This is a genomic window from Hyphomicrobium sulfonivorans (assembly GCF_013306565.1).
GTDB classification, from domain to species: domain Bacteria; phylum Pseudomonadota; class Alphaproteobacteria; order Rhizobiales; family Hyphomicrobiaceae; genus Hyphomicrobium_A; species Hyphomicrobium_A sulfonivorans.
Window position 1 is genome coordinate 1 of record NZ_PZPO01000004.1, and the last position, 56,158, is coordinate 56,158.

General features: G+C 62.7%; 54 protein-coding genes, 1 tRNA gene and 2 pseudogenes. 46 read left to right on the forward strand and 11 right to left on the reverse strand.

The features are described 5' to 3' along the window. From C6Y62_RS08325 to C6Y62_RS08450, 26 genes are all read left to right on the forward strand, one after another. The coding region (locus C6Y62_RS08325) for a DNA-packaging protein (protein ID WP_173953569.1) at positions 1–1,163 on the forward strand (1,163 nt) is incomplete at its 5' end. Between the two features lie 74 nt (positions 1,164–1,237). Next, positions 1,238–2,485, forward strand: a complete 1,248-nt coding sequence (locus C6Y62_RS08330) for a phage portal protein (protein ID WP_173953570.1) — start codon at positions 1,238–1,240, stop codon at positions 2,483–2,485. A gap of 50 nt (positions 2,486–2,535) precedes the next feature. Beyond that, positions 2,536–3,270, forward strand: a complete 735-nt coding sequence (locus C6Y62_RS08335; protein ID WP_173953571.1) for an HK97 family phage prohead protease — start codon at positions 2,536–2,538, stop codon at positions 3,268–3,270. A gap of 26 nt (positions 3,271–3,296) precedes the next feature. Then, positions 3,297–4,535, forward strand: a complete 1,239-nt coding sequence (locus tag C6Y62_RS08340; RefSeq protein ID WP_173953572.1) for a phage major capsid protein — start codon at positions 3,297–3,299, stop codon at positions 4,533–4,535. Between the two features lie 251 nt (positions 4,536–4,786). Continuing rightward, a complete protein-coding gene (locus C6Y62_RS08345; RefSeq protein WP_173953573.1) occupies positions 4,787–5,359 on the forward strand; it encodes a head-tail connector protein in 573 nt (190 codons plus the stop codon). Then, the gene (locus tag C6Y62_RS08350; protein ID WP_173953574.1) at positions 5,359–5,688 is read left to right on the forward strand and encodes a phage head closure protein; all 330 of its coding nucleotides are present in this window, start codon (positions 5,359–5,361) and stop codon (positions 5,686–5,688) included. The genes C6Y62_RS08345 and C6Y62_RS08350 overlap by 1 nt, the downstream gene beginning before the upstream one ends. A gap of 135 nt (positions 5,689–5,823) precedes the next feature. After that, on the forward strand, positions 5,824–6,231 hold the full coding sequence (locus C6Y62_RS08355; protein ID WP_173953575.1) for a DUF3168 domain-containing protein: 408 nt from the start codon (positions 5,824–5,826) through the stop codon (positions 6,229–6,231). Between the two features lie 56 nt (positions 6,232–6,287). After that, on the forward strand, positions 6,288–6,704 hold the full coding sequence (locus C6Y62_RS08360) for a phage major tail protein, TP901-1 family (RefSeq protein WP_068461640.1): 417 nt from the start codon (positions 6,288–6,290) through the stop codon (positions 6,702–6,704). An 80-nt stretch (positions 6,705–6,784) separates the two neighbouring features. Further along, positions 6,785–7,114, forward strand: a complete 330-nt coding sequence (locus C6Y62_RS08365; RefSeq protein ID WP_173953576.1) for a YnfA family protein — start codon at positions 6,785–6,787, stop codon at positions 7,112–7,114. A 105-nt stretch (positions 7,115–7,219) separates the two neighbouring features. Next, on the forward strand, positions 7,220–7,594 hold the full coding sequence (locus C6Y62_RS08370; protein WP_173953577.1) for a gene transfer agent family protein: 375 nt from the start codon (positions 7,220–7,222) through the stop codon (positions 7,592–7,594). Next, positions 7,594–7,767: a phage tail assembly chaperone gene (locus tag C6Y62_RS08375; protein WP_173953578.1), complete on the forward strand. Its 174-nt coding sequence runs from the start codon at positions 7,594–7,596 to the stop codon at positions 7,765–7,767. The genes C6Y62_RS08370 and C6Y62_RS08375 overlap by 1 nt, the downstream gene beginning before the upstream one ends. 27 nt (positions 7,768–7,794) lie before the next feature. Further along, positions 7,795–8,391, forward strand: coding sequence for a phage tail tape measure protein (locus C6Y62_RS08380; RefSeq protein WP_173953579.1), 597 nt, complete (start codon positions 7,795–7,797; stop codon positions 8,389–8,391). A 58-nt stretch (positions 8,392–8,449) separates the two neighbouring features. Continuing rightward, positions 8,450–9,085, forward strand: a complete 636-nt coding sequence (locus tag C6Y62_RS08385) for a DUF2460 domain-containing protein (RefSeq protein ID WP_173953580.1) — start codon at positions 8,450–8,452, stop codon at positions 9,083–9,085. A 30-nt stretch (positions 9,086–9,115) separates the two neighbouring features. Beyond that, the gene (locus C6Y62_RS08390; protein WP_173953581.1) at positions 9,116–9,979 is read left to right on the forward strand and encodes a DUF2163 domain-containing protein; all 864 of its coding nucleotides are present in this window, start codon (positions 9,116–9,118) and stop codon (positions 9,977–9,979) included. 57 nt (positions 9,980–10,036) lie between these two features. Then, the gene (locus C6Y62_RS08395; protein ID WP_068461647.1) at positions 10,037–10,489 is read left to right on the forward strand and encodes an NlpC/P60 family protein; all 453 of its coding nucleotides are present in this window, start codon (positions 10,037–10,039) and stop codon (positions 10,487–10,489) included. Further along, positions 10,489–14,442, forward strand: a complete 3,954-nt coding sequence (locus C6Y62_RS08400) for a baseplate multidomain protein megatron (protein ID WP_173953582.1) — start codon at positions 10,489–10,491, stop codon at positions 14,440–14,442. Before C6Y62_RS08395 ends, C6Y62_RS08400 begins: the two co-directional genes overlap by 1 nt. Before the next feature lie 73 nt (positions 14,443–14,515). Continuing rightward, on the forward strand, positions 14,516–15,883 hold the full coding sequence (locus tag C6Y62_RS08405) for a TIGR02594 family protein (RefSeq protein ID WP_173953583.1): 1,368 nt from the start codon (positions 14,516–14,518) through the stop codon (positions 15,881–15,883). Between the two features lie 131 nt (positions 15,884–16,014). Further along, positions 16,015–16,284, forward strand: a complete 270-nt coding sequence (locus C6Y62_RS08410; protein WP_173953584.1) for a PepSY domain-containing protein — start codon at positions 16,015–16,017, stop codon at positions 16,282–16,284. 74 nt (positions 16,285–16,358) lie between these two features. Next, positions 16,359–16,721 carry a DUF1428 domain-containing protein gene (locus C6Y62_RS08415; protein WP_173953585.1) on the forward strand — a complete coding sequence of 121 codons (363 nt, stop codon included), beginning with the start codon at positions 16,359–16,361 and terminating at the stop codon, positions 16,719–16,721. A gap of 155 nt (positions 16,722–16,876) precedes the next feature. Then, on the forward strand, positions 16,877–17,551 hold the full coding sequence (locus C6Y62_RS08420) for a response regulator transcription factor (RefSeq protein ID WP_068461655.1): 675 nt from the start codon (positions 16,877–16,879) through the stop codon (positions 17,549–17,551). Positions 17,552–17,587: 36 nt separating this feature from the next. Then, positions 17,588–18,976, forward strand: a complete 1,389-nt coding sequence (locus C6Y62_RS08425) for an ATP-binding protein (protein ID WP_173953586.1) — start codon at positions 17,588–17,590, stop codon at positions 18,974–18,976. A 191-nt stretch (positions 18,977–19,167) separates the two neighbouring features. Then, positions 19,168–19,677 carry an RT0821/Lpp0805 family surface protein gene (locus C6Y62_RS08430; protein WP_083509624.1) on the forward strand — a complete coding sequence of 170 codons (510 nt, stop codon included), beginning with the start codon at positions 19,168–19,170 and terminating at the stop codon, positions 19,675–19,677. A 280-nt stretch (positions 19,678–19,957) separates the two neighbouring features. Next, positions 19,958–21,148, forward strand: coding sequence for a c-type cytochrome biogenesis protein CcmI (gene ccmI / locus C6Y62_RS08435; RefSeq protein ID WP_173953587.1), 1,191 nt, complete (start codon positions 19,958–19,960; stop codon positions 21,146–21,148). A gap of 22 nt (positions 21,149–21,170) precedes the next feature. Continuing rightward, positions 21,171–21,635, forward strand: a complete 465-nt coding sequence (ccmE, locus tag C6Y62_RS08440) for a cytochrome c maturation protein CcmE (protein WP_068461661.1) — start codon at positions 21,171–21,173, stop codon at positions 21,633–21,635. 45 nt (positions 21,636–21,680) lie between these two features. Then, the gene (locus C6Y62_RS08445) at positions 21,681–23,666 is read left to right on the forward strand and encodes a heme lyase CcmF/NrfE family subunit (protein WP_173953588.1); all 1,986 of its coding nucleotides are present in this window, start codon (positions 21,681–21,683) and stop codon (positions 23,664–23,666) included. A gap of 26 nt (positions 23,667–23,692) precedes the next feature. Next, positions 23,693–24,253, forward strand: coding sequence for a cytochrome c-type biogenesis protein (locus tag C6Y62_RS08450; protein ID WP_173953990.1), 561 nt, complete (start codon positions 23,693–23,695; stop codon positions 24,251–24,253). Positions 24,254–24,380: 127 nt separating this feature from the next. Here C6Y62_RS08450 and C6Y62_RS08455 read toward each other — a convergent pair whose 3' ends face one another. Beyond that, entirely contained in the window at positions 24,381–25,535 is a 1,155-nt protein-coding gene (locus C6Y62_RS08455; RefSeq protein ID WP_173953589.1) for a peptidoglycan-binding protein, read from the reverse strand. Between the two features lie 144 nt (positions 25,536–25,679). On the opposite strand from C6Y62_RS08455, the gene C6Y62_RS08460 reads away from it, so the two are divergent. The 7 genes from C6Y62_RS08460 to C6Y62_RS08490 all read left to right on the forward strand — a co-directional run bounded on the left by C6Y62_RS08460 (position 25,680) and on the right by C6Y62_RS08490 (position 34,427). Beyond that, positions 25,680–27,221 (forward strand): Do family serine endopeptidase, encoded by a 1,542-nt coding sequence (locus C6Y62_RS08460; protein ID WP_173953590.1) that lies wholly within the window; start codon positions 25,680–25,682, stop codon positions 27,219–27,221. A 144-nt stretch (positions 27,222–27,365) separates the two neighbouring features. After that, a complete protein-coding gene (locus tag C6Y62_RS08465) occupies positions 27,366–28,046 on the forward strand; it encodes a response regulator transcription factor (protein WP_068461670.1) in 681 nt (226 codons plus the stop codon). Beyond that, a complete protein-coding gene (locus C6Y62_RS08470) occupies positions 28,033–29,424 on the forward strand; it encodes a HAMP domain-containing sensor histidine kinase (RefSeq protein ID WP_210258032.1) in 1,392 nt (463 codons plus the stop codon). Before C6Y62_RS08465 ends, C6Y62_RS08470 begins: the two co-directional genes overlap by 14 nt. Positions 29,425–29,472: 48 nt before the next feature. Then, a complete protein-coding gene (locus C6Y62_RS08475; protein WP_173953592.1) occupies positions 29,473–32,433 on the forward strand; it encodes a bifunctional [glutamine synthetase] adenylyltransferase/[glutamine synthetase]-adenylyl-L-tyrosine phosphorylase in 2,961 nt (986 codons plus the stop codon). Positions 32,434–32,738: 305 nt separating this feature from the next. Beyond that, complete coding sequence (locus tag C6Y62_RS08480; protein WP_173953593.1) at positions 32,739–33,314, forward strand: sigma-70 family RNA polymerase sigma factor; 576 nt, start codon at positions 32,739–32,741, stop codon at positions 33,312–33,314. 64 nt (positions 33,315–33,378) lie between these two features. Continuing rightward, the gene (locus C6Y62_RS08485) at positions 33,379–33,963 is read left to right on the forward strand and encodes a hypothetical protein (protein ID WP_157066692.1); all 585 of its coding nucleotides are present in this window, start codon (positions 33,379–33,381) and stop codon (positions 33,961–33,963) included. Continuing rightward, complete coding sequence (locus C6Y62_RS08490; protein WP_068461680.1) at positions 33,960–34,427, forward strand: periplasmic heavy metal sensor; 468 nt, start codon at positions 33,960–33,962, stop codon at positions 34,425–34,427. The genes C6Y62_RS08485 and C6Y62_RS08490 overlap by 4 nt, the downstream gene beginning before the upstream one ends. Before the next feature lie 163 nt (positions 34,428–34,590). Here C6Y62_RS08490 and C6Y62_RS08495 read toward each other — a convergent pair whose 3' ends face one another. Further along, positions 34,591–35,619: a histidine kinase dimerization/phospho-acceptor domain-containing protein gene (locus C6Y62_RS08495; protein WP_173953594.1), complete on the reverse strand. Its 1,029-nt coding sequence runs from the start codon at positions 35,617–35,619 to the stop codon at positions 34,591–34,593. A 276-nt stretch (positions 35,620–35,895) separates the two neighbouring features. Then, positions 35,896–38,553: an aminopeptidase N gene (gene pepN / locus C6Y62_RS08500; protein ID WP_173953991.1), complete on the reverse strand. Its 2,658-nt coding sequence runs from the start codon at positions 38,551–38,553 to the stop codon at positions 35,896–35,898. A gap of 325 nt (positions 38,554–38,878) precedes the next feature. On the opposite strand from pepN, the gene C6Y62_RS08505 reads away from it, so the two are divergent. Then, a complete protein-coding gene (locus tag C6Y62_RS08505; protein ID WP_210258033.1) occupies positions 38,879–40,483 on the forward strand; it encodes a GTPase family protein in 1,605 nt (534 codons plus the stop codon). Positions 40,484–40,543: 60 nt separating this feature from the next. Here the strand turns inward: C6Y62_RS08505 and C6Y62_RS08510 are convergent, their stop codons facing one another. The 3 genes from C6Y62_RS08510 to C6Y62_RS08520 all read right to left on the reverse strand — a co-directional run bounded on the left by C6Y62_RS08510 (position 40,544) and on the right by C6Y62_RS08520 (position 41,618). Next, positions 40,544–40,951, reverse strand: coding sequence for a hypothetical protein (locus tag C6Y62_RS08510; RefSeq protein ID WP_173953596.1), 408 nt, complete (start codon positions 40,949–40,951; stop codon positions 40,544–40,546). A 119-nt stretch (positions 40,952–41,070) separates the two neighbouring features. Then, a complete protein-coding gene (locus C6Y62_RS08515) occupies positions 41,071–41,295 on the reverse strand; it encodes an ElaB/YgaM/YqjD family protein (RefSeq protein WP_068458893.1) in 225 nt (74 codons plus the stop codon). A 41-nt stretch (positions 41,296–41,336) separates the two neighbouring features. Further along, positions 41,337–41,618: an ElaB/YgaM/YqjD family protein gene (locus C6Y62_RS08520; protein WP_173953597.1), complete on the reverse strand. Its 282-nt coding sequence runs from the start codon at positions 41,616–41,618 to the stop codon at positions 41,337–41,339. A gap of 233 nt (positions 41,619–41,851) precedes the next feature. On the opposite strand from C6Y62_RS08520, the gene C6Y62_RS08525 reads away from it, so the two are divergent. The 3 genes from C6Y62_RS08525 to nagA all read left to right on the forward strand — a co-directional run bounded on the left by C6Y62_RS08525 (position 41,852) and on the right by nagA (position 44,752). Beyond that, positions 41,852–42,427: a hypothetical protein gene (locus tag C6Y62_RS08525; RefSeq protein ID WP_173953598.1), complete on the forward strand. Its 576-nt coding sequence runs from the start codon at positions 41,852–41,854 to the stop codon at positions 42,425–42,427. Between the two features lie 121 nt (positions 42,428–42,548). After that, positions 42,549–43,580: an SIS domain-containing protein gene (locus C6Y62_RS08530; RefSeq protein ID WP_173953599.1), complete on the forward strand. Its 1,032-nt coding sequence runs from the start codon at positions 42,549–42,551 to the stop codon at positions 43,578–43,580. After that, entirely contained in the window at positions 43,577–44,752 is a 1,176-nt protein-coding gene (gene nagA / locus C6Y62_RS08535; RefSeq protein ID WP_173953600.1) for an N-acetylglucosamine-6-phosphate deacetylase, read from the forward strand. The genes C6Y62_RS08530 and nagA overlap by 4 nt, the downstream gene beginning before the upstream one ends. Positions 44,753–44,836: 84 nt before the next feature. On the opposite strand, the pseudogene C6Y62_RS08540 reads toward nagA, so the two are convergent. Next, a pseudogene (locus tag C6Y62_RS08540) lies at positions 44,837–45,118 on the reverse strand (DUF763 domain-containing protein); the annotation flags it as partial. On the opposite strand from C6Y62_RS08540, the pseudogene C6Y62_RS16415 reads away from it, so the two are divergent. Beyond that, positions 45,119–45,343: pseudogene (locus C6Y62_RS16415) on the forward strand (plasmid stabilization protein); the annotation flags it as partial. A 128-nt stretch (positions 45,344–45,471) separates the two neighbouring features. Continuing rightward, positions 45,472–45,777, forward strand: a complete 306-nt coding sequence (locus tag C6Y62_RS08545; RefSeq protein ID WP_068458940.1) for a polyhydroxyalkanoic acid system family protein — start codon at positions 45,472–45,474, stop codon at positions 45,775–45,777. A gap of 17 nt (positions 45,778–45,794) precedes the next feature. Here C6Y62_RS08545 and C6Y62_RS08550 read toward each other — a convergent pair whose 3' ends face one another. Next, positions 45,795–46,319 carry a YceI family protein gene (locus tag C6Y62_RS08550; protein WP_246274527.1) on the reverse strand — a complete coding sequence of 175 codons (525 nt, stop codon included), beginning with the start codon at positions 46,317–46,319 and terminating at the stop codon, positions 45,795–45,797. A 305-nt stretch (positions 46,320–46,624) separates the two neighbouring features. On the opposite strand from C6Y62_RS08550, the gene C6Y62_RS08555 reads away from it, so the two are divergent. Next, positions 46,625–46,963: a hypothetical protein gene (locus C6Y62_RS08555; protein ID WP_157066516.1), complete on the forward strand. Its 339-nt coding sequence runs from the start codon at positions 46,625–46,627 to the stop codon at positions 46,961–46,963. 123 nt (positions 46,964–47,086) lie between these two features. Here C6Y62_RS08555 and C6Y62_RS08560 read toward each other — a convergent pair whose 3' ends face one another. After that, on the reverse strand, positions 47,087–48,361 hold the full coding sequence (locus C6Y62_RS08560) for an APC family permease (RefSeq protein ID WP_173953603.1): 1,275 nt from the start codon (positions 48,359–48,361) through the stop codon (positions 47,087–47,089). A 240-nt stretch (positions 48,362–48,601) separates the two neighbouring features. On the opposite strand from C6Y62_RS08560, the gene C6Y62_RS08565 reads away from it, so the two are divergent. Both C6Y62_RS08565 and C6Y62_RS08570 read left to right on the forward strand, forming a co-directional pair. Beyond that, the gene (locus C6Y62_RS08565; protein ID WP_173953604.1) at positions 48,602–49,144 is read left to right on the forward strand and encodes a peroxiredoxin; all 543 of its coding nucleotides are present in this window, start codon (positions 48,602–48,604) and stop codon (positions 49,142–49,144) included. A 233-nt stretch (positions 49,145–49,377) separates the two neighbouring features. Beyond that, a complete protein-coding gene (locus tag C6Y62_RS08570) occupies positions 49,378–49,560 on the forward strand; it encodes a Rieske (2Fe-2S) protein (protein ID WP_068458944.1) in 183 nt (60 codons plus the stop codon). 130 nt (positions 49,561–49,690) lie between these two features. Here the strand turns inward: C6Y62_RS08570 and sseA are convergent, their stop codons facing one another. Both sseA and C6Y62_RS08580 read right to left on the reverse strand, forming a co-directional pair. Beyond that, a complete protein-coding gene (gene sseA, locus C6Y62_RS08575) occupies positions 49,691–50,563 on the reverse strand; it encodes a 3-mercaptopyruvate sulfurtransferase (RefSeq protein ID WP_173953605.1) in 873 nt (290 codons plus the stop codon). Between the two features lie 124 nt (positions 50,564–50,687). After that, positions 50,688–51,728: a cysteine synthase A gene (locus C6Y62_RS08580; protein ID WP_173953606.1), complete on the reverse strand. Its 1,041-nt coding sequence runs from the start codon at positions 51,726–51,728 to the stop codon at positions 50,688–50,690. A gap of 292 nt (positions 51,729–52,020) precedes the next feature. Between C6Y62_RS08580 and C6Y62_RS08585 the strand changes: the two genes are divergently transcribed. The 4 genes from C6Y62_RS08585 to clpX all read left to right on the forward strand — a co-directional run bounded on the left by C6Y62_RS08585 (position 52,021) and on the right by clpX (position 56,087). Further along, positions 52,021–52,105: transfer RNA gene (locus tag C6Y62_RS08585), tRNA-Leu, on the forward strand. A gap of 61 nt (positions 52,106–52,166) precedes the next feature. Next, entirely contained in the window at positions 52,167–53,519 is a 1,353-nt protein-coding gene (gene tig, locus C6Y62_RS08590) for a trigger factor (RefSeq protein ID WP_068458947.1), read from the forward strand. Positions 53,520–53,817: 298 nt separating this feature from the next. After that, positions 53,818–54,468 carry an ATP-dependent Clp protease proteolytic subunit gene (locus C6Y62_RS08595; protein WP_173953607.1) on the forward strand — a complete coding sequence of 217 codons (651 nt, stop codon included), beginning with the start codon at positions 53,818–53,820 and terminating at the stop codon, positions 54,466–54,468. 365 nt (positions 54,469–54,833) lie between these two features. Continuing rightward, on the forward strand, positions 54,834–56,087 hold the full coding sequence (gene clpX, locus C6Y62_RS08600; protein ID WP_068458949.1) for an ATP-dependent Clp protease ATP-binding subunit ClpX: 1,254 nt from the start codon (positions 54,834–54,836) through the stop codon (positions 56,085–56,087). Positions 56,088–56,158 lie beyond the last annotated feature (71 nt).

Below are 56,158 nucleotides of genomic sequence, written 5' to 3' on the forward strand. Positions count from 1 at the left end.
GGCTTATTCTCGGGGGGCGCGGTGGGGGCAAGACGCGCGCGGGCGCCGAGTGGGTGCGCGCAAAGGCACTGGGCCGAACGCCCGATGGTTCGCCCGCTGCACGGCGCATCGCGCTGGTGGGTGAAACCTACGGCGAGGTGCGCCGCGTGATGGTGGAGGGCGTGTCCGGCATTCTGGATGTGCATACGGCAGCGGAGCGGCCGCGGTTTGAGCCATCGAAAGGGCAGATCGTGTGGCCGAACGGCGCGATTGCACAGGTGTTTTCAGCCGAAGACGCCGATGGCATGCGCGGTCCGCAGTTCGATGCCGCGTGGTGCGATGAAGTTGCCAAGTGGCGCAACGCGGCGGCGGCGTGGGACATGCTGCAGTTTGCGCTGCGTCTTGGGGAACACCCGCAGATGGTGGCGACGACGACACCGCGCGCAACGCCGTTTCTGAAGGCGCTGATGGCAGACGCATCTACGGTGGTGACGCGCGCTGCAACGCTGGCGAACGCCGACAATCTGGCGCCGTCGTTCGTTGAGGAGATGACGCGTCGATACGCGGGTACGGCGCTGGGGCGACAGGAACTTGATGGCGAGATTGTCGATGACACATCGGGCGCGTTGTGGCGGCGTGACTGGATCAACATGCACCGGATGGAGCGCGCGCCGGAGCTGACGGAAATCGTCGTGGCGGTAGATCCGCCGGTGACGGCGACGGCGGCATCGGATGCGTGCGGCATCATCGTTGCGGGGCTGGGCGAGGATGGGCGTGCCTACGTGCTGGCGGATCGCACGTTGCAGGGTCGCGAGCCGCAGGTGTGGGCGCGGGCGGTGGCGGCAGCCTATGCGGAATACCTGGCCGATCGCGTTGTTGCGGAGGTGAATCAGGGCGGCGATCTGGTGACGACGGTGCTGCGCCAGATCGATGACAGCCTTGCGGTGCGCACGGTGCGGGCAACGCGCGGCAAGTGGCTGCGGGCCGAGCCGGTGGCGGCGCTGTACGCGGAAGGCCGGGTTGTGCATGTCGGCATGTTCAGCGCGCTGGAGGATCAGATGTGTGCGTTCGGTGCTGACGGGTTGGTGCGCGGGCGTTCGCCGGACAGGCTCGATGCGCTGGTGTGGGCGCTGACCGACCTGATGATTGCAGGACGGCAGCGGCCGCTGGTGCGGAAGCTGTAAAACGATTGGTTTATGGGCGTGGCAGCGCGATGCGGCCGCGCCATTCATTCTAACTTTGTGTGAAAAGGAAACGCATGTCGCGCATCCTCGATGCGCTCGGCAGGCTTGTGCTTGTCCGCGCGCCAGTCAACGAGCTGAAGGCCAGCGCGAGCGGACCGCTGGTCGCGTGGGAACCATTGGGACGGCCGGCGTGGAGCCCGCGCGATTATGCGGCCTTCGCGCGGGAAGGCTTCATGCAGAACGCGATCGTTTATCGGTCGGTGCGCATGGTTGCGGAGGCCGCGGCGTCGGTGCCGTTGTTATTGTATCGCGGCGATGAGGAAATTGAGCGCCATCCGCTGCTGGATCTGATTGCGCAGCCATCGCCCGACCACACAGTGATCGATTTCACCGAAGCCTGGTATGGCTTTCTGCTTGTGTCGGGCAACGCTTATGTCGAAGCGGTCGGCGTCGGCGGGCGGCTGCGTGAACTTTATGTGCTGCGGCCGGACCGCATGAAAGTGGTGCCGGGGCCGAACGGCTGGCCGGAGGCGTTTGAATATTCTGCCAACGGCGCATCGGTGCGATTTGCCGATGAGGCGGTGCCAGGCGTGCGGCCCATTCTGCATACGCGGCTGTTTCACCCCGACAACGACCATTATGGCATGAGCCCGATCGAAGCGGCGGCGTCGGCGATCGACATACACAATCAGGCGTCGGCCTGGAACAAGGCGCTGCTTGATAATTCGGCGCGGCCATCGGGAGCGCTGGTGTACGCGGCGAACGGCGGCAACTTGACCGAAGCGCAGTTCGGCCGGTTGCGGCGTGAGCTGGAGGAAGCGTTTCAGGGGGCGCGCAACGCCGGGCGGCCGATGCTGCTGGAGGGCGGACTTGACTGGAAGCCGCTGTCGCTGTCGCCGAAGGAGATGGATTTCATCGCCACCAAGCACGCGGCGGCGCGCGAGATTGCGCTGGCGCTGGGCGTGCCGCCGATGCTGCTGGGCATTCCGGGTGACAATACCTACGCGAACTATCAGGAAGCGCAGCGCGCGTTCTGGCGCGGCACGGTGTTGCCGCTGGTGCAGCGTCTGGCGCGTGGACTTTCGGCGTGGCTGGCACCGGCCTACGGCGGCGGGCTGGAACTGCGGCCGGATCTCGATCAGGTGGAAGCGTTGCAGTCGGAGCGGGAAGCGTTGTGGGCGCGTATCGAGCGGGCAAGCTTCCTGACGCAGGATGAAAAACGCGCTGCGGTTGGATATGGCCCGCTTGATGGGAGCGATGCTGCGCCCGCAGATGCTTCGACATTCGGCGGTGATGGGGAATCGTTTGACGGCAGCGCATGACGCGCATCGTACCACGATAGACTTTGACGGATAGCAACCGGAGAAACTGAATGCTGGCAATCGCGACTGCCCGGCCGGGTGGCGTGCGCGCGTCCTCATGTTCGCATGAGGTGAAGTTTACGCAGCTTAACTTGAAAAGCGTGGACCCGAACGGGATGTTCGCGGGCTATGCAAGTCTGTTTCATCGCAAGGACATGGCTGGCGACGTGGTGATGCCGGGGGCGTTTACGGACAGCCTGAAGGCGCGCGGCACGGCTGGCGTGAAGCTGCTGTTTCAGCACGATCCAAATCAGCCGATCGGGGTGTGGACGCAACTGCGCGAGGACGCACGCGGACTCTACGCCGAAGGGCGCTTGATGCCGGAAGTGGCGAAGGCGCGTGAAGTGCATGCGCTGATGCGCGCTGGCGCCATCGATGGATTGTCGATCGGGTTCCGCACGGTGCGCGCGCGGCGCGACCACGTGAGCGGCGTGCGCCGACTGGAAAAGATCGACCTTTGGGAAATTTCGGTGGTGACGTTTCCGCTGCTGCCCGATGCGCGGGTGGCGACGATGAAAGCGCGCGCGCTTGATGGCGCCAGCGCGACCGAACGGGAATTTGAGCGCTGGCTTACGCGGGATGCTGGGCTGACGCGAAGGCAGGCACGCGCGCTGATGGGCAGCGGTCTGCCGGGGCTCAAGGCTTTGCGGGATGCGGGCGGTGAGCGCGAAGCCGGGAGCGATGGACTGGCCGGGCGAATTCGCGCGGCGGCACAGGCACTGCTGGCGACACCACAGCAACAGTAACCGAAACAACAGCAGGACGATATTTGATGCCGGAATTGGAAAACAAGTCGAACGATGCCGCCGTGGGCGCGGCGTTTGACGATTTCATGCGTGCCTTCGAGGCATTCAAGGAGACCAACGACGATCGCCTGGATCAGCTTGAGCGGCGCTCGGCGGTTGATCCGCTGATCGAGGAAAAGCTGAACCGCATTGACCGCGCGCTGGATGACAACCGCCGCGTGGTGGATGATATGGCGTTGAAGGCGGCGCGTCCGGCGATCGGTGGCGAGGCGCCACGCAGCGCAGCATCGCTGGCGCATCGGTCGGCGTTCGACAATTACGTGCGCAAGGGCGAAAGCGGGGCGCTGGCGGATCTGGAGCGCAAAGCGCTTTCGATCGGCAGCAACGCGGACGGCGGTTATCTTGTGCCGGTGGAAACCGAACATGCGGTGAACCGCGCGCTGCGTGACATCTCGCCCATTCGCGCCATCGCCAGCGTGCAGCAGGTGTCGGGGGCGGTCTACAAGCGGCCGTTTTCGATCTCGGGTCCCGTGACGGGCTGGGCGGCGGAAACGGGCGAGCGGACACAGACAACGGCGCCGAAGCTCGATGCGCTGTCGTTCCCGACGGCGGAGCTTTACGCGATGCCGGCAGCAACCTCGGCGTTGCTCGACGACGCAGCGGTGAACATCGATGAGTGGCTGGCCGAGGAAGTGCGCATCGCATTCGCCGAGCAGGAAGGCACGGCGTTTGTGTCCGGCAACGGCACCAACAAGCCGAAGGGTTTCCTGGATTATACGACGGTCGCGAATTCCGCCTGGGAGTGGGGCAAGATTGGCGTTGTCGAGACCGGGGTCAGCGGGGCGTTCCCGTCGTCCGATCCGGTCGACAAGCTGATCGACCTCGTATACGCGCTGAAAGCGGGCTACCGCGCCAACGCGCACTTCGTGCTCAACCGCTCGACGCAATCTCTCATTCGCAAGATGAAGGACGCCGACGACAATTATCTGTGGCAGCCGTCTGCTAACGCGGGCGAAGCTCCGACGCTGATGGGCTTCCCGGTGGCGGAATCGGAGGACATGCCGAGCATCGCGGCGAACAGCCTGTCGATTGCGTTCGGCGACTTCCGGCGCGGTTATCTGATCGTCGATCGGATTGGCATCCGCGTGCTGCGCGATCCCTATTCCGTCAAGCCTTACGTGCTGTTCTATACGACCAAGCGCGTGGGCGGCGGAGTGCAGGACTTCGACGCGATCAAGCTGATGAAGTTCTCAGCTGCAGGCTGAGGTTTTTAGTGGCGGCGGGCGAGCTTTTCGTCTGCGGCGGGCGACTCCCCTTTGGGGAGCCGGCCGCCCGCCGCGAGAAGAGGCGCTTGGTTCTTGTGGCGGCGCACGACAGCCTTACTGGCAGCCGGCCGTGCGCCGCGATGTGCGTATCAATCGGCCGCTGCGGCCGGCTTCGCAATTTTGATTTGCAGTTGCGACTCCGCTGCGCGGAGCCGGCCGCAACTGCATGACTTCTAAAAATAGGACAGCGAATGGCTCTGGTGTTGACCAGTGCGCCCGCTCTGGAGCCGGTGACGGTTTCGGAGGCGAAGGCGCACCTGCGTGTTGATGGAACGGCTGAGGATACTCTGATCGGCAGCCTGATCTTAACGTCGCGCCTGCATATCGAGGCGGCCTTGGGACTGGCGCTGATAACGCAGGGCTGGCGGTTGAAGCTGGATCGCTGGCCGAAAGACGGCGCGGTGGAGTTGCCGTTGGGTCCGGTGCAGGCGGTGACGGGCGTGCGCGTTGTGGACGGCGCCGGTGTTGCGCAAACGGTGCTACCCGAAAGCTATGTGGCGGATGTTGCCAACAGCCCGGCGCGGATTGTGCCGCGCGGAGCGTGGCCGGTGCCGGGCCAGAGAACTAACGGGGTCGAGATCGATTTCAGCGCAGGCTTTGGCCCTGCAGGTGCTGACGTGCCTGCTCCGGTGCGCCAGGCGCTGCTGCTGCTGGTTGCCCATTGGTATGAGCATCGTGATCCGATCGAAGTTGGCTCGACGGCAACGGCAATTCCTGGGGCGGTTTCAAATCTGCTGATGCCCTATCGTGTGGTGCGGCTGTAATGGCGGAGTATGACATCGGCGACCTGCGCACACGCGCCGCGATAGAAACATCGACGTCAACGGATGACGGCGGCGGCGGACGGGCAGTGGTGTGGACGAAGCTCGCCGACATATGGGCATACGTTCGCGCGACGACTGGTTCTGAGGGCTTCGCGCACGACAGGCTTTCGGGCTCAGTGAGCCATGAAATCGTGATGCGGCATCGCGCGGATGTGACGCCGGGCATGCGCATCACGGCTGGGACGCGCGTGTTTGAAATCCGGGCGGTGTTCGATCCCGATGGCAGGCGCCGATGGACGCGCTGTCTGGCGCAGGAGCGTGACCTGTGAAGCTGGGCGTGAGCGTGCGCCCGTTCGACCGCGCGCGCCTGATGCGTCGCGCAGAGGCGATGGTTCAAGCGGCGGCCGCGCGCGTGAGCGGCGGACGCCAGATTGCAAACACCGGCAACACAGGTGGGGCGGTAAATGGTGAACGCGAGTTGGGCACTGCAACAGGCGATGCTGACAGCGCTGACAAGCGATAGCGCACTGGTGGCGCTGCTGGGCGGCACGCATGTGTGGGACAGCGTGCCGGCGCGGGCGCCGTTTCCCTATGTTGCGTTTGCAGGTGCTACCGAGCGGGACTGGAGCACCGGCACCGACCAGGGCAGCGAGCATGCGGTAACGCTGCATGTCTGGTCACGCTACGCCGGGCGCAAGGAGGCGCAGGCGATCATCACCGCGGTGCGTGACGTGCTGCATGAGGCCGAGCTGTCGGTCAGCGGCCATGCGCTGATCAATCTGCGGCATGAGAGTTCGGAAATCGTGCGGCACAGCGACGGCGAAACCTATCAGGGAATTATGCGCCTGCGCGCAGTGACAGAGCCGCGGTGAAGTCTGCGGCGGCAGGGAAGCTATGCTTATAAATTGGGCAACGAAGGGCTGATGTGATGGCGGCACAGAAGGGCAAGGATCTGCTGTTGAAGGTGGATTCAGATGGCTTGGGAACATTTACGACGGTGGCGGGGCTGCGTTCGCGCACGATCGCGTTCAATGCGGAATCGGTGGACGTAACGCACGCGGAGAGCGCGGGGCAGTGGCGCGAGCTGCTGGCGGGCGCGGGTGTGAAATCGGCGCGGGTGACGGGCGCCGGCATTTTCAAGGATGCGTCATCTGATGAAATTGTGCGCAGCTATGTGTTCAATGGCACGATCCGGAACTGGCAGGTGATCGTGCCGGATTTCGGCAGCATTGAAGGGCCGTTCCATATCGGATCGTTCGAGTTGACGGGACGTCATGACGGTGAGGTTGGTTTCGAGATGGCGCTGGAATCTGCCGGGCAGCTGACATTCACCGCTGCGACATAGGCAGGAGCCGTGACGCATTGATCGGCGGCCGCACTCCGGTGCAGAGTTGTGCCCAGGACTATGGGCGCGAGGGGGCACCGGTGAGCACAACGATTGCAATATTCGTGATGGCGGCCATTGCCGAAATAGCCGGATGCTTTGCGTTCTGGGCCGTGGTGCGATTGCAGGCGCCGACCGTGTGGCTGGTGCCCGGCGTGGTCAGCCTGCTGGTGTTCGGCTGGCTGCTGACGCAGGTGGATGTCGACTATGCAGGGCGCGCGTATGCCATTTATGGCGGAATCTATATCGCGGCCTCGGTGGTGTGGCTGATGGCGGCCGAGGGCAAGACGCCGGACCGCTTCGATGTGTTGGGTGCTCTGGTTTCTGTCGCCGGGGCTTTGATCATTCTGTTTGCGCCGCGCAGCGCATAACAACCGACAACTGAGATTGCACGGCCGCAACCGGCGCGGCGCTTCGTGATGGAGCGTTGCGGCGGACGGCCGTGCTGTGGGTTTTTCTGACATCGGGAGATGGTGATGGCGAACGCGCATCGCGGAGAAATAGCGGCTGAGCTGGATGGCAAGGCGTTCAAGCTGGTGCTGACATTGGGCGCGCTGGCGGAACTGGAAGGCGCGTTTGGCGATGACGACATGCTGGCGCTGGCGCAGCGCTTCAGCGGCGGGCGATTGTCGGCGCGTGATTGCGTGCGGATCATTGGCGCTGGGTTGCGTGGCGCAGGCTACGAAATCACCGACGATGCGGTGCGCGGGATGCGCGCGGACGGTGGCGCTGGCGGATACGTCGATATCGTTGCGCGGCTGCTGCGCGCGACGTTCGGCGAAGAGAGCGAAGGCCAGCGGGCATCGGCGGCGGAGGACGCAGAACCCGGCCCTTTCCCTGGGACGATGTGATGGCGGCGGGCTTCGGCCTGTTGGGACTGTCACCGCAGACATTGTGGGCGATGACGCCGCGTGAACTGGCGGCGGCACTGCGTGGCAAACTGGGGCCGCGCATGTCCGGGCCGCTGTCGCGCAGCGATCTGTCAGATCTCCTCGAACGCTATCCCGATCGCGCGCGGCGCTGAAACCTTCAAGGCAATATTGGAGTGCAAATGGCTGAGTGGAGTGACACCGCTGACACGATGACGGTTACGGTGCTGGCCGATACAAGCCAGTTTCAGCAGCAGCTGGCCGACGCATCGCGCATGGGCCGGCAGTTCGGCAACGCGCTGGGTTCGGCATTCGAAGGCATCGCGGTGAAGGGCAAAGGTGCGAGCGATGTGCTGCGCTCGCTGGCGCTGAACCTTTCGCAGATCGTGCTGAAGGCGGCGCTGAAACCGCTGACCCAATCGATGGGCGGTGTGCTGGCGGGATTGTTCAGCGGCGGCGGGCTGGCGTTTGCCAACGGCGGCGTGATTGCGCGCGGGTTACCGGTGCCATTTGCATCGGGCGGTGTGATAGCCAGCCCGACGACGTTTCCGCTGGCTGGCGGGCGCACCGGACTGATGGGTGAGCGCGGTGCGGAGGCGATCATGCCGCTGGCGCGCGGTCCCGATGGGCGTCTGGGCGTTGCGGCACAGGGCATGGGTGGCGGCATGAATGTGACGTTCAACGTGACGGCGCAGGACGCCGACAGCTTTCGCCGTTCGGAAGCGCAGATTGCGGCGATGGTGACGCGCGCGGTGGCGCTGGGCCAGCGCAATCTGTGACGGCGCATGCCGCGCATGAGGCGGCGTGAACCGGGTTTTCATTGGGTGGAGTTGAGCGATGGCATTCCATGAAGTGCTTTTCCCGACCGATATTTCGCGCGGCAGCCAGGGTGGACCGGAGCGGCGCACCGACGTGGTGGTGCTTGGGTCCGGCCATGAGGAACGCAACGCGCGCTGGGCGGATTCGCGCCGTAGCTACAACGCCGGATATGGCGTGAAGTCGCTGAATGATCTCAACGCAGTGATTGCGTTTTTTGAGGAGCGGCGCGGGCGGTTGCATGGTTTCCGTTGGCGCGATCATACCGACGACAGGTCGTGTGCGCCGGGCGCGGATATATCGCCAGACGATCAAGTGCTCGGGCATGGCGATGGCGGGCGGGTAGGGTTTCAACTCATCAAGACGTATGGATCGGCGTTTGCGCCGTGGTCGCGGCTGATCCGCAAGCCGGTTGCTGGATCTGTGCGGGTGGCGGTGGATGGCGTGGAGATCGATGCGGAGCATTTCAGCGTTGATACGGCGTCCGGCGTGGTGACGTTCGATGGCGATCATGTGCCGGGTGACGGAGCTGTGGTGACGGCCGGATTCAGGTTCGATGTGCCGGTGCGTTTTGACACCGACCGACTGGAAATCAATCTGCAGGGCTTCCGTCACGGCGGCATTCCGCAGATCCCGATTGTCGAGCTGCGGCTTTGACGGCGGCGCGCGTAACAGGAGTATGCGGATATGAAGAGACTGCCGGAGGATTTGCAGGCGCATCTGCAAACTGGAGCTACAACGCTGTGCTGGTGCTGGCGGCTGACACGCGGCGACGGCGTGAAAATGGGCTTCACCGATCACGATCGCGATGTGGCGTTTGAGGGCGTGACATACGAGGCGGCCGCGGGTTTTTCGGCCAGTGAGATGCGCGACAGCATTGGTTTGAGCGTCGACAATCTGGAGGTCACGAGCGCGCTGTCATCCGATCGGTTGAGCGAGGCCGATCTGGCGGCGGGCCGCTATGACGATGCGCGCGTCGATATATTCCGCGTCAACTGGGCGGCGCCGGAACAGCGGGTGTTGATGCGTTCGGGCAGTTTGGGCGAAGTGCGGCGCGCGGGATTGAGCTTTACCGCCGAGGTGCGCGGGTTGGCGCACTATCTGCAGCAGCCGAAGGGGCGGCTATACCAGTTCACCTGCGATGCGGATGTGGGCGACGGTCGTTGCGGTGTTTCGCTGAGCGACAGCGCTTATCGCGGCGAGGGCGAGATTGTAGATGTGAGCAGCGCTCGGCTTTTCACCGTCAGCGGGCTTGAAGAATTTGCCGATGGCTGGTTTGCACGCGGCGCGTTGACGTTCACGTCCGGGGCAGCGGAAGGGCAAACCGTTGAAGTCCGCGCGCATACGCAGGCGGGTGAGGCGGTGCGCATTGAGCTATGGGCGCCGGCGCGCGGGCCGCTTGTTGCGGAGCAGACGTTTGTTGTGACGGCAGGTTGCGACAAGCATTGCACGACGTGTGCGGCGAAGTTCGGCAACGCGCCCAATTTCCGTGGCTTTCCGCATATGCCGGGCAATGACTTTCTTACCACCTTCGGGCGGCGCGGCGTCTAGGTCGGCTCGCTGACTAGACGACCTAAAACGCAAACAGCAATCAATCGGATCGATGCCATGACGGACGCGTCACCTGTGGTGGATGCAGCGGCGATCGTGCGCGCGGCGCGCGGCTGGATCGGCACGCCATATCACCATCAGGCCAGCGTGCGCGGTGTCGGGACGGACTGCCTTGGTCTGGTGCGCGGCGTGTGGCGCGAACTTTATGGCGCGGATGCGGAACGGCCGCCGCCATACAGCCGCGACTGGGCCGAGGGTGGTGGCGTGGAGACGATGTTGGAGGCGGCGGCCAGGCATATGCGTCCGGTGACGGATGGTGAGCGGGCGGCGGGGGACGTGGTTGTCTTTCGTATCCGGCCGGGCGCAGTGGCAAAGCACGCCGCGATACTTTCAAGTCCGATGGCGATGATCCACGCGATGGAAGGTGCAACGGTATGTGAGGTGCCGTTGTCGCGCTGGTGGCTGCGCCGGATGGCGGGCGTTTTTAGTTTTCCGCGAGGGGATGTCTGATGGCGACACTTGCACTTGCGGCCGCCGGTGCGGCTGTTGGCGGCGCTGTGCTGCCAGGCGGATTGACGCTGCTCGGCGCGACGATCACCGGCGCAACGCTTGGGTCGCAACTGGGTGCGGTTGCTGGCTCGGTGATAGATCAGGCGCTGTTGGGCGGCTCGGGCAGTACGCGGCACATTGAAGGGCCGCGTCTATCGGAGCTGCACATTACCGCTTCGACGGAGGGCGCTCCGGTGCCGCGCGTTTACGGGCGCGTGCGTCTGGGTGGGCAGGTGATATGGGCGAGCCCGTTCGAGGAGGAGATTGTTTCATCCTCAAGCGGTGGCGGTTCTGGCAAAGGCCTCGGCGGTGCATCGGCGCCTACAACGGTGACGACGCAATACCGCTATTATGCGAACTTCGCCGTGGCGCTGTGTGAAGGCGAAATTGCGGGCGTTGGGCGCGTGTGGGCGGATGGCGTTGAGCTGGATCGCGCGCAGGTGATGCACCGGGTTTATACCGGCAGCGAAACGCAGGATGCCGACAGCCTGATTGCGGCCTATGAGGGGGCTGCGACCGCTCCGGCATATCGCGGCGTTGCGTATGTGGTGTTTGAGCGTCTGGCGCTGGCGCCGTTCGGCAACCGCATGCCGCAGCTTTCGTTTGAAGTCTATCGTACGGTCGATGGCTTCAGCGACAGCATTCGCGCGGTGGTGATGATCCCCGGCTCGGGTGAGTTCGCCTATTCGCCGACGCCGGTGACGCAACTGGTGGGGCTTTCAACACAGCAGCCGGAGAACGTGCACTCACGCCAGGGCGGCACCGATTGGACCGTGTCCCTGGATCAGCTTGAAGAGACGCTGCCGAACGCAAAGCATGTGTCGCTGGTGGTGAGCTGGTTCGGCACTGATCTGCGCGCGGGCGAATGTCAGCTTGTGCCGGGCGTGGAGAACCGCGAGAAAATCACTAGCCCTTATGAATGGACAGTGGCGGGCCGCGCGCGCGCGAACGCATACATGGTGAGCCAGCGCGATGGGCGCGCGGCCTATGGCGGCACGCCGAGCGACCGCAGTGTGATCGATGCCATTCGCGATTTGAATAGTCGCGGCATCGGGGTGACGCTGAACCCGTTCATTCTGATGGATGTGCCTGCGGGGAATGCGCTGGCCAATCCCTATGGGGGCGGCAGTCAGCCGGCTTATCCGTGGCGCGGACGCATTACGGCGCATCCGGCAGCGGGCAGCATCGGCAGCGTCGATCAAACCGGTGCGGCGGGCGCGCAGATCGCAAGCTTCGTCGGCACGGCGCAGGTTGGCCATTTCGCCATTGTTGGCGATGCCGTCGTGTACAGCGGGCCGAATGAGTGGTCATTCCGGCGCATGATTTTGCACCATGCGTTTCTGGCCAAGGCGGCCGGTGGCGTTGACGCGTTTCTGCTGTGCAGCGAACTGCGCGGCTTGAGCTGGGTGCGTGACGGCGCGCAAAGCTATCCTTTTGTCGATGAGCTGATTGCGCTGGCCGCGGATGTGAAGACGGTGCTGCCGGATGTCAAGATCGTCTACGCGGCGGATTGGTCGGAATACTTCGGCCATCAACCGGCGGACGGCACGGGCGATGTGTTTTTTCACCTCGATCCGCTGTGGGCGTCGGATGCGATCGATGCGATTGGCATCGATGTTTACTGGCCGTTGGCGGACTGGCGCGACGGCCGCGAGCATCTCGATCTCATGGCGGGCGTGCGGTCGATTTATGACCACGCGTATTTGAGCGGCAACCTGCGCGCGGGCGAAGGCTTCGACTGGTATTACGCCTCGGCCGAAGATCGCGCGGCGCAGGTGCGCACGCCGATCAGTGATGGCTTGGGCAAGCCGTGGGTCTATCGCTACAAGGATATAAGGTCGTGGTGGCTCAATCGTCATTACAATCGGCCGGGTGGCGTTGAAGCGGCGCTGGCGACCGATTGGGTGCCGCAGTCGAAGCCGTTCTGGCTGATGGAGATTGGCTGCCCTGCTATCGACAAGGGTGCCAACCAGCCGAATGTGTTTGTCGATCCGAAAAGCTCCGAAACGGCGCTGCCGCATTTCTCGCTCGGCGCACGCGATGATTACATGCAGCGCTGTTTTCTGCGCGCCATGATCGAGGGCCTTGATCCGGATGCGGGCGGCTATCTTGATGGCGCGAACCCGGTTTCGGAAATCTACTGCGGGCGCATGGTCGATCTGGCGCGTGTCTATGTTTACACGTGGGATGCGCGGCCGCATCCGGCGTTTCCGAACGATATAGATGCGTGGGGCGACGGCGAGAACTGGGGCGTCGGTCACTGGTTGACGGGCCGCTTCGCCAGTGCGCCGCTGGCCGATACGGTTGCACGGCTGCTGGAGGATTATGGCTTCGATGCGCACGATGCGCGCGGCCTGACGGGGACCGTGCCGGGATATCTGATCGATCGCGTGATGGCGGCCCGCGATGCGTTGCAGCCGCTGGAGCTGGCATACTTTTTCGATACGCTGGAAACCGGCGGTGAGATCGTATTCCGGCATCGCGGTGCGACCGCTCCGGCAATCGATCTGGAACTGGATGATCTGGTCGAGGCAAAGCCAGACTCGGCATTGCTGGCGTTGACGCGCGGCCAGGAGACCGAACTGCCAGCGTCGGCAAAGCTGCGCTACATCGCGGCCGCGTCGGATTACAGCCAGGCGGTGGCGGAGGCGCGCAGGCTGACCGGCGCCAGCGGACGCGTGAGCCAGGCTGATCTGCCAATCGTGTTGGAGTCGCAGCAGGCGGATGCGATTGCGGAGACGTGGCTGTTTGAGGCCTGGGCGGCGCGCGAGCGGGCGAGTTTCAGTTTGCCGCCGAGCATGCTGGCGCTGGAGCCATCGGATGTGGTGCGCATTGGCGATGGCGTTGATGCGCGCGCGTTTCGTGTGACGGAGATTGGCGAGCGCGGTGTGCGCGAAGTGGAAGCACGCAGTGTCGATCCGGAGCTTTATGGCGCGCTTTCGGGACAGGAGCGGCCGACGCGGCCGGGTGTGCCGGTGGTGGCTGGTTCACCGCTGGTGGCGTTCATCGATCTGCCGCTGCTGCGTGGCGATGAGCCGCCCGCAGCGGGATATGTTGCGGCCAGGCAGACGCCGTGGCCGGGTGGCGTTGCGATCTACGCCTCGCCGGAAACAACAGGCTATACGCTGAAGACGCTGGCGAGTGCGCCGGCGACGATGGGCGTGACGCTCGACCCGTTGCCGGTGGGGCCGGAGGGGCGTCTCGATCATGCGGCAAGCGTGCGCGTGCAGGTGGAAGGCGAGCCGCTGACATCGGTGACGGCGCTACAACTGCTGGCGGGGCGTAATTTGGCGGCGATCCGCAACGGCGGTGGCGAGTGGGAGGTGCTGCAGTTCATGACTGCGACGCTGGTGGAGCCGGGCGTCTATCAGCTCGGCGGTCTGTTGCGCGGCCAAGGCGGAACCGAGTTTGCGATGCGCTCGGAGGTGGAGAGCGGCGCGCAGTTCGTGCTGCTCAATTCATCGGTGGCGCGCATCGATCTTTCAGCGTCGGAAATCCGCGCGCCCTATTCATGGCGCTATGGGCCATCGATCCGGGATATAGGGGATGAGACGTATCGGACCACGACATACAGCTTCGCGGGATTGGGGCTGAAGCCGCTATCGCCGGTGCATGTGCGTGCACGGCGCGATGATGGCGATGTGTACTTGAGCTGGATACGGCGCACGCGTATCGGCGGCGATAACTGGGAAGCGCCGGAAGTACCGCTGAGCGAAGACAGCGAGCGCTATGAGGTGGACGTGCTGGATGGCGGTGTGGTGGTGCGGACGTTAACGAGCGACGTGCCAACGGCGATCTATACGGCTGAGCAGCAGGTGGCTGATTTTGGTGGTGCGCAGGAGGCGTATCAGGTGCGTGTCTATCAGCTGTCAGCGAGTTACGGGCGCGGCACGGGACGCGCGGCGTTGGTGTAACGCGACGCAATTGCAGCTGCGTGCGATAGCCGGGAAGATGTGCGTGCCCGGCGCAGATTAAGGGTATCCGATAGTGCTTGAACAGCCGCCGTGGTTGGCCGCCGCGTGGGCGGAGCTTGGCCAGCGCGAAGTGCGCGGCAGTGCGGATAACGCCCGCATTCGTGCGTTATTTCGCGAGGTCGGACATCCCGCTATCCTGCATGACGAAGTGGCGTGGTGCGCGGCATTTGTTGGTGCATGTCTGGAACGGGGTGGGCTGGCGTCGACGCGTTCGCTGATGGCGCGTTCATATCTGCGTTGGGGCGATGATGTGTCCGCCGGCCGTATCGGCGCTGTCGCGGTGTTGAGCCGCGGGCGCGATCCAGCGGCGGGTCATGTCGGCTTTCTGATGGGTGAAACGCCGACGCATGTCGTGCTGTTGGGCGGCAATCAGGGCGATGCGGTGAGCGTGGCCGCGTATCCGAAAACGCGATTGCTCGGGTTGCGATGGCCAGCGGCGGCGGCAGCGAAAAGCGCTGGGCGAAAAGAGGCCGGCACGCGTGCGGCAGGCGATGCGCTGTTCGACGAAGCGCTGGCGCACGTGCTGGAGATGGAAGGTGGCTACACCGACGATCCGCATGATCCCGGTGGGCCGACCAACAGAGGCATAACTCTGGCAACCTATGCGGCGTGGCAGGGTGTGCGGCTGAATGCGGCGACGCGGTCGGGGCTGAAGGCTGAGTTGCGCCGGATCGGTGCGGATGTCGTGCGCGACATCTATTTCGCGCGCTACTGGAGCCTGGCCCATTGCAGCGAGATGGCGCCGGCGCTGGCGTTTTTCCACTTCGATGCTGCGGTGAACCACGGCGTGACCGGCGCGATGCGTCTTTTGCAACGCGCGGTCGGGACGGATGTGGATGGCGAGATCGGCCCCAATACCCGGGCAGCGATTGGACGGCTGTCGGTTGAGCAGTGCCTTGAGCGCTACGCCGAGGTGCGCCGTGCGCGGTATCGCGCGCTGCCGCATTTCTGGCGCTTCGGCCGCGGGTGGCTGCGCCGTGTGGATACGACGCTGGCGCGTGCGCGCAAGGTTGTGCGCGCTGGAGCGGGAGCGCAGCAGGCAACGGATCAGGTGCAGGAGAAAGAGATGTCGAGCATGAATGAAAGTGTGCGGATGCAGGAACAGTCGGGGCCGGTACAGCAGCAGGAGAGCACGACGAAATGGTGGGGGCAGTCGATCACCATCTGGGGTGCGATGATTACAGCGCTTTCGACCGTGCTGCCTGCGATCGGCCCGGCATTCGGCGTTGATATCACGGGCGATCTGGTGCGCGAGGCAGGTGAAGGCATTGTGCTGACGGTGCAGGCGGTGGGCGGCCTCATCGGCACGCTGATGACGATTTACGGCCGCATGCGTGCATCGACAGGACTTACGCAGCGCAGCATGCAGATGAAACTCTAACGTGACGGAAGCGCTGCATGCTCGCGTGTTGTGCTTCGCCATTCATGATGGGTTCAGCGGCGGCGGAATATCCGATGTGCAGGCCATTCATCTCCATTGTTCACATCATGATTGTAATGCGCATCGTTATTTTGTCGCTGCTGCTCGCTGTCGTCGCGCAATCAGCGACCGCAACTGATTGCTATCCGGATTGGTCGGACGCTGCTCCGATCGTGCATCGGGAAAAACTGGCGACGGTCGAGGCGTTGTCAGCGGGAGCCGCCGCGCATATGCCGGGCGATATTGTGCGAACGACGCTTTGTGTCGAGAACGGCATATTCGTCTATCGGCTGCTGGTGCGCGAAGCCGGGGGCAGGCTGGTGAACCATACTGTGGACGCGCGACAACCATTTGCGCGCTGAATAGTTCGCTTCCGTATCGCGGCTGGATTATGATCACGCAATGGTCTGATCACGCCGCGGAACGGGAGAAGCGAATGTCGTACGTCGATGGGTTTGTGCTGGCAGTGCCGGAAAAAAATCTGGCGGAATATCGCAAGATTGCGCGCAAGGCTGGCAAGATCTGGCTGGAACACGGCGCACTGGAATTTCGCGAGTGCGTGGCCGATGATGTGAAGCCGGGCAAGCAGACGTCGTTTCCGCAGAGCGTGAAGCTGAAGCCGGGCGAGGTCGTGGTGTTTTCCTATATCGTCTACAAGAACCGCGCGCAGCGTGACCGGGTGAATGCCAAGGTGATGGCCGATCCGCGTCTGAAGACGATGATGGAAGGCAAGGATATGCCGTTTGACGGCAAGCGCATGATCTATGGCGGATTTAAGACGCTGGTGGCGCTGGCCTAGGATCTGCTTGCCTGAATGCCGGATTTGCACCCTGCGTGTGCGGGGGATGCGGTGTGCCGTTGAGGCCGTCGGCAGGGGCCGCGCTGCGCACTAGGCTGAATCGCCCACTGCCGTTATAGTCCCCGCCGAATTTGAGGTTTTGGACGGGGGAGCCTGTGCGCGTCCTGGTAGTTGAGGATGACAAGGATCTGAACCGGCAGCTCGTGTCAGCGCTGGGCGATGCGGGATATGCCGTTGATACGGCGTTCGACGGCGAGGAGGGCTACTTCCTTGGCGATACCGAGCCGTATGACATCGTCATCCTCGATATCGGTCTGCCGAAGATGGATGGCATTTCGATTCTTGAGCAGTGGCGCCGTTCCGATCGCAAGATGCCGGTGATCCTGCTGACGGCCCGCGACCGCTGGAGCGACAAGGTCCAGGGCATGGATGCGGGCGCCGACGATTACGTCGCCAAACCGTTCCATATGGAAGAGCTGCTGGCGCGTGTGCGGGCGCAGGTACGGCGCGCATCAGGCCATGCCAAGAGCGAAATCGAGTGTGGGCCGTTGCGGCTGGACACCAAGTCGGCGCGCGTTACCTGCAATGGTCAGCAGATCAAGCTGACGTCGCATGAGTATCGGCTGCTGGCCTACATGATGCACCACAATGGTCGCGTGGTTTCGCGCACCGAGCTGGTTGAGCATCTGTATGAGCAGGACTTCGATCGCGATTCAAATACCATCGAAGTGTTCATCGGGCGGTTGCGCAAAAAGATCCCGGTGGATGTGATCGAAACCGTGCGTGGCCTCGGATATCGCCTGAGCGAAAATCCGGCTCCGACGGCCTGATGAGATTGCCTCGCCCGCAAGTGGAGCTGTGAGGGAATGCGGTTTAATTCGCTGGCATTCCGTCTTTTCGCGACCGCGGCGGCCTGGACGCTGCTGGTGCTGCCGATTGCCGGCTTCATCATCTATCAGCTGTATCGCGATGACGTGCAGGCGAGCTTCGACGGCCAGCTTCTGAAGCTGGTGAATGCGATCACGGTCGACAGTATGGGCAGCGCGGCTCAGGAGGCGCATCCGCTGCCGCCGAGCAATCTTTATGAGCCGCTGTTTGAGGTGACGCATTCGGGCTGGTACTGGCAGATCACGCCATTGCAGCCAGCCAGCGGCCGCAAGCTGGTTTCGCCATCGCTGGCGACCTGGACTTTGCCGTCGCCGGCCGCGAAATCGGTTGTGCCGGATCTTTCCGGTGCGCGCTGGCTGAACGCAAAGGGACCGAAGGGAGAGCCGCTGCGGTTGGTGGAGGTGATCGACTCGCTGGGCCATGAGCCGGGCAAGCCGCGCTATTCGATTGTTGTGGCGGGTCCGCAGGATTGGCTGGATCACCTTGTTTCGAATTTCCGCTATCGACTGACGACCGCGCTGGCTCTGGCGGGGCTGGGTCTGGTGGCGGTGACGCTGTTTCAGGTGCGCTTTGGCCTGCTGCCGCTGCGCCAGATTGAAGGCGGTCTGGCGGCGATCCGATCGGGGGCGGCGTCGACGCTGGATGGCGATCTGCCCGCCGAAATTGAGCCGCTGCAGTCGGAGCTGAACGCGCTGATCCGTTCCAATCAGGCGATTGTCGACCGGGCGCGTACCCAGGTGGGCAATCTGGCCCATGCACTGAAAACGCCACTGGCGGTGATCGCCAATGAGGCGCGTACCGACAAGACCGGCCTCGGTGACAAGGTCATCGAGCAAGCCGAAATCATGAAGGATTCGGTGACGCGCTATCTCGACCGGGCCCGCATGGCGGCGCGGGCCGGTGTGATCGGGCGGGTCACCCAGGTGGGGCCGGTGGTGGAGCCTCTGGTGCGGGTGCTGCAGAAGATCCACCAGGACAAGGGCGTCGTCGTCACGGTCGATTGCCCCGCCGACGCGCGTTTTTCGGGCGAGAAGCAGGATCTGGAGGAGATGCTCGGCAACCTGCTGGATAACGCCTGCAAGTGGTCGCGGCGCGATGTGGTGTTGAAGGTGGAGGCGCCGGCGACGACCAGCCGGGCCAAAAACCGACGGCTGTTGATTACGGTGGCGGATGATGGGCCGGGGCTGACCGAAGAGGAGCGCAAGCGGATCGGCAAGCGCGGGTTGCGGCTGGATGAGACCAAGCCGGGATCCGGGTTGGGGCTTTCAATCGTGCTGGAGCTTGCCAACTCGTATGGTGGCACCTGCGAACTGGCGCGCGCCCCGCAGGGTGGTTTACAGGTGCGGCTGAACCTGCCGGCGGCCTAGCCGCAGTCTGGAATGCAACCATCGGACGGCTGGAAACCCCTCGATTAGGGAAAACTATCAACAGTTTGGTTCGCCCAATTCGGGCCTGCTTTCAGCCATGTCGGCTGCACAATCTTTGGCTAATCGGCTACACTGTTGTCAGAAAGCACGGTGCGTTGCAGCCTAGGGCGCACGCTGGGGAGACGATAAAAATGGCGAATGCCGCTGATGGTGCCGTGACATACGGTGTCCGCAAAGCGCCGCTGATTGTAGCGCTGGTGATGCCGCTTATGCTGACGGCGTGTGGGCCGGAGGGCCCGAGCAAGGCCGATACCGGCATGATCGTTGGTGCTGCGGCGGGCGGTATTCTGGGCAATCAGGTAGGCAAGGGCTCGGGCAATGTTCTGGCGACGGTTGCTGGCGCCGTGGTTGGCGGCATCGTCGGCAGCGAGATCGGCCGCTCAATGGACGAGCAAGACCGTTATCTGGCCGGACAGGCGGAATTGGCGGCGCTGGAAGAGGGCGAATCGGACCGCCCCCGCCGCTGGCGTAATCCAGACAACGGCCGCTATGGCGATATCGTGCCGAGCCGTCCTTACAAGCGTCAGGGACTGGATTGCCGCGATTATACGCACACGATCTTTATCGATGGGCGTCCGCGGGATATGCGGGGCACCGCCTGCCGCAATCGCGACGGCACGTGGAGCAACGTGGTCGGCTGAGAGCCGCGATTTACTGGCGCTGACCTTGAGATGACGCAAATGTGTGCGGGGTTCGACTTGAGATTAATCAAGTCCCCGCGCGCTTGTGTTTCGGGGCCGGCGCAACGTTGCGCATGAGGATCGCGCATAAAACCGCTGTATGGCGTAGTATTCCCTGAAAACCCTACTGAAATAGTCATATTATCTTGCGCTGCGGCAGAAATATTGCCGCGCCTTGCGACACTTGTAACTTCCGGCCATGGGCCCTATTCCAGCCTCGCGGTGGCGGTTGGATGGCGGCATGGTGCTGTGGATTCTATTTGCGATGTTGGCGGCGGCCGTCGTCTGGGCGGTCACCCGGCCATTGCTGGCACGCAGCGCTGCCGATCCCGCAGCCGATAGCGAGCTTGCGGTCTATCGCGATCAGCTTGCCGAGATCGAGACCGAGCGGGCGCAGGGCCTGCTGGGCGAATCTGAAGCTGAAGGCGCGCGTGTCGAACTTGCACGTCGATTGATCCGTCGTTCCGAAGAAGCCAACAAGCTTGCCGGATATGGCGCCGCAAGAACCAGCGCGGCACGCAAGGCAGTGCTTTACCTCGGATCAGCGCTGCCGGTGATCGGCATTGCGATCTATCTCGGCGTCGGTTCCCCTCAGCTTCCCGGGCGTCCCTACGGCTTTCGCATGGACGTGCCGGTTGAGCAGGCGACGGCGTCCGATCTGGTTGCGCGGGTGGAAGAACATCTGCGCGCCAATCCGGAAGACGGTCGCGGCTGGGATGTGCTGGCGCCGGTATATCTGCGGCTGGGGCGTTTCAATCAGGCGGTGGATGCGTTTCAGCGCGCCAACCAGCTGTTGGGAGATTCGCCAGGGCGGGTTGCAGGTTACGCGCGCGCTCTGATCATGGCGCAGAATGGCGTCGTCAGCGAGCCGGTGCGCCAGGCCTATGAGCGCCTGAAAGAGCTTGATCCCAAGGCGATGGAAGCTGATGTCTGGCTGGCGATCGGGCGCGAGCAGGACGGCGACAAGAAGGGCGCCGAGGCGGAATTCCGTCGCTTGCTGGCGACGGCTGAAGATCCCTGGAAAACGGTGCTGACAACACGGCTTGAGCAGATGGCGGCTCAACAACAGGCCGGCGCGGGGGCGGCTGGAGCTGCAGCGCGGACAGAGCGGGCGGCGTCTGGAGGGGAAACAGCGGGGCCGGCAGACGGTGCCGCGCCCTCCGCCACCGTCGATGCCAATGAAATCGCGGCGCTCGATCCGGCGCAGCGTGCGCAGCGCATCGCGCAGATGGTGCAAGGCCTGGCCGCGCGCCTGAAGGAAAATGGCAGCGATCTGGATGGTTGGAAGCGGCTGGTGCGCTCCTATGTTGTTCTGGGTCAGCGCAACGACGCGCAGGCGGCATTGACCGATGCGCGGTCGAACTTCGCGACTGATCGGCAGGCGCTGACGGAGCTGAATGAGCTGGCTCAGACGCTGGAGCTTGGCTCATGAGAGAGGCGACAGGGAAAACGGCATGACGCGGAAGCAGCGGCGCGGAGTTCTGATTGGTGTCGGCGTGGCGGTGCTGATGGTTGCCGTTGGCCTGGTGCTGTTCGCGTTGCGCGATGCGATCGTATTTTTCCATACGCCGAGCGATCTGGCGGAGAAGCCGATCGAGATCGGTCAGCGTTTCCGGCTCGGCGGCCTGGTGGCGGCGGGCTCGGTGAAGCGCGGCGAAGGCACCAAGGTGAACTTTGCGGTGACGGATACGCTTGAAACCGTGCCGGTGGTCTATGAAGGTGTGCTGCCGGACCTGTTCCGTGAGGGGCAGGGTGTCATCACGGAAGGCAAGATGGACGAGGCGGGGACATTCATCGCCGACTCCGTTTTGGCCAAGCACGATGAAAATTACATGCCGCCCGAAGTTGCCAAGGCGCTGGAGGCCAAGGGCGTCAAACTGGGTGAGGGTGCCAAGCACCCTGAAAACGTCAAGCCGTAGCAAAGCGGCATACGAAGCGCTTCGTTGCGCACAAGGGAGCAGGAAATGGTCGTTGAGCTTGGCCACTTTGCGCTGGTGCTGGCGCTGCTGGTTGCCATCTTCCAGATGCTGGTGCCCTTTTATGGCTCGCGTGTCGGCGACGATCGCATGATGGCGGTGGCTGACCCCGCTGCGATTTGTCAGCTCGGCCTGCTCTCGCTCGCGTTTCTCTGTCTGACGATCGCGTATGTTTCGTCGGACTTCTCGGTTGCCAACGTCGTCGCGAATTCGCATTCGACCAAGCCGCTGATCTATCGCATCTCCGGCGTGTGGGGAAACCATGAAGGCTCGATGCTTTTGTGGGTGCTCATTCTGGCGCTGTTCGGCGCGGCGGTGGCTGCATTCGGCCGCAATCTGCCGGCGAGCCTGAAAGCCAATGTGCTGAGCGTGCAGGCGTCAATCGCCGTGGCGTTCATGCTATTCATTCTGCTGACGTCGAACCCGTTCCTGCGCCTCGATCCGCCGCCCGCCGACGGCAACGGCCTCAATCCGATCCTGCAGGATCCGGCGCTCGCATTCCATCCGCCGTTCCTTTACGCGGGCTATGTCGGTTTCTCGATCGCGTATTCATTTGCGGTGGCGGCGCTGATCGACGGGCGCATCGATGCTGCCTGGGCGCGCTGGGTGCGACCGTGGACGCTGGCGGCATGGATGTTCCTGACGCTCGGTATCGCGATGGGTTCCTGGTGGGCCTATTACGAACTCGGCTGGGGCGGCTGGTGGTTCTGGGACCCGGTGGAAAACGCGTCGTTCATGCCCTGGCTGGCGGGCACCGCGCTGCTGCATTCGGCGCTGGTGATGGAAAAGCGCGACGCGCTGAAAGTGTGGACGGTGCTGCTGGCCATCCTGACGTTCTCGCTGTCGCTGATGGGCACGTTCCTTGTGCGCTCGGGCATCCTGACGTCGGTGCATGCGTTTGCGGTTGATCCGCAGCGCGGCGTGTTCGTGCTGGCGATCATGGCGCTGTTCACCGGCGGCGGTCTGGCGATGTTCGCGCTGCGCGCCAGCGATCTGCGCCAGGGCGGTATTTTCGCGCCGATCAGCCGCGAAGGCAGTCTCGTCCTCAACAACATCCTGCTGACCACGGCGTGTGCAACGGTATTCATCGGCACGCTGTATCCGCTGGCGCTGGAATCGCTGACCGGCGCAAAAATTTCCGTCGGCGCGCCGTACTTCGACTGGACGTTCGGGCCGCTGATGGTGCCGCTGCTGATGGCGTTGCCGTTCGGGCCGCTGCTGGCGTGGAAGCGCGGCGATATTCTGGGCGCAGCGCAACGGCTGATGGTTGCGCTGCTTATCGCCGTTGTGGTGATGGCGGCAACGCTGGCCGTTATGCAGCGCGGGCCGTGGCTGGCGCCGTTCGGCGTGGCGCTGGGCGTGTTCGTGATGCTGGGCGCGATTTCGGAGATCGTCTGGCGCATCCGTCTCGGTGACGTGCCGTTCGGCGATGCGATGCGGCGGCTGGTCAATCTGCCCCGGTCCGCATTTGGTACGGCGCTGGCGCACTTCGGCGTCGGCATGCTGGTTGTCGGCGTGGTTGCGACGAGCGCTTACCGGCAGGAAAAGATCCTGGTGATGAAGGCCGGCGAGACAACGTCCATCGCCGGCTATGAGGTCACATTCCGGGGCGTCGCGCCGCGGACTGGCCCCAACTACCGCGAAGAAGTGGCAATGTTCGACGCCTATCGTGGCGGCACTCTGGTGAGCCACCTGGAGCCTGCGCGACGCGTCTACGATATGCCGCCGGAGCCGACGACCGAGGCCGGTATCCACGCAGGCTGGCGCGGCGATCTTTATGTGGTGCTGGGCGATACGCAGCAGGCCGGCGGGCACGCGATCCGGATCTATTTCAATCCGATGGTGCGATTCATCTGGCTGGGCGCGGTGGTGATGTTCATCGCCGGTGCTGTCTCGCTGTCTGATCGGCGACTGCGTGTCGGTGCGCCCGGAAGGGCTCGACGGGCGGTTGCTGCTGCCGCGCCCGCCGAGTGATGCAGGTTCATGGGACGCAACGCATGATGCTGCAACACATCGGCAAATTGGCGAACCGGTTTGCGGTTGGCGCGCGGCGCTCGGTGCTGGCCTCTGCCGGCATACTGCTGCTGGCAACCTCTGCCATGGCGGTACAGCCGGACGAAATTCTGGCCGATCCGGCGCTTGAAGCGCGCGCGCGCGCGATCTCGGCAGAGCTGCGCTGTCTCGTGTGTCAGAACCAGTCCATCGATGACAGCAACGCGCCACTCGCGCGTGATCTGCGCGTGCTGGTGCGTGAACGCCTGCAGACGGGCGAGACGGACGCGCAGGTGCTCCAGTTCATCGAAGATCGCTATGGCGAGTTTGTGCTGCTGCGTCCGCCGCTGAACCTGAGCACGCTGCTGCTGTGGCTGGCGCCGATACTGGCGCTGGTGCTGGCGGTGTGGACGACGGCGCGGGCGTGGCGCCGCCGTCAGGATCAGATTGCTGTGGTCGACGAAGCCCCGGCGCGGCAAACGCCACTGACGCGGGATGAAGAACGCAAGCTGCAAGAACTGCTCAAGCAGCAAGGCGGCGCGTCGTCGACATCGACCGATCAGAAGTAAGCATCCGCGAGACCGGTGAGGCGCAAAGATAGTTGGTGCAGCGTTCGCCGCTTGAGCCTTTCAGCGTTTCGTTGAATCGCAGAAAGGTCCTTGTCGGAAAACTGGTTCCCACTTTTGCGGACGCACTCTAAGGCTTGCCCTGTCCCGAACTGGTGCGTGCGCTGGGAATTTTTCCGGTGACGATTTCGCTCTCGCCCGCCAGCGCATCCAGCAGTGAATAGCTAGCGAAGCCGGTGGGTGGCATCTGCGATGCGCGCTCGAAAGCCATGATCGCGGTGCGGAGCTGCGGGCCATAGACGCCGTCGCGCGGTCCCATGTAGAGCCCCCGCTGAGCGAGAAGTTCCTGCAACCGGGAAATGTCCTTGTGGCTGCTGACCGTATCGGCGGCAATGAACGCCGTCAGCGATTTATCAAACGATTGCGCATTGACGCCCGTGTTGGCGACGTCGTCAGCCTTGAAGCGATGCAGGACTTCACCGTTGAGCATGATGACTTTCGACTGCACGTAGGTGCCGACATTGATGCCGACGATCTCCGGCCCGTTCGCGCCTTCCATCAACAGCGGGGAACCGGAAGACGCTGCGCCGGTATCGCAGGTGTGCAGCAGAAGCTGATCGGAGTTGGTGAAGTCGCGTCGGATTGTTTTCCAGTCCGCATCGTCGAACGAGCGCCGCACCAGACAGCCGGAGTTGAGCATCGGCTGCCATTTCGGCAGGTCACGATGAAACGCGGTGTTGAAAACACGTCCCGATGTCGACAGCTTCATCACCTCATCAACCGGCTTGGAAGTGACGGTGAATGTGCCCTTGCTGCAGGCGGGCTGCTCCAGACGCACGAAGGCCCAGTCGCGCGTTGCGTCGATGGGTGGATGAACATTGAGCCGCGTCGAGCCGGCAAACACGTTGGCTTCCGCAGCACCGCTTTTGGCGCCGGCTATGGCGTATTTCCGACTTGTTCCGTGCAGGCGGAACGACAAATCGGTGAGCTGCAGAGGCTTTTGTCCGGCCGTGCGGTAGAGGCAATGCGCGGCGGTGCCGATGACGTCCGGTGCAACACAGAAGGCCGTGCAAACCGAGTTGAAGGTCGAATCGAAAAACAGGCCCAGCCGATCGCCGACATGCTGCATAGACTTTGGCAACGGAACGCGATCGTCGCGGCCAAAAACCGAGGCTGTCGCCTGCGGGCCCATCAGCGCCAATCCTGCCAACATGGCCAGCGTGAGCATGGCGGGCAGGAAGTTCTGGGCAGGCCGCCGGTCGGAGGCGAGTGGAAAACGCTTCATACGCAATGCCTCGGCTGAGGGGCTGGGTAAACGCCCCCTTTATTACGAAGTGTTAAGGCAATCGAAAGGCTGCCGTAATCCCGGCTCCTCTAGGTCTAGAGCTGACGAAGGAATGTCACGCATCAAGAATGGAGGTTCGTCCGCATGCCAACCCATCCCAGCTCGCCCGAAGCCGTAGCAAAGAGCGGGCCAACAAAAACGTTTGCACGCGATTTGCGCCGGACAGCCGCTGCTGCGGTTCTCGGTGCCGGACTGGTGGGCTTCGGCCTTGCCCAGTACGCGCCGCCGGCCGTCGCCCAGTTCAACTCCGGCGCTCAGCAGCCGTCGTTCGCCGACATCGTCGAGCGCGTTAAGCCTGCTGTTGTCTCGATTTCGACCACCAACGAAGTCAAGGTTGCCGACCGCAGTGGCGGCCCCGGCGGCAACAAGTTCGAGGGTATTCCGGGGCTTCCCGACGATCACCCGCTGAACGAGTTCTTCAAGAATATGCCCGGTGGCCAGGGTGGCCAGGGCGGTCCGATGCAGCAGCGTCCGCGCCAGGCAGCCGGTTCTGGCTTCGTTGTCTCGCCGGATGGCTACATCGTAACCAATAATCACGTTGTTGATGGCGCAACCAAAGTAAAGGTGAGCTTCGACGACCAGGAAGAGTTGGATGCCAAGATCGTTGGCACCGACCCGCGCACCGACATTGCGCTGCTGAAGATCGAGCCGACGAAGCCGTTGACGGCGGTGAAGCTGGCTGAAAAGAACCCGCGCGTTGGCGAATGGGTTGTTGCGGTTGGCAATCCGTTCGGTCTTGGCGGTACGGTGACTGCCGGTATCGTTTCGGCGCAGGCCCGTAACATCGGCGGCCCGTACGACTACATGCAGATCGACGCTGCCGTGAACCACGGTAACTCGGGCGGCCCGACCTTCAACATGGAGGGTGAAGTGGTTGGTGTGAACACCGCCATCTACAGCCCCACGGGTGGTAACGTCGGTATCGCATTCGCTGTGCCTTCCGACACTGTCAGCCGTGTGATCGGACAGCTCCAGAAGGGCGGCAAGGTTAGCCGCGGCTGGCTGGGCGTGAAGATCCAGAACATCGACAAGGATCTGGCCGGTAGCCTTGGCCTGAAGGATGCGAAGGGCGCCATCATCAGCGAAGTGATGAAGGATGGTCCGGCTGCGGATGCTGGTCTCAAGGTTGAGGACGCGATCCTGTCGGTCAACAACGAAGAAATCGACGACAGCCGCGATCTGGCCCGTACGATTGCTGACCTGCCTGCAAAGGAAACCGTCGACATCAAGGTGTGGCGCGACAAGGGCGAGAAGGTGCTGAAGGTAAAGCTTGGCACCTACCCGAACTCGGCCGCTGACACCGAAGAAGAGCCGGAAACGCCGAAGCAGGAAGATCTGAGCGGCAACATCGACCTGAAGCAGCTTGGCCTCAGCATCAAGGCTGGCCAGGGTAAGGATGGCGGAGTTGTTATCTCGGAAGTCGATCCGAACTCGGACGCTGCACTGAAGGGCATCAAGGAAGGCGACATCGTGCTCCGCGCTGCCAACGAATCCGTCAAGACGCCGGAGGATGTTGCCAAGGCAGTGAAGAAGGCACAGGACGATGGTCTGCCGGCAGTGATGTTCCACATCAAGAAGGGTGGCGATCAGACGATCCTGGTTGCTGTCCCACTCAAGAAGGGCTGAGCCGTAACCCACGGCGGCTGAAGCCAAAGGCGGTCTGCACCTTCTCCCGTGCGGGCCGCCTTAATGTTTTAGGGTGGCGCCATCGCGCCGCTTCAAGGAAAATACGAATCAAAGCAGCGGCCAGCAATTACGGGCGGTGAGAAAATGCACGTGCTAGTGGTCGAAGATGATCGCGAAACAGCCCATTTTCTGCAGAAGGCACTGAAGGAAAGCGGCCACGCGGCGGACCTTGCTGGCGATGGCGAAACCGGCCAGTCGCTGGCCGAGCAGGGCGCCTATGACGTGCTGATCGTCGATCGCATGCTGCCGCGCCTGGACGGCCTTTCAATGATCAGGGAGCTGCGCAACAGGGGTGTGCGCACGCCGGTTCTCATACTTTCGGCGCTGGGTGAGGTTGACGATCGCGTCAAGGGCCTGCGCGCTGGCGGCGACGATTATCTCACCAAGCCCTATGCCTATTCCGAACTGCTTGCGCGCGTTGAAGCGCTGGCGCGCCGCGCCGTGCCGGAGGAGCAGGAAACGCGCTATGTGGTCGATGGTCTGGTGCTCGACCGCCTGTCGCATCGCGTGACGCGCGATGGCGAAGCGATCCAGTTGCAGCCGCGTGAATATCGCCTGCTGGAATATCTGATGAAGCATGCCGGGCAGGTGGTAACGCGCACCATGCTGCTGGAACACGTATGGGACTATCACTTCGATCCACAAACCAACGTGATCGACGTGCACGTTTCGCGCCTGCGGGCGAAAATCGACAAAAACTTCGAAAAGCCTCTTCTGCATACCGTGCGTGGGGCAGGATACACGATCCGTGATGGCCCTGCCTGACCGCATCTCCCGCGCCCTGTCGACAACGGCGTTCCGCGTTGCCGCCATAACGGTGGCGGTTTACCTGGTTTTCTCCGGTACCGTTATCGGGCTGCTGCTGTGGCAGTCGAACCGCGTGCTGACGGAGCAGGTGCTGGTGACGCTGGGTGCGGAAGCCGACCTGCTGAAAGCCGAAGCACAAAGCGGCGATCGCGATGCGATTGTCCGCGCGGTCGCGACGCGTAGCCGGGCGGGTGGTCCGGGGCTTTATTTTCTGGCTGACCGCACGGGCCGAAAGCTGGCTGGAAACCTGAGCCGGTTGCCGCCGGAGATCGCCGCGCATCCCACCGGTGGCGTATTCCGCTATTCCGCTGATGCGGAAGACGGCAGTGGCGATCGTCTCGCGGTTGCCATTCCGGTTGATATCGGTGCTGGCGCGCAGCTGATCGTCGGCCGCGATGTCGATGAGCAGCGCCGCTTCGCCGGTGAAATGGGTACGATGTATTTTCTGGCGCTCGGCATTCTTACGCTGGGCGGATTGCTGGCCGGTTTTGCCGCCAGTCGCATTGCGCTGAAGCGCGTGGAAACGATCAACACCGCAGCGCGCTCGATCATGGCCGGTGATATGTCCCGCCGCATAGCTGTGAGCGGGACGGGCGATGAATATGATGGTCTGGCCACAAACCTCAACGCGATGCTGGAGCGCATCGAAGCGCTGATGAATGGTCTGCGCGAAGTCTCAGATAACATCGCCCACGATCTGAAGACTCCGCTGACACGGCTACGCAACTCCGCTGAAGCCGCATTGCGCGAGCGCGGAGAGGATGCCTATCGGGATGGTCTGGAGCACACCATCGAGAAGGCCGACGAACTCATCAAGACCTTCAACAGCCTGCTGCTGGTGGCGAAGCTTGAGGCGGGCGCGCTCGACGAGAATGCCGAGCGTTTTGCCGTCGGGCATGTCGTGAGCGATGTCGCGGAGCTGTATGAGCCCGTAGCTGAAGAGCGCGGGATGGGGCTTGGCGTTGCGATTGCCGCCGACCCAGAAATCCACGGCAACCGGCAGCTTGTGGTGCAGGCGGTGGCGAACCTGATCGAGAATGCCATCAAGTATTCCGGCGGTCCGGTCGGTGGTGGCACACAGATCGACATTGGGCTCAATGATCTTCCCGAGGCGGTTGAGATTTGCGTGGCCGACAACGGGCCTGGCATTGCGCCGGAGGACCGCGAGCGGGTGCTGAAGCGCTTTGTGCGGCTGGAGAAGAGCCGTACCGAGCCCGGCACCGGTTTGGGTCTGAGCCTGGTGCAGGCGGTGGCGCGGCTGCATGGCGGATCGGTGCGGCTTGAGGACAATCAGCCGGGCCTGCGTGTTGTTCTGACGCTTCCGAAGCGCGCCTAGGACCGCTAAACACGGGGGAAGGAAATATCCCGGGTTTAGTGAGGTTAGATGGCCGACCAGCAGACACCAGACCATGCTCCGCTGATGGCGCGCCTCCAAGTGGCACCGGTTGCAGGCGATGAAACGCGCGCCACCGACGCGATGGCGGTGCTGAAGCAGCATGCGGAGCAGGCAGGCGTGCTGCCGTCGTTGCAGGAAGCGTTGCGTACTTCGGGCGCTGAAGCGTTGCTGGCCGGGATATTTGCAGGCTCACCCTATCTGACCGCGCTCATCGATCGCGATCCGGCGCGTCTGGTGCGCCTGCTTTCGACCGTGCCGGAGCAGCGCATGGCGGAGTTGGGGGCAGAATTGCAGGCGGCGACGGACGCTGCTGGCGATCGCGCTGCGGTTCTCAAAGCGCTGCGCGTTTACAAGAACGAGGTTGCGCTGCTGACGGCGCTCGCAGATCTTGGCGGCGTCTGGAATGTCACCGAAGTTACCAGCGCGCTGACCCGATGCGCGGACGCAACGCTTGCCGGTGCCATTTCGTGGTTGTTCCGTGAGGCGGCAAAGCGCGGCCAGTGGCAGCCGAACGCTGATGGCAGCATTTCGCCGGACGGCTACATCGTGTTGGCCATGGGCAAGTATGGTGCTGGCGAGCTCAACTATTCCAGCGATATTGATCTGATCGTTTTTTACGATCCCGATCGCGCGCATCTGGCGCCGGGCGTTGAAGCGCCGGGCTTCTTCGTGCGTTTGACGCGTGATCTGGTGCAGCTCATGTCGGAGCGCACTGGCGATGGCTATGTGTTCCGCACCGATCTGCGTTTGCGGCCCGATGCCGGTGCCACTCAGCTCGCGCTCTCAACCGGCGCGGCGCTGATCTACTATGAAAGCTTCGGCCAGAACTGGGAGCGGGCAGCGCTTATCAAGGCGCGTGCCTGCGCGGCTGACATACAAGCGGGCGAAGCGGTGTTGCAGGAACTGGCGCCGTTCGTGTGGCGCAAGTATCTCGATTATGCCGCCATCGCCGACGTGCACGCGATGAAACGGCAGATCTTTGCCCATCGCGGGTTCGGCCAGATTGCCGTTGCCGGACACAACGTGAAGCTGGGGCGTGGCGGCATTCGCGAGATCGAATTCTTCGTGCAGACGCAGCAGTTGATCGCGGGCGGGCGGCAGCCGGATCTGCGTACGCGCCGAACGTTGGATGCGATGCAGCGCCTTGTGGAGCGCGGCTGGATCAAGGCGGAGGTCGCTGCGGAACTGACGGAAGCCTACGAGTTTCTGCGCGGCATCGAACACCGCCTGCAGATGGTGGCCGATGAGCAGACGCACGAAATTCCCGACGATCCGCAGCGGCTGGAGCGATTTGCGCAGTTTAGCGGCTATACCGACACGGCAGCGTTTTCGAAAGCGCTGATCCAGCGCCTTGAGACCGTGCAAAGGCACTACGCGGCTTTGTTTGAGGACGCGCCGCAACTGACACCGGGCGCGGTCAATATGGTGTTTGCCGGCGAGAACGATGATCCGGGCACGGTGGTTGCGTTGAAGGCAATGGGCTTCTCGCAGCCATCTGACGTGCTCGCCACCATTCGCGGATGGCACCATGGCCGACACGCCGCCGTGCGTTCGGCGCGTGCACGCGAACGGCTGACGGAGGTGCAACCGCTGTTGGTTGAAGCTCTGGCGGATACCGTTGATCCCGATCGTGCGCTGATGAGCTTCGATCGCTTCCTTGCCGCTCTGCCGGCCGGAGTGCAGCTGTTCTCGTTGCTGCGTGCCAACCCCGCGTTGCTGCGTCTGCTGGCGGACATCATGGGCACGGCGCCGCGTCTGGCCGGTATCCTATCGCGGCGTCCGCGTCTGCTCGATGCGGTGCTGGACCCTGGCACGCTCGGCGCGCTGCCATCGTCTGATGAACTGGACCGTCTCATCGCTGCTGAATTGGGAAGCGGCGAACATGACATGCAGCATGTGCTGGATCGCGCCCGCGTGATCGGCAATGAGCAGCAGTTCCTCATCGGCGTGCGTGTGCTATCCGGTGCCATCAAGGCTAATCAGGCGGGCGGCGCCTATGCGTTGCTGGCCGAGCGCATGATTGCAGCGCTGAAGCGTGCGGTCGATCGAGAGCTGGTACGCGTGCATGGGCGTGTCGAAGGCGGCGGCGCGGCCGTGCTGGCAATGGGCAAGCTGGGCGGTCGCGAGATGACGGCCGGCTCGGATCTCGACCTCATCGTTATCTATGATTTCGATCCCGAATGCATCCAGTCCGATGGTGAGCGCCCGTTGGCGCCGGGCCAGTACTACGCGCGCCTCACACAACGGCTGATAACCGCACTTTCGTCGGCAACCGCAGAAGGCACGCTCTACGAGGTCGACATGCGGTTGCGACCGTCCGGGCAGCAGGGGCCGGTGGCGACGCAACTGCGGACGTTCGTTGCCTATCAGCGCAACGAGGCCTGGACCTGGGAACACATGGCGATGACGCGTGGACGCGCGGTCGCCGGACCGCCGGCCCTGTGCGCGGCTGTCGAGGAGGCGGTGCAGGCTTCACTGGTCTGGCCGCATGACGTCGAAAAAATCACGTCCGACGTGCGCGAGATGCGCGAACGCATATTCAAGGAAAAAGGTTCGAGCGACATCTGGGAGCTGAAGCAGGTTCGCGGCGGGCTCGTTGATGTCGAGTTCATCGCCCAGTATTTGCAACTTGTGCATGCCGCCGAGCACCCGGAAGTTCTGGATCAGAACACGATCGGCGCCTATCGCAAGCTGCGGGATGCTGGACTGCTCCGCGCCGAACATGCTGACGTTCTGATCCCGGCGACGCGGCTGCTACACGACCTGACCCAGATCCTGCGCCTTTGCCTCGATGGCCAGTTCGACCCGGCGACGGCGCCACGGGGGCTGAAAAAGCTATTGGCGGTGGCGGGTGAAGCGCCGACTTTCGAGGAACTGGAGTTCCGGTTGCGGGAAAATCAGGTGCGGGTCGCCGAGTTATTTGATGAGCTGGTGCAGCATCGCCCATGAAAAACACATAAATAACAGTGCTTTGTGCTTGGTTGCCCGGTTTGAAGGCTCTCCTTTAGACATTCCTAACGGAGGATACGGTTTGAGCCAGTTTGGAAATGGCTCGGCCGCGACGGAATTCCCGTTGAGGCCCGTTTAACACGGTGAATGGGAGCGGTAGGCCACAGGGGCCACCGCGAGGTCGTAGAAACGACCCATCCGGCGTTAAACTGGAGCGGACTTTGGTAGCCATGTTGTCGAGATTGGCAGTGGCAGATGAACTGGGACCGGCAGGTTTGAGGCCGGATGGCCAGGGAGAACGGCCAATGGGGGCTGTGGCAGGTGAGGAAGCTGCGCTGGTAACGGCAGCGGCTGGCGGCGACGCCAGGGCGTTCCGCGCGCTCATGGATCGCCATTTGAGCGGTGTGCTGGCGGTTGCGCGCCGGATGCTGCGCGACGATGCGGAGGCTGAGGATGTGGCGCAGGAAGCAATGCTGCGGCTGTGGCGCTCGGCCGACGGTTTGGATGTTGGAGCAACCGGTGTTCGCCCATGGTTGCGTCGGGTGGTCTCCAACCTTTGCGTGGATCGGTTGCGGTCAGGCAAGCGGCTGACGGTGGTTGATGAACTGCCGGAGCAGGCGGAGCCCGCGACGCAGCAGGCCTATCTGGAGGCTCAGCAGGCCAGCAGCCGTATCGATGCCGCGCTGAAGGCGCTGCCGGATCGCCAGCGTACGGCGCTGACGCTGTTTCACTACGAAGGGCTCAGCCAGATTGAAGTGGGCAGAATTATGGGCATTTCTGATGAGGCGGTTGAATCGCTTCTGGCCCGTGCCCGCCGAAGTCTGAAAGCTGCTCTGCGTGAGGAGTTGCAAGAGCTGTTGTCCGAGAGCTTGCCCGAGTGAGCGAACGGATCAGCGATAATTTTGTGTTTTGATCGAAGACGACGCAGAGACGGGAACGCAGGCGATGTCGAAGAACAACAAGCAGGCAGTGGATAGAGAGGCGCTGGAGCGTCTTCTTGATATTTACGGCGCCGACCGGACGCGTTGGCCTGCCCGTGAGCGGTTGCGGTTCGCAAGCATCATCAGTGACGATGACCAGGCTGCGAAGATGCTGGCGCAAGCCCGGGCGCTTGACCGTCTTCTGGATCAGGCAACCCCAGCGGGGGATGCAACTCTTGAAGCCTTAAAGGGCCGCATCATGGCGGCAGCATTGGCCGAGCGTGGCTCGCAGGCCGGGGTGGTTGGTGATGGCCAGCCGCATGTTGGCGGCGGCGCGTCCGTCACCAGTCTTTCGGCTGTGCGTGAGCGGCGCGCGGCGCGGAACAGTGCTGTTGGCAGCTTCGGTGAATGGCCGGCCGCTGCGGTGCTGGCGGCTTCGCTAGTTTTAGGGGTCATGCTTGGATGGGGCGGTGCCTTCACCGGCACGATGACCCAGATGGCGCAGGTTGCAGGACTGGAAGAATCCCGCACTGACACTGCATCGACTTACGATATTTCCCAGCTTGCGCTGAGCTCGGAAGTCGATAGCCAATACGAGGACATGCTATGAGCCTTTCACCGCGCGCGCTCCGTTGGCTGCTGGTCGCCTCGCTTGCACTCAACGTGCTGGTCATCGGCGTGATAACGGGCGCAATCTGCCTCTCGCACTTCGGTCATGGCAAGCACATGGGCCCGCCGAAGGGTGGACTGCTCGGATTTGCGCGCTCGCTGCCCGGTGAGCGCGGTGGCCCTATTCTGCAGAAGTTTGATGACGGCAAGGAAACACGTAAAAACCTGCGCAATCTGATCCGGGATGCGCGTGCCAAAGTTCGCGCGGCGCTGATTGCCGAGCCGTTCGATCAAGCCCAGCTGGATGAAGCGTTGAACGGTATCGTCAATGCGGAAACTGAAATTGCGCGTGATCGGGTATCGATGTTCAACGCGACTGTGCAGCATCTGACGCCGGAAGAGCGGCGGCAACTGCACGATTGGCTGGAGAAGCATCGCCCGATGCCCAAGCCGCCTGAGCCTTGATTTGCCCGCGGAGACAATGTGGGCGCCGTAGCGGACCAGATTGGGTCGTACCGAAGTGTCGGTGCGGCCCTTGTTATTTCAGCGGTGTCGATTTGCGTGGACGCGCGTGGGTTAGCGCAGTGCGTTGTGCGAGAAGCGAGGCGTTTAAAATTTCAGGCGTAGCTCAGGCGTAGCGCCGCGCTTGGTGACCGTTATCGGCGACAGTTGCACGTCGTGACGCAAACAGATCTTCCTGCGCAGCGCGGTCCAGCACGGTGACGGCGGTCCAGCCGCCGGTTGCCGGTTTGATTTCCAGCAATGACGTGCCTTGCATTTCCAGCAGAGTGCGCGCCAGCGTGATGGCCAGGCTACCGTTGCGCGCGGCGATTTCAGTGCGCTCCTGGCGTACCGTCGCGACAACCTCGATCAACTCGCCATCGGGGATGGCAACCAGTGAGATGGTGTGGTCATCCTCCGTGCGGGCAATCGCTTCTGAAAGCAGATTGACGAAAATCTGCCGCAGCGCACGGGGCTCGTTGAGCACCTCGATTTCAGCGCCGATAGCGTACTCGATGCGGATGTTCCGGACCGTTGCCTTGCGCTCGACAAAGGCCCACGCCTCGACGACGGCCTGATGGAGCGTGCAGACTTCGCGAACAACGGCGTCGCGGTGGTTGGTCAGCAGCGCGGTCAGCGCCAGCGTATCTTCGGCCGACTTCAAAAGCTCGCCTGCGCTGTCGTTGATGTGGCGCAGGTAGTCTTGATAGCGTTCGTTGCCGATAGGGCCGAACATCTCCAGTGACATAACTTCGGAGAAGCCAATCACGGCGTTCAGCGGTGTGCGCAGCTCGTGATTGATCCGGGCCATCAGGTCGGCCCAATCATGATTTGGGTCAATCGCCGATGCTTTGTGATTTTCAGGTTTGGAACGCCCGCTGTGCGGTGGCTTGCCCGCATGGCGCTGCCGGGCTTGCATGTAGTTTGACACCGGGGCCGAGTTGCCCTGCGATGCGTCGGCGCCATACCCATTTGTGCGGTTCGGCTGATCGTCCGATGACGATGTTTTTTTGGATGACTGGGTAGCAGACGCAAGGTTGGCGCCAGCCCCGAGCGCTACGAGGATGCTGCCCGACAGCAATAGCGCACTGGCGGTGACTGCGACGGGAAGCACTGGCGTCAGCGCACCGATGCTCAGCACAGTCAGGGCTGTCACGGTTTGCGTCTGACGACTGCCGTGTACAACCCGGGTGGCTTGGGCGGCGAACTGTCCGGCCTGCCTGACTGCCGTTGCGGCGGTGGTCCCAAAAGTTGGGCGCGCGCGCAGGTCCGCCGACGTTGTCCACGCCATCCCTTACCCCCGGTTTGAATGTCTGATGTTTTGCGCCGGCCGGAAGGCCTGCGAACCCCGAATCACCAACTACAGTTCACACCATCGCGAATCGGCTGTCGAGGCTGAATAAGCCCTTCGATGCTAGGAATTTTTCTTGCATCAGCCATCCAGGATTCGCGACGCAATTTCCTGCACGTCAGAGGATAGTGATTTGGTGCGGGCGATGCGTTGCAGGGCTTTGCGTGCCTTGGCGCGCCGCTCGCTTTCAAGCGACCGCCAGGAACGCAACGCTCCGAGCATGCGGGCAGCGATCTGGGGGTTGAGGCGATCCAGCGCCAGCACCTGATCGACCAGGAACGCATATCCGGCACCGTCAGGACGGTTGAACTGCACCGGATTGCCGGCTGCGAATGTGCCGACCAGTGCGCGCACCTTGTTGGGTGCGGTGAGTGAAAACAGCGGATGCTGGGTGAGGGCGCGCACGCGCGTGATGGTGCTGTTCAGCGGCGACTGCGCCTGAACGGCGAACCAGGTGTCGATGACGACATTGTCGTCGTGCCATGTGTCGTAGAAGTCGGCCAGCGCGGCCTTGGCTTCAGTGCCGCCCTTGGCAGCAAGCAGATGCAGCGCGTGGGCGCGGTCCGTCATGTTGGTGGCTTTGGCGTAATGGCGGGCGAGGCGCTTGATGTCGTCCTCGCTGCCCCGCGCGGTCAGCAGCGTCAGGGCGGCATTCCGCAGTGCGCGTTTGCCGGCGCTGGCTGCATCCGGCGAGAACGGGCCTTTAACGGCCATGCGGCGGTAAAGATCTTCCAGTTGCGGCCCGAGCGTGCGCCCGACCAGTTTGGAGAGCTGACGGTGCGCGCGCTGGATCAGTGCCGGATCGACATCCTTGCCGATGATGCGTGCAACATCCGCTTGCGTCGGGAGCTTCAGCAACTCGGCGCGGTAGGCCGGTTCCAGATCGCCATCGATGAGTGCAGCGCCCAACGCCCGCGCGTACCGCAGACCGCGGCCGGATGCGCGTTTGCCGGCAGCCATGTTGCGCACCGCCTCGACGAGGGTTTGCGCCGCGTAGCTGTTCGCCGCCTGCCAGCGGTTGAACTGGTCGCTATCGGCTGCCATCAGCAGCTCAATGTCGGTGTCGGGCAGATCGACGGTGATGTTGACCGGCGCGGAGAAGCCCCTCAGCAGCGACGGCACCGGCTGGGATGGCACGTCGACAAAACGGAAGCGCTGGCGCCGTTTGGTGAGGTCGATGACGCCGTCGCGCGGTGTGCTGCCGTCCTCCAGCTTCAGGTCGATGTCATGCCCGTTGGCGCCCAGCAGGCCGACGCGCACCGGAATGTGCATCGGCTTCTTGTTCGGCTGCCCCGGGGTGGGCGGCACGATCTGCTCAAGCTCCAGATCGGCGGTCTTGCGATTCTTGTTGTAAGATAGTCGCGCGATGACTTCCGGCGTGCCAGCCTGCGAATACCAAAGCTTGAACTGGCTAAGGTCGATGCCGCTGGCGTCTTCAAAGCAGGTGAGGAACTGATCGACGGTGGCCGCTTCGCCGTCGTGACGGTCGAAGTAAAGGTCCATGCCCTTGCGGAAGTCGTCAGCGCCCAGAATGGTCGCGATCATGCGCACCAGCTCGGCGCCCTTCTCGTAGACGGTAGCCGTGTAGAAGTTGTTGATCTCGACGAAGCTCTCCGGACGCACCGGATGGGCCAGCGGTCCAGCGTCCTCGGCGAACTGATGTGTCTTCAACTGACGGACGTCGACAATGCGCTGCACCGTGCGCGAGCGCTCGTCTGAGGAAAATTCCTGATCGCGGAAAACCGTCAGGCCTTCCTTCAGACACAGCTGGAACCAGTCGCGGCAGGTGATGCGGTTGCCGGTCCAGTTGTGGAAATATTCGTGCGCAATGACGCTTTCGATCGCCTCGAAAATGGTGTCGGTTGCCGTTTCCGGCGAGGCCAGCACCAGGCGGTCGTTGAAGATGTTGAGGCCCTTGTTTTCCATCGCGCCAAGATTGAAATCCGAAACGGCGACGATGTTGAACACATCAAGATCGTATTCGCGGCCGAACCGCTCCTCATCCCATTTCATCGAGCGCTTGAGGGCATCCATGGCCCAGGCGGCGCGGCCTTCCTTGCCGTGCTCGACATAGATGGCCAGATCAACCTTGCGGCCGGACATGGTGTGGAACGTCGAGCTGATCGGCGCCAGATCACCACCCACGACGGCGAACAGATATGACGGCTTGGGGTGCGGATCGTGCCAGATCGCATAATGGCGGGCGCCGCCGTCGATCATGCCGCGCTCCTGCAGGTTGCCATTTGACAGCAGCACCGGGGCCGCGGCCGGGTCGGCCTCAAGCCGCACGGTATAGGTTGCCAGAACGTCGGGTCGGTCGAGGAAATAGGTGATGCGGCGAAAGCCCTGCGCTTCGCACTGGCTGCAGTAGACATTGTTCGAGCGATAGATGCCCGACAGCGCCTTGTTGGCGTCAGGATTTATGTAGGTCGTGATTTCAAGGGTGAACGGCTTCACCGGCGGTTTGGTCAGCGTCAGCGACGTATCGGTGAGCTTGTAGTCCTTCTTCGTCAGCGCGCGTCCGTTGAGCTTGATGTCGCCCAGTTCCAGATGCTGCCCATCGAGCTGCAGCGGCCCGCGCTTGACGGCAGCCTTGGGGTTGGCGCGCACCGACAGTCGCGATTTCACCTCAGTGCGGGTGGGATCGAGCGAAATATCTAGATTGACGCGATCGATGAGATAGGCGGGCGGGCGATAGTCCTTGAGGTGGACGGTCGGAGCAGTCGTATCGCGTTTCATCATTCTCACTCTCAAGCCGGCATATGCGGCATCCGAACCAAGGTGGTGCGGAAGGCTCCATCTGCGGCTAAATTCCAACGCATCACTATACGCAGCACGGCTTAGCGCGTCATGACCGGGCGGGCTCATTTGCCGGCCTCATGACGTAAAGCCGCGATGAGTTGGTGGCAGCGTTAACAGCCGGTGACGTAATCTCCAATCGGCTGTGCGCAATCCGAGGACCCTGTTTGTGATTGCCGATTGTTTACCTACCTTACCGGGGTGGGCACGTTTCGCATAACCAGAAGCGGGCAGCTGTGCGCGGGACTGAGCAGAAGAAATGAGCATGGGCGACCGGCAGGAGACAGGTTCGGGCGATGTTGGCGTCGGCGGCAAACGTCGGCGTCCGCGCAGCAAGGCCTTTTTCTATCTGCGCGGCGCGATGCTGTTTTCGGCGTTGCTGCTGCCGATGGCGTCCCTGCTGCCGCTCGGCTGGCTCTGGCTCTGGGAGCGAGGCTGGGCACTTTATTGGATGGCCGCCGCCTTTCTTCTCAGTCTGCTGGCGTTCTCGGTGCAGGCAATCCTGTTGCGCCGCTCACTTGAGAAGACACCGGAGGCGCAATTCGCCGCTGAGGCCGAAGTGCAGTCCGTCGCGCCTGATCCGTCATGGACCGTGCGCGAGCAGGCGGCGTGGACGGCCGTCGAGGCCATTGCCGCTTCGGTGAAGCCGGCAGAGCTGACCGACCGCGATGCGGTGCTGAACCTTGGCCTGCGGACCATCGAGGCGGTCGCGCGCCAGATCCATCCGCAGGATCGCGACCCGCTGTGGAAGTTTACAATTCCTGAAGCCCTGGCTCTCGTTGAGCGGGTCAGCGGCGATCTGCGTCCGTTTGTGGTCGAGAATATTCCGCTTGGCGATCAGCTCACGGTTGGCCAGGTGATGAAGGTCTATGGCTGGCGTTCGGCCATCGGCGTTGCTTCGAAGGCTTATGACCTCTGGCGTCTCATCCGGTTGGCAAATCCAATCACGGCGGCGGCGCAGGAAGCACGCGAGCAGATTACCAAACATCTCTATGCCAACGTGAAAGATCAGCTCGCGCGCCAGCTTTCCACCGCCTATGTGCGTGAAGTCGGTCGTGCTGCGATAGATCTTTATGGTGGACGGTTGCGCGTTTCCGAGACGCAGCTTTCTGGCCATGTAAGCGCCTCTACGCTGCGCGATCGCAGCCGGGAACTGACGCGCGCCGAGCCGCTACGCATTCTGGTGGCGGGGCAGGCGGGAGCGGGTAAATCCAGCCTCATCAATGCGCTGTCCAAGGAGGTCCGCGCCATCGTCGATGCGCCGGGCGGGACGCGCAATTTTCAGGCCTACGAGGTGGAGCTGCAAGGCCTTAGCGGCGCAATGGTGATCGACAGTCCGCGCGTTGGCGCCAGCGAAAAGGAGCAGCAGAGTTTCGCCGATCGCGGCAGCGACGCCGATCTCATCGTGTGGGCGATCTCGGCTGATAAAGCCGACGGACGTCTTGATCTGGCCGCCCTCACAGGAATCCGCAAGCATTTCACCGGCCGGCCGCATCGCCGCCAGCCGCCGATCGTTGTCGCACTCACCCATGCCGACCGGTTGATGCGCCGTGTGCCGCTGTCCAACGACGACATCGATCTCACGGAAACAGGCGTCGTTGAAATGGTGCGCAAGGTGGCCGAAGGCCTGGGTGTGCCGAAAAACGATGTCGTGCCCGTCAGCCTTGCACCACAATTTCCGCCCTACAACATCGAGCAGCTGTCGCAGCGCATCGCTGCGCGTGTGCCCGACGCACGGCAGGCGCAGTTGTTGCGGCTGATGGAAGATGCCGCGCCCCGGTGGAGCGCCAAACGGCTTGCGGGGCAGGCTGGCAATGCGGCGCGAACGGCGGCGCGGACCATGCTGCCGCGCGTGTTCAAACGTAAGTAGAATAGCCTTTGCTGGATTGAGGTTGGAAACGCGCTAGCACAGCGCCGCGCGCTCCGAGCATCAACGCCGCAGTCTGCGGGCGGCACCAAGCCCAAACAGAAATGCCGTGGCGACAGTTTGCAAAGCGCCGAAATAATCGACCGCGTTGTGCGCCTCGTCATCAACGGCCTGAGCGATATTCTGTGCGGGTGTGTTGTGATCGTGCTGATATTGATGAAAGCGATCAACGATCCACGGCACCGAAATCGCCAGAGCGCCAAAGATACAGAATGCTCCGGCGAGAGCTGCAACAGCGCCAAGTTTGCCCAGTTCGGGTTCCAATAAAAGATAAGCGGCCAGAATGCCGAGGATCAGCGCTGTGAGAAAGAAGACGCAGGCGATCACCGTCCAGGTGATGCGCCGGGATACGTTCTCGATGGCGGTATGTGTCGCGCGGCTTGCGGCATAGAGAACGGCGTCGCCGATCATTTCAGTCTCCGAACTCGTTTAGACCATGATTGCTTCGGACCCTGTCAGTCCGAAGCGTCAATCATGGGTCTCATCAAAGGCTAGAGCAGCGTCGCTTTTCAAAGAGAAGCGATTACGCTCTAGCGCCGGGCCAGCAGGGCGAGCACAAAGCCGATACCGACAGCGATGCCGGCAGACTGCAACGGCTTGCGGCGGATGTGATCGGCAACGCGATCATATTGCTCCTGTGCGACGGCCTGTGCGTGCTCGACGGTCTCGTGGATTTTGTCCTGAGCCGCATTGGCTGCGCCGCGAATGTTGCGTTCGGCCTCAGCGCCGAATTTGTTTTCAGAATAGGAAGCCATGGTTGCTCCTGTCCGTTGAATGAGGTTGGGGGCGATCGCGCTTAGCGCGTCATGAAGAGACCAATAACGAAACCGACACCCGCAGCGATCAACGCCGCCTGGGTCGGGTTCTTGCGAATGGCGGTCTCAACGTCGCCGAGCTTTTCCTTCGCCTTGTCCTGCACCTGCTCCATGTTGGCCCCGAGCTGCTCCGAAGCCAGACGTTTAACGGAATCGGCCAGACTGGCGATGTCATCGCGCAGCGACTGCAAGCTATCGCTGGCGTCTGCGGCGGCCGAACGGTCGTTCGGATCGTCGGGTGAGCGATTGGACGAAAACTGCATGGACAACCTCCTGTTGCCGGAATTTACCGGCGGCAAACACCATAACTGAAAGACCTTCGCAAAACGTTGGCGGTAACATCCCGGTTCCGCGAGCCCGGGTTTTGTCTGGTGGGGTGTGCGGACGCCGGTGAGGAACCGATCAGTCAACCGCAACGTTCAAATGCACACCGATTAAACAGGTAATCTGGTTGTCCGCTCCCGTTGGGGCTGACGCGGAAGAGGAGCCGAGTCCCATGGCGAACACTGCAAAACACGCAGAGTACGAGGCGAAAAACACCGCAAGCGGTAAGGCAACGCAGGCCGGCTCAGGCGGCGCAGAAAGTGCTGAAACGATCGCCGATCTGCGCGCCAGCCTCGCATCACTCGCAAACGAAGTGTCAACGATTGTGGAGCAGCGCAGCCGGGCAGCGGCGTCGGCGGCGGCCGAAGCGGTGAAGCCCCATGTGGATACTGTTCAGCAGTCGATCCGCAGTCAGCCTGTTATCTCGATGGCGCTGGCCGCAGGCCTCGGTGCGCTGCTTGCAGTGGCATTGGTTCCGCGCGCACCGCGTCAAAAGACTTTGCGTGAGCGCTGGGTGCCAAACGTGACGCGCGCCGACCTTAACAATCTAGCGGATCAGCTCAGCAGCGCGGTTTCCCGCCTGCATGTGCCATCAATGCCCTCGATGCCCGACACGTCGTCGTTTGAACGGGTGCTGTCGAAGTTAGCGCATGCCGATCCGACCGGGCCAATGAGCAACGCGTTCGACAAGATCGCTGAATGGGCGCTCGGTGCACGGAAAAAGGTAAATGGAAACGGTCGAAAATAGTTACAATTGATCCGATCGTGGCCGTTAACCCGGGCTCCGTCTCTGATGCCATAGCATAGCTTTCCAGACCGTCGCGAAAGCAAGCGTTGCATGGCGCTACGGTGCGGTGAAGGTGAGGGCCATGGGTGATACCAACGTGCTGATGGCACAGGAGCTGAGCGAAGCGCCGACAGCCGTTTTTCAGCAGCAGCAGGCATTGGCGGCGCCATTGGCGGAACTGATGGCGCGCCTCAACAGCCGTCCGCCGCAGGTGGTGGTAACGTGCGCGCGCGGCAGCTCGGCCCACGCCGCCGCATTCGGCAAGCATCTGATTGAGCGTTATGTCGGCCTGCCGGTTTCTCCGGCGGCGCCCAGCATCGCCAGCATTTATGGCGCTGGCCTCAAGCTCAAGGATCAAATGGTGCTTTCTGTTTCGCAGTCCGGGCGCAGCAGCGATCTGCTGGCACTGACGGAGAGCGCGAAAAAATCGGGCGCACTGACGGTCGCGATCACCAACGCTGAAGACTCCCCGCTGGCAGATATGTGCGACATCGTGCTGCCGATTTGCGCCGGGCCGGAACGCAGCGTCGCTGCAACGAAAACGTTCATCGCCACGGCGGCTGCACTGGCCCGTCTGACCGCGCAATGGTCGGGCGACAAACACCTGCAATCGGCGCTTGATCGCTTGCCGGAACGGCTCGTTGAGGCGGCAGCCCTGGACTGGAGCACGGCGCTGCCGTCACTGGCTGAAGCGCCGAGCCTTGTCACCATTGGGCGCGGCTCAACTCTCGGCATAGCGCGCGAAGCGGCGCTGAAGCTGAAAGAAACCTGCAGCCGCCATGCGGAAGCCTTCAGCGGCGCGGAGTTCATGCACGGCCCGGTATCGCTGGTTGAGGCCGAATATCCCATCATCATGTTCAAGCCCACCGACGCCGCTGCGCCGGGCATGGATGAGCTTGCAATCAAGCTTCGGCGAATGGGGGCGGAACTGTTCGTCGCCGAGCCGGGTGAAAAAGCGCCTGGCCGGCTGCCCGTTTTGCCGCCCGATCAGCCCGAAACTGACGCCATCTGCCTGATACAATCGTTCTACGCGATGGCGGTGGAACTTGCGCAGCGGCTAGAGATTGATGTCGATCGGCCGCGCCATCTCAACAAGGTGACGAGTACGCTATGACGAAAAATGCGCGCCATGCTGTTGCCGCTCCCAATGTCTTCGATGGTGTCGCCGTTCTTCCCGACCACGCCGTTGTGATCGAAGGCGCGCACATTGCTGATGTGGTGCCGACGGATTCGCTGCCGTCGTCTATGCCCGTGCTGGAGCTTGGCGGCGATACATGGCTGGCGCCGGGCTTCATCGACGTGCAGGTGAATGGCGGCGGTGACGTGCTGTTCAACGATGCGCCTTCCGCTTCCGCCATCAACACGATCGCAGCCGCACATCGCCGCTATGGCACCACCGGCATTCTGCCAACGCTCATTTCCGACACACACGACAAGATGTGCGCCGCCATGCTGGCCGCACAGGCTGCGGCGGCTGACAATCCGAGCGTGCTCGGCATCCATTTTGAAGGGCCGTTTTTGTCGCCGGGAAAACCGGGCGTGCACAATCCGCAGATGTTCCGTAAGCCCGACGCCGCCGACCTGGAACTACTGACGGGCTGGCCCGCAGGCAACGTGCTGGTGACGTTAGCACCCGAGCAGGTGCCGCTGGAATTCATCGCCGCATTATCGCAGGCGGGTGTGCGCGTTTCGCTCGGGCACTCGATGGCAACCTACGATGAAACGCAGGCGGCGCTGCAATCCGGCATGACCGGTTTCACGCATCTGTTCAACGCGATGCGCCCCATCGGCAGCCGCGAACCCGGGCCCATCACGGCCGCGCTGGAAGCTCCGGCCGCATGGTTCGGGATGATTGTCGATGGCGTGCACGTAAACCCCGAAGTATTGCGGCTTGCGCTGCGCGGTTACGGACACCCGATGCTGGTGACCGATGCAATGCCCCCGGTTGGCGGCAAACGGCGCAGCTTCACGCTCTATGGCAATGAGATCACGGTGCGCGATGGCCGTTGCACGCGCGAGGATGGAACGCTTGCTGGCGCGGCAATCGATATGGCGAGCTGTGTGCGCAATACCGTGCGCGATCTGCATGTGCCGCTGACGAAAGCGCTATGTTTTGCCTCAACGGAGCCGGCGGAATTTCTGGGGCTTGGAACCGTGTTGGGGCGCCTTGCTCCAGGCTTCCGCGCCGACATGGTTGCGTTCGAGCCCATCGAAGTCGATGTGCTGGAAACATGGGTCGCCGGCGTTCCGAACGAGATGGCGGAGCAGGAAGCCGCAACGGGTTGACGGAGGCACAAGACGTGCGGGCAGATGCTATGGCATGAGCCATGCCGCTGCTTCGATACAGCTTGCGACTACGGCATGGGCGCATTAGCGGCGTGCAAAACCGCGTGTGCCCGCTGCGCGTTCGTGCTCCCATCCGAACACCGAACGACCTTCCAGTTCGATGCTGGCAGAGCGCTCCTGCGCTACGAACGCATCAAGTGACGGTCCGCTGACAGCACCTTCCAGCAAGCGCGCCTGCGCATCCAGCCGACGCAGCGCAGCCATCGTTTCGTCGTTGCCGAGCCGGGCGCGCTCTACCGCACTTTTGAGCACGCGCAGGGTTTCGTCATAGACCTTCACCTGCACCGGGAAGGGATGTCCGTCCTTGAGCGCCGCGCCTGGGCGACGGTCAATAAGGATGATGGCGACGGCAAAAATCCGGGCGGTTCGGGTCGGGGCAAATCGACTGGCCGGCCCGCAGCGCGTAAGGGCGGCAGCCTGGGCGGCAAGGCTTCTGCGGCGCGCCAACCATCGCCAGCGGGATCGGCTGCGGCCCGTTCAACTTCCGCTAAAAAGGCCGCCGCAACTCGCAAGCGCCGCGCGGCCGCTTGACCGCGGGCCAGTCAGCCGCCATGTGTTCAGCAGCCCGGCACGCCAGCCCATATCTGTTTGGAATGCCGCTTTGTTGAACGTCATGCGGCTGCCTCTGGCTGCTCAGGCACCGCGCGCGAAGGTAAGCCATGGCCGCGCCGCTGATTGTATCCATCCCGCACACGCTTTCGCGTGAAGAGGCCGTTCGCCGCTTGCGTGAGGGGATGCATAATCTGCCGCAAAGCAATCTCGTCGCGGTCGACCCGCAACCCTGGAGCGGTGACCGGATGGCGTTCACGGTGCGTGCGCTGGGGCAATCGGTGCCCGGATCGCTTGAGGTGCTGGATCAGGCGGTGCGGATCGAAGTGATGCTGCCGGGCCTGCTGCAAAAGCTGTGGGAGCCGCTGAAGACTGTTCTGCTCGGGCGCACCAAGGCCCTGCTTGAGAAGAAATAGGCGACAGGCGATCGATCTCAGCGCGGCAGAAGCCTGGCGGTGATTTCAATCTCGACCGCTTCACCGATCAACTTCGGGTAGGCCGTCATCTCAAAATCAGACCGGTGGATGTGTGTGCTTGCCCGCAACGTGCGCGCGCCGGAAGGCTTTGGCTCCGCCAGATGCACATCCAGCAGCACCGAGCGTGTGATGCCGCGCACCGTGATCAGGCCGCTCATCTGCGCCGTTGTTTGGCCGGTGACGCGGAGATCGGTGCCGCGAAAGTTGATGTGCGGGTGATGCGTGATGCTGAAGAAGTGCGGCCCGCGCAGGGCACGCATCGCCAATGTGGAATCAGCCTGCAGCGATGCGGTGGGTACGCTTGCTTCGACGAAAGTCGCTTCCGGCCGGCTGTCGTCGATGATGGCCGTTCCCGTCACACCGCTGAACCGGCCATGTCCCTTGGAGAGCGGCGTCCGATAGAAAAAGCGCACGTCGGTGCTGCTGGCATCGAAAACGTATTGTGATTGGCGCTGGTGCAGGGTTAGCTTCGGTGTCTGCAAGGCTGGCGAGTGGGCCTGCCTCAGCGGCCACCCATGCCAATGCGAGAACGGCTGGAATTGCGAAAGAAATGCCCCGTCCGGTCACGGTGGATCTCCTCGATACTGCTAGACGTACATCTATGGTCTCGGCTCGCGCTAAGCTGGCAGCGGCCGTCAGGCCTTAACTTTAGAGCGATCATCGGTGCATGTTGTTGCGGTTCTGCTACATGCCCACGGGAAATGGCACTGCCGTGCTAGCCTTGCCGTGCGGCCGCCCAATATTGGCGGCACAATCGAAGCTCGATTTGTTGAGGGGATGAGGATTCATGCGAACAGCATCGACCCTAGGCGCCGCCATCGTAGCTGTTGCTCTGTTGGCGTCTCCGGCGTTGGCGTTCGACGTGCAGCAGAGCGGCGGGCACGAAGGCAGTGGCTCGGCAAACTTTGCGCCGGACGTTGGCGGCGGTTCGTCGGGCGTCAGCATTGATACGGACCTGCGCAGCCAGCTTGGCCTGGCCGAAAGCAAGGCTGCCGAGGGCACGGCACGTACTGGGCTGCAGTTCAGCGGCGACATGTACCGCGGTGCAAGCCGGCTTAACCCGTCCAGCATGGGCTTTGACGAGCGTCCGTGGGTGGTTCCGCGCAGCCGCGCCGGACGAGACTGACCATCGTGTGCGCGTTCATTGGGATGACGATCGCTTCCTGACTAACACTCAAATGTTGCTCAACGGCCGGTCCTCGCCCGGCCGTTTTTTTATGTGCGGGTGGGGAGGTGCGCCGGGACGCCATCACCCGCCGCCGCTGGCGCCGCCGCTGGCATAAAACTCGATTGCGAGCAGGCCGAGGCTGACAGCAAACCCGGCCGCCGGCACCCAGATTGGAACCGTGAAGCAGCCTTCCGGAGCCGGCACGCGGTCCAGCTTCAGCTTGAGAAGCGCGGCGTTGACGAAGGCAAACACTACCAGCGTCACGCGTGAGCTGGCTTCGGCCAGCTTCTCAATCGGGAATGCCAGCGCCAGGGCCAAGACCAGCACCACAACGATTGCGGTTGCGAGAACCGGCGTATGGGTTCGGCCATTCACCGCTCCCAGCCAGCCAGGCAGCAGACCCTGCGAGGCCATGCCGTAGATGACGCGTGAGCCCATGACCATAAACACAACGATGCCGTTGATCGTCGCCGCGATGGCGATGGCGGTGATGACGCCCGGCGGCGCGCCGGTGACGCGTTCGTAGACCAGGCTTAGCGGCGCGTCGGAGGATGCCAGTTCGGTGTGGGGTACGGCGATCAGCGCCACCCATACAACCTTCATGTAAAGCACGGTGACGATCACCAGGGTGAGGAAGATGGCGCGCGGCAACGTTTTCGCCGGGTCCTTCACTTCCTCGGCCAGATTGGCCAACCCCTCAAAGCCCGTGAAGGCGAAGAACGCCAGCAGCACCGCGCCGAATATGCCGGACATCACCTTGGCGTCGCCAAGGCCGTGCCATGCCTCGGGCAAACGCTCGAACAGTTCCGGCGTGTGAAAGGCGGCGCCGATTGCAATGATGAGCACAAGACCGCCAGCCTCGACGATGGTCATCGCGCCGGCGAACGTCACCGATTCCTTGATGCCCCATGCCGTCAGCGCGCCCAGCAGCACCACGACGGCGGTGACGATGGCCGCTGATGGGATGTCCAGAAACACCGATATGTAGCCAGCGCTGCCGCGGCTGACCGTTGCCGCGGAAATGACGGCGATGGCTACAACCAGCAGCCCCACGAGGCGCGCCAGCATGTCGGAGCGCAGGCCAGCCCGCACGTAGGTTGCTTCGCCGGCGCTACGCGGCATGCGCGAGGAAAGCTCGGCAAACGCCGCGGCGGAGGGCACCATCACCAGTGCGGCGAGTAGAAACGATAAAGGCGCATGCGCTCCGGCGCGGGCCACGGCGGGCGCGATAAGCACATAGATGCCCGCGCCGATGGTGACGCCTAGACCGTAAAGAACGCTCAGGGTTAGCCCAAGGGACCGCCGCAGCCGGGGTTCGGATGGGCTGGCTGTGTCGGGTGCGGTCTCGCCTGCCAATAGTTTCTCCGTCGGTGCTCGTTGCAGCGGGTGCAATTTCTTCGACAAACTATAGCGATGGCGGCCTGATCACGGTGATATTTGTTTCCGGCGGGGCTGACGCATATCATTGTCACCCAGAGGCCGGAGGCTATGCGTAGCGGCGCAGCCGCCTTTTCGCTGATGCTGTTCCCGTCAGTCGTAACCGACATGGCACGGGCAACAAGCACAGCCATGGTCTGCAAACAGAGAGGTCCAGAAATGCGTTTTCACCTTGCAGCGATAGCTCTTGTTACGATGTTTCTGGCAGCGCCTGCACATGCAGCCTTGAAGACCGGCGCGGCTGCACCGGAGTTTTCTGCTCGCGCATCCTTGGGCGGCAAGGAGTTCGATTTTTCGCTTGCGGATGCGCTGAAGAAAGGGCCGGTGGTGCTATACTTCTATCCCGCCGCCTTCACGCGCGGATGCACGCTTGAGGCACATCTGTTTGCCGAAGCGATGGACGAGTTTGCAGCGCAGGGCGCAAGTGTCATCGGCATGAGCGGTGACGACATCGAAACTCTGAACCGCTTTTCGACCAGCGAATGCCGCGGCAAGTTTCCGGTTGCTTCCGATGCCGACCGCAAGATCATGCAGGCTTATGATGCGGTGATGCCGCATCGGCCCGAATACGCCAATCGCATTTCCTATGTCATCGCCCCCGACGGCCGCGTCATTCTCGAACACACATCACCCGATGCGCACGGCCACGTCGAAAAGACGCTGGAAGCGGTGAAAAAGTGGAAGTCGGGGCAGGCAAATTAACGGATTTCGCGCCGCTTTGGAGCGGTGCGGTTGAGCGGTTGTGGCCGGAGCGGCACTCGATCTGCGAAGCCATAAGCAGTCATAATTTTGCGATCTGGCCAGCTATAGGTTTCGCAATGCTGCGAACGGCCATAGGTTTTGACCAATCTTGAAGCGTGGGCTTGTCGACTGCCGCTCCGGTCGCATAGGTGGTGCGCTTCCAATCGAACAGAACGAATGTCGAAGAGGGCAGAATGGCGATTTACGCGTGCCAGACTCCGGGTGGCTCTATCGAAGTGACAGAGCGTGGCCACGGGCAGATTGCAATTTTCGTTGATGAGCTGGGCGAAGTGACCGCAATCGATCTGCCGGCGGAGCAGGCGGCAGATCTGGCCCGCGCCATTCTCGCGCATCTGGAACAGAAGGCGACCAGCTAGACCGTGATCGCTTCGGATCGTTACATCGGAAGCGCAAATCAGCCCGAAATAAAAAAGCGCCCCGTTACGGAGCGCTTTTGTTTTTTGCATCGATGTGCGTCGCGCGACCGCTAAGCACGTCGCGCCGCGATCAGGTCGTCAGCTCTTTTGCTGGGCCGGTTTCAATCGGCAGGCTTTCATCGGCGCCCCATTCGGCCCAGCTGCCATCATAGACAGCGGCCTGGTTCTGACCGAGAACCGCCAGCGCGAGCGACAGGATGGATGCCGTAACGCCCGATCCACACGTGGTGATCACTGGCTGACGCCAGTCGATGCCGGCATCAGCGAAGATCTTGCCGATTTCTGCTTCAGTCTTCAGCGTTCCATCGGCGTTGATCAAAGTCTGCGAAGGCACGCTGCGGGCGCCCGGAATGTGGCCTGCACGCAGGCCGGGCCGGGGTTCTGCTTCAGCGCCTTCGAACCGTGCCGCAGGGCGGGCGTCGACAATCTGCGTGCGCTTTTTCAAAGCCTGCTTGATGTCGTCAACATCGCGGATCAGCGATGAGTTCATCAGCGGCGTGAAATGGCGCTCAGTACGCCGAACAGGCGTGCCATCTTCCAGCGGACGGCCTTCCGCCTTCCACTTCTTCAGACCACCATCGAGCACGGCGACATCCTCGTGGCCCATCGCGCGGAATGTCCACCACGCGCGCGCGGCCGAGAACAGCCCGTGGGTGTCATAGACCACGATGCGCATGCCATCGCCCACGCCCATCTTTTTCATGCGCGAGGCGAACTTCACCGTCGAAGGCAGCATGTGGGGCAGTGTCGATTTTTCATCCGTCAGATCGTTGATGTCGAAGAACATCGCGCCGGGAATATGCTCGGCGAGATACTCAGCCTTGGGATCGCGGTTTGCCGTCGGCAAGTGCCAGCTTGCGTCCATGACGATCAGATCCGGGGCATCGAGATGCGAGGCGAGCCAATCGGTATCGACGATCCACTTCTTCGCACTTTCCTGCACGTTGCCCTCTCTTTAGACGAGTTTGAGAATTCGGTTCGGACCGTTCGGTGACGGCGCCAGCTAGCGACATAGGGAAAAGCGACAGAACCGGCAAGGATGCAAGCTGCGCTTTAGGCTGCGTTCGCTAGCCGCTGGCCGTAACATCGGGAAGCATTCCGTTATCGTGCATCAGCCAACCGGGCACCGGCAGAGCCTTTTCTTGCAGGAACGCCGGATTGAACAGCCGCGACATGTAACGGGTGCCGCTGTCGCACAGCATCGTCACGATAGTGTGACCGGGCCCCAGATCTTTCGCCAGGCGGATGGCTCCAGCGACATTGATGCCGCTGGAGCCGCCGAGGCACAACCCTTCCTCCTTCGTCAAAGCAAAGAGGACGTCGAGCGCTTCGGCGTCGGAGATGCGATAGGCGGTGTCGATTGGGGCGCCTTCCAGGTTGCGGGTGATGCGGCCCTGGCCGATGCCTTCGGTGATGGAGGAGCCCTCGGCCTTCAGTTCGCCGGTGGTGTAATAGGAGTAGAGCGCGGAGCCGTGCGGGTCGGCCAGGGCAATGCGCACGTTGGCGCTTTTGGCTTTCAGCCCCAGTGCAACCCCGCCGAGTGTACCGCCCGAGCCGACAGCGGCGACGAAGCCATCAACCTTGCCATCGGTGCCGTCCCAGATTTCAGCCGCAGTCGTGTCGCGGTGGATATCGCGGTTGGCGACGTTATCGAACTGGTTGGCCCAGATGGCGCCTTTGGGCTCGGTGGCGGCAAGGGCCTCAGCAAGGCGCTCGGAATACCTCACGTAGTTGTTCGGGTCGCGGTAGGGCACAGCCGGAACCTCTACAACCTGAGCCCCCAGCATCCGCAGCGCGTCCTTTTTCTCCTGCGACTGGGTGACAGGGATGACGATCACCGTCCTGAGGCCGAGAGCGTTGCCGAGCACAGCCAGCCCGATGCCGGTGTTGCCGGCGGTGCCTTCCACCACTGTGCCGCCAGGTCGCAGGCGTCCGCTGTTCATCGCATCTGAGAGGATGCCGAGCGCGGCGCGATCCTTGACGGAGGCGCCGGGGTTCATGAACTCGGCTTTGCCCAGAATGGTGCAGCCAGTGACCTCGGAGGCGCGGCGCAGGCGAATAAGAGGGGTATGGCCGACGGCAGCGACCACATCTGAGGCAGGTTGCAACGGGGGGCTCCGTTAAGGATAGGCTTCAACCCTATCGGCAGGATCAGAACGCCGCAACCGGTGGGATAGGGCGGGGCAGGGCGCGGCGCATGGCTCGCCGCCATCGGTGGCGGTTGCTGTCATTACCCCATTTACCATTCTTTTGCTGCGGCACCTCAAATCACCCCTGAAAGGGCGTTGCCTTTTGCAGCGCGCGCCAGATATACATGCGGCCGATCGATCCCGACAGCCCAGAAACTCGCTTCTGGCGAGAGGTCCGGCCTTGCGCCGAGCCTGAAGGCGGGGGCGACGCGCGGGCGTGGCGGAATTGGTAGACGCGCTGGATTTAGGTTCCAGTGCCGCAAGGCGTGGGGGTTCGAGTCCCTCCGCCCGCACCACGCTCCCGGCAGCAGGAATTCAAGCGGCCCCCGTCGGCTGATACGAGCAGGTTGGAGAAAAATGCAGATTACCGAAACCAGCAGCGAGGGTCTGAAGCGGACTCTGCAGGTTGTTGTGCCGGCAGGCGAGATCACCAAGCGTTTTGACGATCGCCTGGAGCAGATGAAGGATCGGGTGCAGCTCAAGGGCTTCCGCAAGGGTAAGGTTCCTGTCGCTCACCTGAAGCAGATGTATGGCCGCTCGGTCATGGCTGAGGTTGTGCAGGAGGCTGTTCGCGACAGCTCCAATCAGGCGCTGGCCGACAAGAAGATGCGCCCCGCCATGCAGCCCGACCTGAAGCTGCCGGAGGATGAGGCCGAGATCGAGCGCGTGCTCTCCGGCCAGGCCGATCTGTCGTATTCGATGAGCTTTGAAGTTCTGCCGCCGATCCCGCTGACGAACTTCGAGGATCTGAAGCTCGAAAAGTTCGTGGCCGATGTTGACGAAGAGTCCATCGATAAGGCCGTCAGCGAACTGGTCGACCGCAGCGTAACCTTCACCACCGAAGAGGGCCGCGTTTCCTCGACGGGCGATCAGGTAACGGCTGATTTTGTTGGCAAGATCGACGGCGAAGCTTTCGACGGCGGCACCACGGAAGATGCCGTGATCGTGCTGGGTCGTGGCAACTTCATCCCGGGCTTCGAAGAGGGTCTGACGGGTGTGAAGGCTGGCGACGAGAAGGACATCACCGCGACGTTCCCGGCCGACTATCCGGTTGCCGAACTGGCCGGCAAGGAAGCCATCTTCTCGGTGAAGGTGAAGGAAATCGGCGCGCCGGTACGTCCGGAAGTCGATGAAGAATTCGCCAAGTCGCTGGGCGCTGAAAGCCTCGATCAGCTCAAGGAATATCTGCGCGAGCGGATCGGCAACGAATATGCCGGCGTGTCGCGTCAGAAGCTGAAGCGCGATCTGCTGGATCAGCTTGAAGAGCGCCACGACTTCGAACTGCCGCCGTCGCTGGTTGAGGCCGAGTTCAACGGCATCTGGGGCCAGCTTGAGGAGAACCTCAAGCGTTCGGGCAAGACGCTGGCTGACGAAGGCAAGACCGAGGAAGAGGCTCGCGCCGAATATCGCAAGCTTGCTGAGCGCCGGGTGCGTCTTGGGCTGGTGATCGGCGAGATCGCTGAGAAGAACGAGCTCAAGATCACGCAGGACGAAATGCGTCGTGCGCTGATGGAGCAGGCCCGTCGCTTCCCCGGCCAGGAAAAGCAGGTCTACGAATACTACGAGAAGACCCCGGGTGCGCTGGCTGAGCTGCGCGCGCCGATCTTCGAGGAAAAGGTGGTCGATTTCATCGTTGATAAGGCGAAGCCCATTGAGCGGAAGATCCCCCGCCAGGAGCTGTTCGCCAAGCTCGACGAACTCGACAGCTAAGCTGGTCGCGATTGAGCCAGGCTCACTGGGTCGGGCTCAGTTGCAAGGCCTCAGCTAAGGAAGGCGAACGGCGGGTTTTGCCTGCGCGCTTTGCCCTTACAGAACAGCGATGGAGAGCCGCGGGGCTCTCCATTAAGGCGTCAGCATTCTCCCCCGGATGCGTGATCCTTTTGCAGTTTGCCGCCTGAGGTCGCGCCCCTTGGGGCTTGCGCGGGCGGGCGGCACTGCCCAAGAAAGACACTGCAAGGTCGGCGTGATTCGTCCGCCACCTCCCCGAATTCAACAAAGGAAATGGGCCATGCGCGATCCGGTCAGCACAATCACGAACACCTTCTGGCCGATGGTGGTTGAGCAGACGAACCGCGGCGAGCGCGGCTACGATCTGCCCTCGCGTCTGCTCAAGGAGCGCATCATCTTCGTGACCGGCCCGATCGAGGACCACATGGCTGCATCGATCTGCATGCAGCTCCTGTTCCTTGAAGCGGACAATCCGAAGAAGGAAATCTCCATGTATATCAACTCGCCGGGCGGTGTCGTCACGGCGGGCATGGCGATCTACGACACGATGCAGTTCATCCGTCCGCAGGTTTCCACGCTCTGCATCGGTCAGGCTGCGTCGATGGGTTCGCTGCTCCTCTCTGCGGGCGCAGCAGGTATGCGTTTTGCGCTGCCCAACGCTCGCATCATGGTTCACCAGCCTTCAGGCGGCTTTTCCGGTCAGGCCTCGGATATCGAGCGCCACGCCGAGGACATTATCAAGATGAAGCGCCGGCTGAACGAGGTCTACGTGAAGCATACCGGCCAGCCTTACGAGATGATCGAGCGTACGCTGGACCGCGATTACTTCATGACGGCCGAGCAGGCTCAGGAATTTGGCATCATCGACAAGGTGCTGACTGAACGGGCGGCTGCCGAGACTGCGGCCGAAGAGCCCAAGAGCGCCAGCTAAACCAGATCTGCCGGCAGGTCAGCGGGCTGCGGTGCCATTGCCGCACTTGCCCCGCTTGGCAAGGGCAGCCATGCTACCCATCTGTCCCCTCCCAAGGGGGCAGACCAAGGGGTTGAGATGGTGCGCCGCGGTAGCCCCAGGCTTGCCATCAAACGTCGCCATAAATCTGTGGCAATCGCGTCGCTGCGGGGTAATCGGGACCATTATCCGTTAATCCAATCTTGATCTACGGAACGCTAGCGTGCTGAGATCAATGTAATGGACTCGGGTACCGCTTCCTCAGGTGGGACGAGACAGGAATCTTCCAAGGCGGGCGCCGGCTGATCCAGCGCTCGAGCGACCCGAGGAGAGGTAAGACAACCGAGATGGCTCAAGAGAAAAACACTCTCTATTGCTCGTTTTGCGGCAAGAGCCAGCATGAGGTGCGCAAGCTCATTGCCGGCCCGACTGTGTTCATCTGCGATGAATGCGTTGAGCTGTGCATGGACATCATCCGGGAAGAGAACAAGAACACCCTGGTGAAGTCGCGCGACGGCGTGCCCACTCCGCAAGAGATTTGCGCGGTTCTGGATTCGTACGTGATCGGTCAGTATCACGCCAAGCGCGTGCTCTCGGTGGCCGTGCACAATCACTACAAGCGCCTGAACCACGCTTCGAAAAACAACGACGTCGAACTCGCGAAGTCGAACATCCTGCTGGTCGGCCCGACCGGCTGCGGTAAGACGCTGCTGGCCCAGTCGCTGGCGCGGATGCTGGATGTTCCGTTCACGATGGCCGATGCCACGACTCTGACCGAGGCGGGCTATGTCGGCGAGGATGTCGAGAACATCATTCTGAAGCTGCTGCAGGCCGCCGATTACAACGTCGAGCGTGCGCAGCGCGGCATCGTCTATATCGACGAGGTCGACAAGATTTCCCGCAAGTCCGACAACCCGTCGATCACCCGCGACGTGTCGGGCGAGGGCGTGCAGCAGGCACTGCTGAAGATCATGGAAGGCACCGTTGCCTCCGTGCCTCCGCAGGGCGGCCGCAAGCACCCGCAGCAGGAATTCCTGCAGGTCGACACGACCAACATCCTGTTCATCTGCGGTGGCGCCTTTGCCGGCCTCGACAAGATCATCTCGCGTCGTGGCAAGGGTACCTCGATCGGTTTCGGCGCGACGGTGAACGACGCAGAAGAACGCCGTATGGGCGAGATCCTGCGCGAAGTTGAGCCGGAAGATCTGCTGAAGTTCGGTCTCATCCCCGAATTCATCGGACGTCTGCCGGTCATCGCCACGCTGGAAGACCTCTCCGAGGATGCGCTGGTTGAGATTCTGTCCGAGCCCAAGAACGCGCTCGTGAAGCAGTATCAACGCCTGTTCGAGATGGAAGACGTGAAGCTGTCGATCACCAACGATGCGCTGAAGTCGGTGGCCCGCAAGGCTATTGAGCGCAAGACCGGTGCCCGTGGCCTGCGCTCTATCATGGAAGGCATCCTGCTCGACACGATGTACGATCTGCCCTCGATGAAGGGCGTGGAAGAGATCGTCATCGGGCCGGAAGTGGTTGAAGGCAGTGCGCGGCCGCTTCGGATCTACTCGGAGCGGGCCGACGAGAAGGGTTCAAGCGCTTCGTGATCGGAGCACTGATGCTTGAGCCGCTCCGCCCGTGGGATGGTGGAGTTTTCCCGGACGATACGGCGCCGTCG

What these genes read in the sequence shown, in the direction of transcription:
- C6Y62_RS08330 (WP_173953570.1), top strand. Translation starts at nt 1,238, where the DNA reads ATGTCGCGCATCCTCGATGCGCTCGGCAGGCTTGTGCTTGTCCGCGCG.
- C6Y62_RS08335 (WP_173953571.1), top strand. Translation starts at nt 2,536, where the DNA reads ATGCTGGCAATCGCGACTGCCCGGCCGGGTGGCGTGCGCGCGTCCTCA.
- C6Y62_RS08340 (WP_173953572.1), top strand. Translation starts at nt 3,297, where the DNA reads ATGCCGGAATTGGAAAACAAGTCGAACGATGCCGCCGTGGGCGCGGCG.
- C6Y62_RS08345 (WP_173953573.1), top strand. Translation starts at nt 4,787, where the DNA reads ATGGCTCTGGTGTTGACCAGTGCGCCCGCTCTGGAGCCGGTGACGGTT.
- C6Y62_RS08350 (WP_173953574.1), top strand. Translation starts at nt 5,359, where the DNA reads ATGGCGGAGTATGACATCGGCGACCTGCGCACACGCGCCGCGATAGAA.
- C6Y62_RS08355 (WP_173953575.1), top strand. Translation starts at nt 5,824, where the DNA reads ATGGTGAACGCGAGTTGGGCACTGCAACAGGCGATGCTGACAGCGCTG.
- C6Y62_RS08360 (WP_068461640.1), top strand. Translation starts at nt 6,288, where the DNA reads ATGGCGGCACAGAAGGGCAAGGATCTGCTGTTGAAGGTGGATTCAGAT.
- C6Y62_RS08370 (WP_173953577.1), top strand. Translation starts at nt 7,220, where the DNA reads ATGGCGAACGCGCATCGCGGAGAAATAGCGGCTGAGCTGGATGGCAAG.
- C6Y62_RS08375 (WP_173953578.1), top strand. Translation starts at nt 7,594, where the DNA reads ATGGCGGCGGGCTTCGGCCTGTTGGGACTGTCACCGCAGACATTGTGG.
- C6Y62_RS08380 (WP_173953579.1), top strand. Translation starts at nt 7,795, where the DNA reads ATGGCTGAGTGGAGTGACACCGCTGACACGATGACGGTTACGGTGCTG.
- C6Y62_RS08385 (WP_173953580.1), top strand. Translation starts at nt 8,450, where the DNA reads ATGGCATTCCATGAAGTGCTTTTCCCGACCGATATTTCGCGCGGCAGC.
- C6Y62_RS08390 (WP_173953581.1), top strand. Translation starts at nt 9,116, where the DNA reads ATGAAGAGACTGCCGGAGGATTTGCAGGCGCATCTGCAAACTGGAGCT.
- C6Y62_RS08395 (WP_068461647.1), top strand. Translation starts at nt 10,037, where the DNA reads ATGACGGACGCGTCACCTGTGGTGGATGCAGCGGCGATCGTGCGCGCG.
- C6Y62_RS08400 (WP_173953582.1), top strand. Translation starts at nt 10,489, where the DNA reads ATGGCGACACTTGCACTTGCGGCCGCCGGTGCGGCTGTTGGCGGCGCT.
- C6Y62_RS08415 (WP_173953585.1), top strand. Translation starts at nt 16,359, where the DNA reads ATGTCGTACGTCGATGGGTTTGTGCTGGCAGTGCCGGAAAAAAATCTG.
- C6Y62_RS08425 (WP_173953586.1), top strand. Translation starts at nt 17,588, where the DNA reads ATGCGGTTTAATTCGCTGGCATTCCGTCTTTTCGCGACCGCGGCGGCC.
- C6Y62_RS08430 (WP_083509624.1), top strand. Translation starts at nt 19,168, where the DNA reads ATGGCGAATGCCGCTGATGGTGCCGTGACATACGGTGTCCGCAAAGCG.
- ccmI (WP_173953587.1), top strand. Translation starts at nt 19,958, where the DNA reads ATGGTGCTGTGGATTCTATTTGCGATGTTGGCGGCGGCCGTCGTCTGG.
- ccmE (WP_068461661.1), top strand. Translation starts at nt 21,171, where the DNA reads ATGACGCGGAAGCAGCGGCGCGGAGTTCTGATTGGTGTCGGCGTGGCG.
- C6Y62_RS08445 (WP_173953588.1), top strand. Translation starts at nt 21,681, where the DNA reads ATGGTCGTTGAGCTTGGCCACTTTGCGCTGGTGCTGGCGCTGCTGGTT.
- C6Y62_RS08450 (WP_173953990.1), top strand. Translation starts at nt 23,693, where the DNA reads ATGCTGCAACACATCGGCAAATTGGCGAACCGGTTTGCGGTTGGCGCG.
- C6Y62_RS08455 (WP_173953589.1), bottom strand. Translation starts at nt 25,535, where the DNA reads ATGAAGCGTTTTCCACTCGCCTCCGACCGGCGGCCTGCCCAGAACTTC.
- C6Y62_RS08460 (WP_173953590.1), top strand. Translation starts at nt 25,680, where the DNA reads ATGCCAACCCATCCCAGCTCGCCCGAAGCCGTAGCAAAGAGCGGGCCA.
- C6Y62_RS08465 (WP_068461670.1), top strand. Translation starts at nt 27,366, where the DNA reads ATGCACGTGCTAGTGGTCGAAGATGATCGCGAAACAGCCCATTTTCTG.
- C6Y62_RS08470 (WP_210258032.1), top strand. Translation starts at nt 28,033, where the DNA reads ATGGCCCTGCCTGACCGCATCTCCCGCGCCCTGTCGACAACGGCGTTC.
- C6Y62_RS08475 (WP_173953592.1), top strand. Translation starts at nt 29,473, where the DNA reads ATGGCCGACCAGCAGACACCAGACCATGCTCCGCTGATGGCGCGCCTC.
- C6Y62_RS08480 (WP_173953593.1), top strand. Translation starts at nt 32,739, where the DNA reads ATGGGGGCTGTGGCAGGTGAGGAAGCTGCGCTGGTAACGGCAGCGGCT.
- C6Y62_RS08485 (WP_157066692.1), top strand. Translation starts at nt 33,379, where the DNA reads ATGTCGAAGAACAACAAGCAGGCAGTGGATAGAGAGGCGCTGGAGCGT.
- C6Y62_RS08490 (WP_068461680.1), top strand. Translation starts at nt 33,960, where the DNA reads ATGAGCCTTTCACCGCGCGCGCTCCGTTGGCTGCTGGTCGCCTCGCTT.
- pepN (WP_173953991.1), bottom strand. Translation starts at nt 38,553, where the DNA reads ATGAAACGCGATACGACTGCTCCGACCGTCCACCTCAAGGACTATCGC.
- C6Y62_RS08505 (WP_210258033.1), top strand. Translation starts at nt 38,879, where the DNA reads ATGGGCGACCGGCAGGAGACAGGTTCGGGCGATGTTGGCGTCGGCGGC.
- C6Y62_RS08510 (WP_173953596.1), bottom strand. Translation starts at nt 40,951, where the DNA reads ATGATCGGCGACGCCGTTCTCTATGCCGCAAGCCGCGCGACACATACC.
- C6Y62_RS08515 (WP_068458893.1), bottom strand. Translation starts at nt 41,295, where the DNA reads ATGGCTTCCTATTCTGAAAACAAATTCGGCGCTGAGGCCGAACGCAAC.
- C6Y62_RS08520 (WP_173953597.1), bottom strand. Translation starts at nt 41,618, where the DNA reads ATGCAGTTTTCGTCCAATCGCTCACCCGACGATCCGAACGACCGTTCG.
- C6Y62_RS08525 (WP_173953598.1), top strand. Translation starts at nt 41,852, where the DNA reads ATGGCGAACACTGCAAAACACGCAGAGTACGAGGCGAAAAACACCGCA.
- C6Y62_RS08530 (WP_173953599.1), top strand. Translation starts at nt 42,549, where the DNA reads ATGGGTGATACCAACGTGCTGATGGCACAGGAGCTGAGCGAAGCGCCG.
- nagA (WP_173953600.1), top strand. Translation starts at nt 43,577, where the DNA reads ATGACGAAAAATGCGCGCCATGCTGTTGCCGCTCCCAATGTCTTCGAT.
- C6Y62_RS08545 (WP_068458940.1), top strand. Translation starts at nt 45,472, where the DNA reads ATGGCCGCGCCGCTGATTGTATCCATCCCGCACACGCTTTCGCGTGAA.
- C6Y62_RS08555 (WP_157066516.1), top strand. Translation starts at nt 46,625, where the DNA reads ATGCGAACAGCATCGACCCTAGGCGCCGCCATCGTAGCTGTTGCTCTG.
- C6Y62_RS08565 (WP_173953604.1), top strand. Translation starts at nt 48,602, where the DNA reads ATGCGTTTTCACCTTGCAGCGATAGCTCTTGTTACGATGTTTCTGGCA.
- C6Y62_RS08570 (WP_068458944.1), top strand. Translation starts at nt 49,378, where the DNA reads ATGGCGATTTACGCGTGCCAGACTCCGGGTGGCTCTATCGAAGTGACA.
- tig (WP_068458947.1), top strand. Translation starts at nt 52,167, where the DNA reads ATGCAGATTACCGAAACCAGCAGCGAGGGTCTGAAGCGGACTCTGCAG.
- C6Y62_RS08595 (WP_173953607.1), top strand. Translation starts at nt 53,818, where the DNA reads ATGCGCGATCCGGTCAGCACAATCACGAACACCTTCTGGCCGATGGTG.
- clpX (WP_068458949.1), top strand. Translation starts at nt 54,834, where the DNA reads ATGGCTCAAGAGAAAAACACTCTCTATTGCTCGTTTTGCGGCAAGAGC.